The organism is Amycolatopsis heterodermiae (assembly GCF_034929455.1).
In the GTDB taxonomy this organism is placed as follows: domain Bacteria; phylum Actinomycetota; class Actinomycetes; order Mycobacteriales; family Pseudonocardiaceae; genus Amycolatopsis; species Amycolatopsis heterodermiae.
Genome location: NZ_JAYFSI010000012.1, coordinates 281,627 through 338,734, shown reverse-complemented (window position 1 = coordinate 338,734; position 57,108 = coordinate 281,627). Strand labels below are relative to the sequence as shown.

Sequence of the window (57,108 nt, the reverse complement as noted above, 5' to 3'; positions counted from 1 at the left end):
AGAGCGTCACGGCGTCCGGTTCGCAGGGTGGCTTCCCGCCGGGCAACGCGGTCGACGGTGACGCGAACTCGTACTGGGAGAGCGCGAACAACGCGTTCCCGCAGTCGCTGACCGTCGACTTCGGCAGCACGGTTTCGGTGTCGCGGCTGGTGCTGAAGCTGCCGCCGTCCTCGGCGTGGGGCACGCGCACGCAGACGATCGCGGTCGACGGCGTCAAGGCCGCCGCCGGCTACATGTTCAACCCGGCGTCCGGCAACACCGCGACCATCACTTTCCCGGCGACGTCCGCGCGCACCCTGCGGCTGACCTTCACCGGCAACACCGGCTGGCCCGCGGGACAGCTGTCCGAACTCGAAGCCTATTCGTCCTGACCAGCAGAAAGGTGACGACGATGTCCCCAGCACCACGGCGCCGCGCGGCGCTGCTGGCCGCGGCCCTCGCCGCTTCCGGCCTGACCGTCCTGTTCAGCGGAACTCCCGCATCCGCGGCGACCTGCCCGACGACCGCGTCCGGCGGCGCGAGCGTGCCGTTCCGGACGGTCGAGGCCGAGTGCGCGGCGACCAACGGCTCGGCCGTCGGCCCCGACTACACCCAGGCCAGCATCGCCTCGGAGGCGTCCGGGCGGCAGGCCGTCCGGATCGGGTCCGGCCAGTACGTCGAGTTCACGCTGCCCGCGGCGGCGAATTCGATCAACGTCCACTACAACATCCCCGACGGCTCGTCCGGGCGGCTTTCGGTGTACGTCGGCGGGACCAAGCTCGGCAGCGGGCTGTCCGTGACGTCCCGGTACTCCTATGTGGACACCGGGTTCATCACGGGCTCGAAGACGCACCACTTCTTCGACGACGCCCGCCTGCTCTTCGGCCAGAACGCGGCGCAGGGCACGAAGGTCCGCGTGCAGATCGACTCCGGTGACGTTGGCCAGGCGACCATCGACCTGGCCGACTTCGAGCAGGTCGGCGGCGCGGGCTCCAAGCCGGCCAACGCCCTGTCGGTGACCGACTACGGCGCCACCGCGAACGACTCCTCCGACGACTCGCAGGCGTTCCGCAACGGCCTGTCGGCGGCGCGGTCGCAGGGCAAGGAGCTGTTCGTGCCCGCCGGCCGGTTCGAGATCGGGTCGGCCCTGCAGATCGACCAGACCACCGTCCGGGGCGCCGGTCCGTGGTACACCGTGTTGCACGGCAACAACATCTTCAACAACGGTGGCGCGTCCGGGAACATCAAGCTGTACGACTTCGCGGTGTTCGGCGACGTGACCGAACGCAACGACGGCAGCCCGGACAACGCGTTCCACGGCGTGCTCGGCAACGGCTCGGTCGTGAGCGGCCTGTGGATCCAGAACACCAAGTGCGGGCTGTGGCTGATGAACGGCGCGTCGTCGAACCTCACCATCGAGAACAACCGCATCCAGGACACGCAGGCCGACGGCGTGAACTTCGACGGTGCCGTCACGAACTCGGCGCTGCGCAACAACTACCTGCGCAACAACGGCGACGACGGCCTCGCGCTCTGGTCCAACGGCCAGGCCGACTCCGGCAACACGATCGCCAACAACACCGTGGTGCAGCCGAACCTGGCCAACGGCATCGCGCTGTACGGCGGGTCGAACAACACCGTCAGCGGCAACCTGGTGCAGGACACCAACGCGCTCGGCGGCGGTTACCTGGTCGCGAACCGGTTCAACTCGGTGCCGCTGGGCGGCACGGTGACGCTGTCGAACAACACGGCGCTGCGGGCCGGCGCGCTCGACCCGAACTGGCAGTTCGGCGTGGGCGCGCTGTGGTTCGACGCGCGTGACCAGGCGATCACCGGCGTGACGATCCGCGTCACCGGGTTCACCGCCATCCAGAGCCCGTACGAGGCGATCCAGTTCATCGACGGCAACGGGCAGGGCAAGCAGATCCAGGGCATCACCATCGACGGCGTCTCGGTGCAGGGCGTCGGCACGTTCGTGGCGCAGTCGCAGACGCAGGGGTCGGTCTCGATCAGCAACCTGAGCGCGTCCGGCGTCGGCGTCACCGGCACGTACAACTGCCCCTACCCGACGTCGATCCCGCGCATGACCTTCGGCGGCTCGGGCAACAGCGGCTGGACCGGCACGTGGAGCGACTGCTCGAGCTGGCCCGCGCCGAACTCGGGCCCGCAGCAGCCGCCGCAGTCCGGCAGCAACATCGCGCGGGGCAAGGCGATCAGCGCGTCGGCGTCCCAGGGCGGGTTCCCGCCGGGCAATGCCAACGACGGGAACGCGGACACGTACTGGGAGAGCGCGAACAACGCGTTCCCGCAGACGCTGACCGTGGATCTGGGTGCGGCGGCGTCGATCAACAAGGTGACGCTCAAGCTGCCGCCGTCCTCGGCGTGGGGTGCGCGGACCGAGACGGTGACGATCTCGGGCAGCCAGGACGGCGGCTCCTACACGACGCTGGTCGGCTCACGCGGCTACGCGTTCGACCCGGCGTCGGGCAACACGGCGTCGGCGTCGTTCTCGGCGACGTCCCAGCGGTTCGTGCGGCTGACGTTCACCGGCAACACCGGCTGGCCCGCGGGCCAGGTGTCCGAGTTCGAGGTGGCGGCCTCGTAACCCGTGTGACGAAACCGCACGGGTTCCCGACGGTTTCGCACGCGGGCGCCGCGCCCCCCGTCGTTCGGTAGGCTCCGGCCGAAGGACGTCGGGGGGTGCGGTGGCGCGGTTGTTGCTGGTGGAGGACGACGAGGCGCTCGCGGAAGCGCTCTCGCTGGCCCTGACGGCGTTGGGGCATCACGTCGTGCACGCCCCGACCGGGGAGCGCGCGCTGGACGCGTTGTTCGAAGACCGGCTCGACCCGGACTTCGTGCTGCTCGACGTGATGCTCCCGGGCCTCGACGGCTTCGAGGTGTGCCGCCGGATCCGGGCCCGCAGCCGGCTGCCGCTGGTGCTGCTGACCGCCCGCGGCGACCCGATCGACATCGTGGCCGGCCTCGAGTGCGGCGCCGACGACTACGTGGTCAAGCCGGTCGAGCCGCGGGTGATCGACGCGCGGATCAAGGCGATCGGCCGCCGCGCCGTGGTCGCGCCGGGGTCCGGTACGACTGTGCTGCGCGCCGGGAACCTCGAGATCGACCTGGGCGCGATGGTGGCGTCCCGTGACGGCGCGGAGCTGCCGCTCACCGCCACCGAGATCCGGCTGCTGGCCGAGTTCGCGCAGCACCCCGGCCAGGTGCTCAGCCGCCAGGTCCTGCTCAAGCGGGTCTGGGACTACGGCTACGTCGGCGACTCGCGGATCGTCGACGCCGCGGTCGCGCGGCTGCGCGCGAAGGTCGAGGACGACCCCGCCCATCCGGTGCTGCTGCGGACCGTCCGCGGCATCGGCTACCGCCTGGTCACGCAGTGACCCGCCCGCGCTTCGGCCTGCGGACCCGGGTGACGGCGGCGGTCGTCCTGGTGACCACCACGGCGACCGCGGTCATGGCGTTCGCGGCCTACCGGCTGCAGGCCGACGAGGCCGTCGGGCGGTTCGCCGGGTCGGCCACGGCCACCACGCTGGCCGGACGGCAGGTCGTGGAGGAGTTTTCGAAGGTGGGAAGCGAAGGGTGGCTCGACGAGCTGCCGACCCGCCTCGGCACCGAACCCGACTGGGCGATGGTGCGCAAGGATCCCGGCAAGCCGCTCGAGATCGTGCGCGCCACTCCCGAGGGCGGCGTCTCCGACGTGCCGCCCATCCCGGTGCCGGACAAGCTCGCCATGCTGCAGGCCGTGGAGAACCAGCTCCTCGAGCCCGAGCTGGGGCCGCACCGGGCGTCGTCCGTCTACGCGGAAGCGCCGCTGACCGGCCGGAAGGTGTTCGTGGTCAACGAAAACCTCGCCTACCCCGGTTACCACCTCGTCCAGTTCCACGACTTCAGCCGGTACGACGGCGATCTGAGCGCGCTGCGCTGGAACCTCGTCCGCATCGCGCTCGCCGTGAGCGTGCTCGGGGTCGGCGCCGCGTTGCTGATCGCCCGCCGGATCCGGCGCCCGATCCTGCGGGTGTCGTCCGCGGCGAAGGACCTCGGCGCGGGCGCGCTCGACGTCCGCGTCCCGGTCAAGGGGCGCGACGAGGTCGCCGACCTCGCGAAGTCGTTCAACGCCATGGCTTACCGGCTCGGCGAGTCCATCGAGGAGCTGCGCGCGAAGGATCGCCAGCAGCAACGGTTCGTCGCCGACGTCGCCCACGACCTCCGCACCCCGCTCGCGTCCATGGTGGCCGTCGTCGACACCCTCGACGACGCCGCGCCGGCCACCCGGACCCGCGCCGGCGAGATCCTCGGCACCCAGGCGCGCCGGCTGGCCCGGCTCGTCGAAGACCTCCTGGAGATCGCCCGGTTCGACGCGGGCGAGGCCGACCTCCGCACGGAGGCCGTCGACCTGCGCGACCTCGTCGAGGACGCCGCCGAGGTGTCCGGCGTCGAAGTCGAGGTGACCGGCGACGCCACCGTCGTCGCCGATCCCCGCCGGGTGCACACGATCGTCGCCAACCTGCTGGCCAACGCCGTGCGGCACGGCGCCACCCCGGTCACGGTTTCGTTGACGGGCAACGAATCCGAAGCCGTCTTGCGCGTGCACGACTCCGGCCCCGGCGTCCCCGGCGACCTGCTGCCGATCCTGTTCGACCGGTTCACCCGCGGGGACCGGGCCCGCCGGGCGACCGGCGGCAGCGGGCTCGGCCTGGCCATCGCGTCCGAGAACGCGCGGGCCCACGGCGGCACGCTCACCGCGCACAACGAGGGCGGCGCCGTCTTCACCCTCACCCTGCCCCGCCACCCTGCTCAGGCCGAGAACAACGACACGACACCCGGCCCGCTCAGCTCGCGCGGGGCGTGACCGTCGAAGTACGGCAACGGCACGTGCGCCAGCACCAGCAGCGTCGCGCCGAAGACGACGAGCCGGCGTCCGTCCAGTTCGCGCTCGCCCAGCCACAGCCACAGCACGACGGCGAAGTTCGTGACCAGCAGGAACCCCCACCGGGCGCTGTCCCAGCCCGCGAACGCCAGCAGCGCGGGCGCGCCGATCGCGGTGATCTGCAGCAGTCCCGCCGGCCCGCGCAGGGCGCGGAAACCGGCCAGCACCACGACGGCGATCGGCACGACGGTCAGCAGCACGGCACCGATCGAGTACAGCGCCCAGCTCTGCCCCTGGGTCCGCTCGAACAACGCGAGCGCGTCCGCCCGGACCGGGAAGCCCATGGTCCGCAACGTCGTGAGCAGGCGATCGGCCGAACCCGGCGCGGACGCCGGGACGGCGAGCACGGCCAGCTCCAAGAGCACCGGCGGCGCCGCCAGGCGCACCACCCGCCGGAGGGGGAAGCGGGCCGAGAGGGCCAGGACGTAGATCGGCAACACGGTCAGGAGCGTGATCTCGTGGACGAGCACCCCGGCCGTCAGGAGGGCGGACGCCGCGGCGGGGCGCCGGGGCAGCAGCCCCAGCGCGCCGAACAGCAGCAGGTACAGGAGTTGTTCGTAGTAACCGACTTCGTGGAAGAGGAAACCGCCGGTGGGCAGCAGCAGCCACGCGATGATCACCAGCCGGCGGCTGCCGGTGCCGGCTCGCACGAACGCGACCGCCAGCACGGCGAGCAGCATCGCGAGCACGGCGAAGCTCGCCACGGCGAAGACGCGGACGTCGTACCCGGTCGCCAGCGCGATCGGGCGCAGCAGCGTGCCCACCAGGAACCGGCGGTGGAAGCCGTCGGTGACCGACACCGTGTCGAGCGTCGCCACCCACGGCCCGGGCAGCCGGAAGCCGGTGTAGGCGGCGGCGAGCAGAGCGACGGCGAACACCGCCGCCGTCGTCCGGCCCGGCCGGGTGACCGGCTCGGCCGCGGACACACGTTCACTGATGATCATCAAGCCCCCAGGTGGTCGTCCTGGGTCCCAAGCTAGAAACGGAATGTGCGCGTTCCGCGACTCCTGATCGACGGTTTCGCACCGGTTCGGCCATGGGCGGCCGTCGCACTTTTGCGCGCAGTTGCTGTAAAGTTTCACTCATGACGCGTCGTCTTGCCGAAGTCGCCCGCCAGGTCGGGGTCAGTGAAGCCACGGTCAGCCGGGTGCTCAACGGGCGGTCGGGGGTGTCCGCCAGCACCCGCGCCGCCGTGCTCACCGCGCTCGACGTGATGGGCTACGAGCGGCCCACCCAGCTGCGCGGGGAACGCGCCCGCCTGGTCGGGCTGGTCCTGCCCGAGCTGCAGAACCCCATCTTCCCGGCGCTGGCCGAGATCATGGGCAACGCGCTCGCGCAGCAGGGGTTCACCCCGGTGCTGTGCACCCGGACCGCGGGCGGGGTCTCGGAGGCGGAGTACGTCGAGCTGCTCCTGCAGCAGCAGGTGTCGGGCGTGGTGTTCGCCGGCGGTCTCTACGCGCAGTCCGACGCGGTGCACTCGCACTACCACCACCTGGTCGAGCGGCGGCTCCCGACGGTGCTGATCAACGCGGCCGTCGACCACCTCGGGCTGCCCCAGGTGTCGTGCGACGACGCGGTCGCCGTCGAGCAGGTCGTCGGGCACCTCAGCTCGCTCGGGCACGAGAAGATCGGCCTGGTCCTCGGGCCGACCGACCACGTGCCGTCGAAGCGCAAGCTCGAGGCGTTCCAGGCGTACGCGTCGAAGCTCGGCCTGCCGGTGCTGGACGAGCTCGTCGAGCACGGCATGTTCTCGATCGAAGGCGGCCACGCGGCGGCGGCCCGGCTGTACCCGCGCGGCGCGACCGCCGTGCTGTGCGCGAGCGACCTGCTGGCCCTCGGCGCGGTCCGCGCGGCCCGGCGGCAGGGCCTGTCGGTGCCCGACGACGTCTCGGTGGTCGGCTACGACGACTCGGCCCTGATGAACTGCACCGACCCGCCCCTGACGACCACCCGCCAGCCGATCGAGGCGATGGGCCGCGCGGTGGTCGAGCTGCTGGTCAAGCGAATCAACGGCGGCGAGGTGGCGGCCGAGGAGCTGCTGTTCGCGCCGGAGCTGGTGGTCCGGGGCTCGACGGCCCGCCGCATCGCCTGACCCCCGCGTCCCCGAGGCGCGACGGCTTACGAGCCGTCGCGCCTTTTTCGTGCGCGCTGGAGCGTTCGGCGGTACCCACTCATCCCGGTCCGCTCTTCGGGTCCGACCGCGGCCTGTTCGTAACTTGCAAAGTCTCGTCGGCTTATTGCGTCGATCCGGTCTGGCACTTTAGAGTGACCGCAATCACGTGACAGCCGTCGCGACCCCGAGAAGAGGCTTGAGATGAGCAGTCCCTGGTCCCGATCCCTCCCCCGCCGCTTGTTCTGCGTACTGGCCGCAGGTGGCCTCGCACTGGGGGTGGCCGCCTGCGGCGACGACGGCAACACCGCCGCCGCGCCCGGGGGAAAGGTGAAGATCACGGTCACCGGCCAGCCGCCGACCAGCCAGCCGTTCGAGCGCAGCGTGTTCGACGCCGACGTCAAGGAGTTCGAGGCGTCGCACCCGAACATCCAGATCGAGCCCCACGAGGGGTTCATGGACCCGAAGACGTTCTCCGCGAAGCTCGCCGGCGGCCAGCTCGAGGACGTCTACTACGTCTACTTCACCGACCCGGCGCAGATCATCACGCGTCATCAAGCCGCGGACATCACGGAAGCCGCGAAGAGCGTCCCGCACATCAACGACATCAAGCCGGAACTGCTGGACAACTTCCGTGACGCGAGCGGCAAGCTCTTCGGCCTGCCGACGATGAACTACACGATGGGCCTGCTCTACAACCGCACGCTGTTCCAGAAGGCCGGGCTCGACCCGAACAAGCCGCCGGCGACGTGGGACGAGGTCCGCGAGGACGCGAAGAAGATCTCCGCGCTCGGCAACGGCGTCGTGGGGTACGCCGACTACAGCAAGAACAACCAGGGCGGCTGGCACATGACCAGCTGGCTGTACTCGATGGGCGGCGACATCGCCCGCAAGGACGGCGACAAGTGGGTCGCCGACTTCGACAACGAGAAGGGCAAGCAGGCCCTGCAGTACCTGCACGACATGCGCTGGACCGACAACTCCATGGGCGCCAAGCAGCTCCTGGAGGCCACGGACGTGCAGCGGATGATGGGTGCCGGCCAGCTCGGCATGTACATGGCCGCCCCGGACAACGTCCCGGTGCTGGTCAAGCAGTTCAACGGCAAGTACGAGGACTACGGCATCGCGGGCATGCCCGGCGGGCAGGGCACCCTGCTCGGCGGCGAGGGCTACATGCTCAACCCGAAGGCCTCGCCGGAGAAGATCAAGGCCGGCCTCGAGTGGATCCAGTGGAAGTACCTGAACCCGGACCGCTTCGAGAAGCACATCAAGCAGTACGTCGACGGCAAGCAGCCGGTCGGCCTGCCCGCGGAGCCCACCCCGGACGTCTGGCAGGGTGCCGTGCGTGACCAGCAGCTGACGCTGAAGGCCAAGTACGCCAACGTTCCCGCCGAGAACTTCCAGTCCTACGTGGACACCACGAGCAAGATCAAGGGCAGCATCGAGCCGCCCAACGCCCAGCAGGTCTACGCCGCCCTCGACAGCGTCATGCAGGCGGTGCTCACCGACCAGAACGCGAACATCGACCAGCAGCTGTCGTCCGCGTCGTCGAAGGTCAACAGTGTCCTCGCCCAGGTCAAGTAGCCTTCTCGCCTGGCCCGCGACGTCCTCGTCGCGGGCCAGGCGGCCGGTCGCCTCCCCGGAGGAGCGCCGCCGGACGAGGTTCCGGCGCAAGCTGAAGGAGAACCTCACCGCGTACGGCCTGCTCTGCGCCGCGCTCGTGGTGTTCGCGCTGTTCTCCTGGTACCCGATCGTGCGGGGCGTGCTGCTGAGCTTCCAGCAGGTCGACTTCGTCAACGCGCCGACGTGGGTCGGGTTCGACAACTTCAGCCGGCTGTTCGAAGACCCGCTGTTCGGCGTCGCCTGGCGCAACACGCTGCTGTTCACCGGGCTGGCGCTGGTCTTCGGGTTCGCCGTCCCGTTCCTGACCGCGGTGCTCCTGAACGAGATCCGACACGCGAAGGCGTTCTTCCGGCTCGCGGTGTACCTGCCGGTGATGCTGCCGCCGGTCGTCACCGCGCTGATGTGGAAGTGGTTCTACGACCCGGGTCCCGGCCTGTTCAACTCCGCGCTCGGCGCGGTCGGCCTGCCCGGCGGCCAGTGGATCGACTCCTCGACCACCGCGATGCTGTCGCTGGTGTTCGTCTCCACCTGGGCGAACATGGGCAGCACCACGCTGATCTACCTGGCCGCGCTCGGCACCATCCCCGGCGAGCTGTACGAAGCCGCGGAGCTCGACGGCGCCGGGATGTGGCAGCGGCTGCGGCACGTCACGTTCCCGCAGACCCGGTTCGTGCTGCTGGTGCTCCTGCTGCTGCAGATCGTCGCGACGATGCAGGTGTTCACCGAGCCGTACGTGATGACCGGCGGTGGTCCGGACGACTCCACGGTCACCGTGCTGCTCCTGCTCTACCGGTACGCCTTCGTCTACAACGACTTCGGCTCGGCGAGTGCGATGAGCCTGCTGCTGTTCATCGCGCTGGGCGTGTTCTCGGCGTGGTACGTCCGGCTGACGCGGAAGGCGGACCAGACATGAGGACCCTCGTCTCCCCCGGCTCGTTGCGCAGCCGGCGGGGCAAAGCCGTCTACGGCGTGATCTTCGCGTGCACGCTCGTGGTGTTCATCCTGGCGTTCATGTTCCCGCTGTACTGGGTCGTCACCGGGGCGATGAAGTCACCGCAGGAACTGGCGCAGACGCCGGCCACGCTCGTCCCGCACGAGTGGCACCCCGAGACGTTCGGCGAAGCGTGGGACCAGCTCAGCCTGGGCAAGTACTTCCTCAACACGCTGATCGTCGCCGGCGGCGCGTGGCTGGCGCAGCTGGCCATCGACGTCCCGGCCGCGTTCGCGCTGTCGAAGCTGCGCCCGAAGTTCGGCAACGTCGTGCTGGGCCTGATGCTGGCCACGCTGATGCTGCCGGCCACGGCCCTGCTGGTGCCGACGTACGTGACGGTGACGGACCTGCCGCTGGTGCACCTGAACCTGATCAACTCGCCGACCGCGGTCTGGCTCCCGGCGGCGGCGAACGCGTTCAACATCTACCTGCTGAAGCGGTTCTTCGACCAGATCCCGGACGAGCTGATCGAAGCGGCGCGCATCGACGGCGCCGGGCCGGTGCGCACGCTGTGGCGGATCATCCTGCCGATCTCGCGGCCGATCCTGGCCGTGGTGTCGATCCTCGCGGTGGTCACCGCGTGGAAGGACTTCATCTGGCCGCTGCTGGTGTTCCCGGACACCGAAAAGCAGACACTCTCGGTGATGCTGCAACGGGTGGCGATCGACATGCCGCTCAACGTGCTCGTCGCCGGGATGGTGCTGGCCAGCCTGCCGATGGTGGCGCTGTTCCTGGCGTTCCAGCGGCAGATCCTCGCCGGGCTGACCGCCGGCGCCGTCAAGGGCTGAGCCGCGCCCAGGGGTTTCCACGACTACTAGGAGGGCACTTCCGTGACCGACAAGACCGGCTGGTGGCGTAGCGCGGCGATCTACCAGGTCTACATCCGCAGCTTCGCGGACGGCAACGGCGACGGCATCGGCGACCTCGCCGGCGTCCGCGCCCGCCTGGACCACCTGGCGCAGCTGGGGATCGACGCGATCTGGTTCACCCCGTGGTACCCGTCGCCGATGGACGACGGCGGCTACGACGTCGCCGACTTCCGTGACATCGAGCCGTTGTTCGGCACCCTCGCCGAGGCGGAGGAGCTGCTCGCCGAGGCCCACGCCCGGAACATCCGGGTGATCATCGACATCGTGCCCAACCACTGCTCCGACGAGCACCGCTGGTTCCAGGCCGCGCTCGCAGCCGGCCCGGGTTCGCCGGAGCGGCAGCGGTTCTGGTTCCGGCCCGGCCGCGGCCCGGACGGCGCCGAGCCGCCGAACAACTGGAAGTCGCGCTTCGGCGGGCCCGCGTGGACGCGCGTGCCGGACGGCGAATGGTTCCTGCACCTCTACAGCTCGCGCCAGCCGGACTTCAACTGGGAGAACCCGGACATCCGCCAGGAGTTCGAGGACGTGCTGCGGTTCTGGTTCGACCGCGGCGTCGACGGCTTCCGCATCGACGTCGCCGACGGGCTGGTCAAGGACCCGCGGCTGCCGGACGTCGAGGACGGCGACGAGACGCCGTTCTCCGACATGGAGGGCCTGCACGAGATCTACCGGTCGTGGCGCAAGATCGCCGACAGCTACGCGGGCGAGCGCGTGCTGGTCGGCGAGATGTGGCTGCCGGACATGTCCCGCGCGGCGCGCTACCTGCGCCGCGACGAGCTGCACTCGGCGTTCAACTTCGACTTCCTGGTCTGCCCGTGGGACGCCGGCCGCTTCCGCGACGTCATCACCCGCACCCTGCTGGCGCACGACGAGGTCGGCGCCCCGGCGGCGTGGGTGCTGTCGAACCACGACGTCACCCGGCACGTCACGCGCTACGGCCGGCAGGGCGACACGGGTTTCTCGTTCGCGAACCGCCTGCACGAGCTGCCGGTGGACCGCGAGCTGGGCACCCGGCGGGCCCGGGCGGCAGCGCTGCTGACGTTGGCACTGCCCGGCGGGCTGTACGTCTACCAGGGTGAGGAGCTGGGACTCTGGGAGATCCAGGACATCCCGGACGAGCTGCGCCAGGACCCGGTCTGGGCCCGCACGAACGGCACCGACCCGGGCCGCGACGGCTGCCGCGTCCCGATCCCGTGGTCGGGTGACGAGCCCCCGTTCGGCTTCGGCACGGGTGACGCGTGGCTCCCGCAACCCGCGGCGTGGAGCGCCTACACGGCCTCTGCGGAAGCGGCGGACCCGACGTCGATGCTGTCCCTCTACCGCGACGGCCTGCGCATCCGCGAAGAGCAGGCGGCCCTCGGCGCGGGCACCCTGGAGTGGCTGTCCCTGGGCGACGGCGTCCTGGCCTTCACCCGGGACCCGGGCTTCACGTTCGTCCTGAACTTCTCGGCTTCCCCGGTACCCCTGCCGCCCGGCGAAGTCCTGCTGGCGAGCGGCCCGGTGACAGACACCCTGCCCACCGACACCGCGGTCTGGCTCCGCTCCTGACAAAAGCCGTGAAGGCCTCCTTCCCGGCTCTTATGGCCGGTAAGGAGGCCTTCACGGCTTTGGGGACCTACTTCGTCAGCTGCAGCACGTCCACCCCGCGCACGTTGTCCGCGACGTACACGTACTTCCCGTGCCAGTACGGCGCCCACGCGCTCGCGTCACCCGGCCGGTAGTAGGCGATCTGCCGCGGGTTCGTCGGGTCGCTGACGTCGAGGAACCGCGTGCCCTGCGCGTAGAACGACTGCACCAGGATCTTGCCGCGGACGTCGAAGTAGTGCGCGGAGCAGTCGTCGGAGGCCGGGTCGCTGCCCTCCTGGCCGTTGACGCCCCAGGTGCCGACGCTCTGCAGCCTGAAGGGCTGTTCAGGTGTCGAACGCCAGCCTTCGCCGTGGTAGGAGCCCTTCAGCGACGAGATCGTCAGGACGCCGTCACCCGCGCAGCCGTCGACGAAGTTCTCTTCCGTCGCGTAGATCAAGTCCTGGCCGCGCCAGGCACCGTCGCCGATGCGGTGGCCCGCCGGGTGGAAGCTGTTGTGCATGAACCGGGACGGCGCCGCCGTCTCCGCGATGCCGCCACCGGCATACGGGATCGGCTCGTGCGCCGTCGCGCGGCGGATCCGGTTCGACAGCGGGTCGCGGTGCAGCCCGGACGTCCAGTAACCGCGGACCCCGCCCCGCCCGGACACCCAGGCGACGCCGTCGCCGTCCACCTGCACGTCGTGCACGTAGTCGGTCTTGCCGTCGTTGCGGGCCAGCTCGATCGGCTCCGGGTTCACCTTCGGGTGCCGCGGGTCGCGGACGTCGGTGACCCAGATCGGCCGCCCGCCCCAGTCCGCGGGCTGGTCGTCGGCCTTCGCCGGGCCGCCTGTCCACAGGTAGCGGCAGCCGTCGACGCAGCTGGTGGTGTGCCCGGCCGGGACCTTGACGTAGCTGAGGATCGACGGCGCCTCGGGCTTCGAGACGTCGACGACGTAGATGCCGGACTCGCCGGTGTGCGTGTTGCCGGCGAAGGCACGCGGGTCGCGCGAGAGGAACACGAGCTTGCGGTTCTGGTCGACCTCGGTGTCCTCGGTCTCCCACAGCCCGGGCATGCTGACCTGCCCGACCAGCTTCGGCGCGGCCGGGTTCTTCGTCAGGTCGTAGACCTTCAGGCCGAACTCGCCGGAGACGACCATGACGTCGCGGCGGCCGTAGTCGAGGAAGTTGATCGAGATGGCGCCGGCCGCGTCGGGCACGTTGCCCACGGCCTTCACGTTCTTGATCGCGCCGGGGTCACCCGCCGTCCGCGTGGCCGGGACCGCGGGTTTGTCGTCCTCGCCGCAGGCGGCGGCCGGCAACCCGGTCGCGACCAGGGTGGCACTGACGGTGACGGCGGCGAAACACGTCCGTAGCCAGGTGCGCACGAAACCTCCCAAAGGGCGTGATCCCCCGAACCGTACGACGGAGATCAACCGGACACAACCGCCTTTGGTTGCCTCCTGACTGGTAGGACTGGCGCATGCGCTTGCTCGCCCTGTTCGCCGTCCTGGCCCTCGCCGTCGCGGGGTGCTCCGACCCCGGCCCGGCCCCCGGCGTCCTGTCCGTCGGCATCCGGGAGCCCGCGACGCTGCTGCCCGCCGACCTCGCCGACCAGGCGGGCCGGCTGGTGACCGGTGCACTGTGGACCCCGCTCGCCGACTACGACGCGGCCACCGGCAAGGTGACCCCCCGCGCGGCCGAGTCGATCGAGAGCACCGACCGGGTGCACTGGACGGTCAAGCTGCGGCCCGCGACCTTCCACGACGGCACCCCGGTCACCGCGCAGTCCTATGTGGACACCTGGAAAACCGTCGCCACCGAGCACTGGGTGTCGTCACCGGTGCTCACGAAGTTGCTGCGAGCCCAGGAGATCAAGGCTTCGGGACTCGTCCTCACCTTGACGCTCGACCGCCCGTCCGGCCAGGTCCCGGCGCTGCTGTCGGCGCCGGGCCTGGTGCCGCTGCCCGCGTCGGTGCTCGCCTCCCACGACTGGAACGGCTTCGCGAAGGCGCCGGTCGGCAACGGCCCGTACCGCCTCGACGGCCCGTGGAAGCCCGGGTCCGGCGGCAAGCTGAAACGCGTCGGCGAGGGCGGTGCCGCGGAAATCGACCTGCGCGTCGGCGAGCCGGCGGCCCAGTACGACGCGGTCAAGGCGGGCACGCTCGACCTCGCGACGGAGGTCCCCGGCGAGAAGCACGAGGCCATCCACGAGTTCGGCGACCGGCACACGACGTGGGCGCTGCCGCAGGCCGGCTACCTCGCCTTCCCGGTGACCGCACCCGCCTTCGCCGACGCGACGGTCCGCCACGGTTTCGCACTCGGCGTCGACCGGGCGGCCTTGGAAGCCGGGCCGCTGGCCCACCAGGTCGACCCGGCCAAGGCCCTGCTCCCCCCGGCGGACGCGCCGGGCGAGCGCAGCGGCACGTGCCGCCCGTGCAGCTTCGACGCACCGGCCGGCAAGGCGCTGCTGAAGCAGGCATCCTTCCCCGGCGGCGCGACCGTCTACTTCGGACCGGGCGCCGAGGAGTGGACCCGCACCCTGGCCGTAGGCCTGCACAAGGCGCTGGACGTTTCGGTGACGGCACAGGCCCGCCCGGCCGCCGGACCACTCGACGGACCGTCCACACTGGACATCAAGCTGGCGACCCCGAGCCCGTACGAGCTGCTGTCGACCCTCGCTTCGGAGTCCGGCTACACGGACGAGATCTTCCGCCAGAACCTGTCCCTGGCCGACGCGGCGGCCACCCCCGACGAGGCGGGCGAGCTGTACCGCCTGGCGGAGAACCAGCTGCTGCGCGACCTCCCGGTGGCCCCACTCTGGTCGGGCCACGGCCACGCGGTCTGGAGCGAGCGGGTCCACACCGTCACGACAACACCGTTCACCGGCCCGGTCTTGGCCGGGATCACGACCTAGGAGCACCAGATGGAAGACGCCGTGATGGCCCGGGTGACCGCGGCCGTGCAGCGTGGGCAGGCCGGCGAGCGAGAACCCGCCCGCCAGGAGCTGGAGTCGATGTGGGACGAGGCCGGGGGTGACGACTTCCACCGCTGCGTGATCGCGCACTTCCTGGCCGATCTGCAGGACGACCAGCGCGCGGAGCTGCGGTGGGACGAGCGCGCCCTGGCCGCGGTCGAGGGCGTGAGCGACGAGCGGGCGCAGGCGTACGACGAGTCACTGCAGGTCAGGGGGTTCATGCCGTCGCTGTACCTGAGCCTCGCCGACGACCACCGGCGGCTCGGCGACGCGGACCGTGCCCGCGAATTCCTCGAGAAGGCGCGGGCGACGGCGGACGCGCTGGGCGACGACGCCTACGGCGGCCTGGTCAGCGGCATCCTGGACAAGGTGAGCCGCGCGCTGGACGAGGGCTCGACCGAACCGCTGACGTAGCGGTCAGACCGTGGCGTGCTCGACCAGCGTCTCGATGAACGCCGCCGTCAGCGGGTCCGGCGCCGCCCGCGTGTACGCCGCCAACGTCCGCCGAACCGGGACCGACGGCCGCAGCACCCGGCCGTCAAACCGCGCCGGGAGGACGTTCGCCGGGACCAGCGCCGGCCCCAGCCCGGCCGCCGCGAGGATCGGCGCGGCCGCCGTCTGCTCGGTGCGGACCGCCGCGCGCGGCCGGAAGCCCGCCGCCGCGCACGTCGTGTCGACCAGCTCGGCCAAGCCGTTGCCCGGCGCGTAGTGCACCCACGCACAGTCGGCGAGCGTCGCCAGGTCGACCAGACCCGTCGTGTCATCCTCCGAAGCGCCGTCCGCGGGCAGCACGACCACGAACTCCTCGACACCCAGCTCGCGCACCGGTCCCGGCCACGACGAAGGCAGCGGGCCGAGCGCGACGTCGGCCTCGCCCGCGGCCATCGCGTCACGCAGCTCGTCGGCGTGGCGGAACTCGATCAGCCGGACGTCCACGGCGGGCCGGTCGCGACGCCACACCCGCAACGCGGGCGGCAGCACGCCGAGGCTGACCGAGTACACCGTCGCGACCTGCAGTTCGCCCGCCGTCGTGCCGGACGCGAGCCGCGCGGCGCAGCGCGCTCGCTCGGCGTCGGCCAGCGCCGCCCGCGCGTGCGGCAGCATCGCCCGGCCCATCGGCGTGAGCCGGACCGCGCGCGGCAGCCGTTCGAGCAGCGACCCGCCGACGCTCTGCTCCAGCGCCCGCATCTGGTGCGACAACGCGGGCTGCGTCACGTGCAGCTGCTCCGCCGCGCGGGTGAACGACCCGGTGTCGACCACCGTGACCAGGTACTCGAGCTGCCGCAGACTCGTCATGAACACAGCTTATCGCTGGCATGAAAACTAAGCCTTGGACTTATCCCACGGGCGTGCGCAGGCTGGTCCCATGGAACGCAAGACAGCCCTGGTGGCCGGGGCGAACGGCATCATCGGCAAGAACCTCGTCGAGCACCTGCGGGCGGACGGCGGCTGGGACGTCGTCGGCCTCTCGCGGCGCGGCGGGCCCGGGAACGTCGCCGTCGACCTGCTCGACCCGGCCGACACCCGCGCGAAGGTCGGCCCGCTGACCGGCACGACCCACCTGTTCTACGCGGCCTATCAGGACAAACCGTCGTGGTCGGAGCTGGTGGCGCCGAACCTGGCGATGCTGACGAACGTGGTCGAGGCGCTGGCGCCGTCGCAGCTCGAGCACGTCAGCCTGATGCAGGGCTACAAGGTCTACGGCGCGCACCTCGGCCCGTTCAAGACACCGGCGCGCGAGACGGACGCGGGGCACATGCCGCCGCAGTTCAACGTCGACCAGCAGACTTTCCTGGAACGCCGGGGAGGCGCGTGGTCGGCGATCCGGCCGTCGGTGGTCGGCGGCACCGCGCTGGGCAACCCGATGAACCTCGCGCTGGTGATCGCGGTCTACGCGTCGATCTCGAAGGAACTCGGCCTGCCGCTGCGGTTCCCGGGCCAGCCCGGCGCGTACGACAGCCTGCTGGAGATGACGGACGCGGGCCTGCTCGCCGAGGCGACGGTCTGGGCCACCGGGCAGCGGGGCGCGTTCAACATCGCGAACGGCGACCTGTTCCGCTGGAACGAACTCTGGCCGAAACTGGCCGCGTACTTCGATCTCGACGTCGCGCCGCCGTTGCGGATGTCGCTGTCCGACGTGATGGCCGACAAAGGTCCACTGTGGACGTCGATGGCAGCGAAGCACGGCCTCACGGCGTCCTACGCGGACGTCTCGGCGTCCTGGGCGTTCGGCGACTTCGTGTTCGGCTGGGACTACGACGTGTTCGCCGACACGTCGAAGTCGCGCCGCGCGGGTTTCCACACCTACGTCGAGACGGAGCAGATGTTCTACCGGCTCTTCGACGAGTTCCGCAAAGCGCGGGTGATCCCCTAACCGCGGCCGATGAACGGCATGGCCGTCGCGGTGACAGTGAGGAACTGGACGTTCGTGTCGAGCGGCAGCCCGGCCATGTAGCGCACGGCGTCGGCGACGTGCCGGACGTCGAAGGTCGGCTCGGCCAGGATCCGGCCGTCGGCCTGCGGGATGCCGGCGGCCATCCGCTCGGTCATCTCGGTGGCGGCGTTGCCGATGTCGATCTGCCCGCAGGCGACGTTCCAGGCCCGGCCGTCCAGCGAGATCGACCGGGTCAGGCCGGTGACGGCGTGCTTGGTGGCGGTGTAGGCGACGCTCGCCGGCCGCGGCGCGTGCGCGGAGATCGAGCCGTTGTTGACGATCCGGCCGCCGCGCGGGTCCTGGTCCTTCATCAGCCGCACGGCCTGCTGGGCGCAGAGGAACATCCCGGTCAGGTTGACGTCGACGGTCCGCTTCCAGTCCGCGACGGACAGGTCGGCGACGGTCCCGGCCGCCCCGATCCCGGCGTTGTTGACCAGCAGGTCGAGCCGCCCCCACCGGTCGCGGACGGCGTCGAAGAGCGCTTCGACGGACTGCTCGTCGGAGACGTCGGTGGGCACGACGAGGGCGCCCTCGTACCCCGCGGCGGTCTCGTCGAGAGCCGCGGCCCGGCGCCCGGCGAGCGCGACCTGCCAGCCGTCGTCGAGCAGGGCCCGGGCCACGGCCCGCCCGATCCCCGAGCCGGCCCCGGTCACCACCGCTGTCTGCGCCATGCCGCCAACCCTAACCCGTCGGCAGCCCGACCTGATCACGCTCGAGGGCGGCCCGCAGCCGGGAAAGCGCGTGGCCGGCCGCCGTCAGCGCCAGGCCGTCGAGCAACTCGTCCAGCCGCTCGGCGAAAGTGGCCTCCGCCGCTTCGACGAGCCGTTCGCCGTCACCCGGGCACCGGGGTGGTCACGCAGGAAGCGCAGGAACTCCAACTGCGACGTGACGATGCCGTGCTCGTCCCGGCATGCACCTACGGAGGGAAGCACCGTGAGCAGGGAACAACGCAAGAAGATCGACGCCATGCTGCGCCAGCCGCAACCCGAAGGGCCACGGTCGGTCCAGCAGCTGCGCGAGGGGTTCGAGGCCCTGATGGCCACGATGCTCGTGCCGTCCGGGATCACCACCGGACCCGCGACGCTCGGCGACCGGCCCGCCCTGCGCGTCGAGCCGGACGGCGACCGGAAACCCGGGACGATCCTGTACTTCCACGGCGGCGCCTACGTGTTCGGCTCACCGGCGACGGCCCTGTCGCTGACGGCGAACCTCGTGGCCAGGACCGGGTTCGGCGCCTTCTCCGTGTGCTACCGGCTGGCCCCCGAACACCCGTTCCCGGCGGCGGTCGAGGACACGCTGAGCGCCTACCGGGCCCTGCTCGAGGGCGGCGCGGACCCGGCGTCGATCGCGTTCGCCGGGGACTCCGCCGGCGGCGGCCTGAGCGTCGTCACCTGCCTCGCCGCGCGCGACGCCGGCCTGCCGTTGCCCGCCGCGATCGTGGCGTTTTCCCCCGGCCTCGACCTGACCCGGTCGGGCGAGAGCATGGTCACCAAGGCGGGCATCGACCCCATCTTCACGCGCGAAGCCGTGCAGCACACCGGCGCGATGTACCTCGCGGGCCAGGACCCGCGGCAGCCGCTGCTCAGCCCGGCCGTCGTGGCCGACCTGACCGGCTTCCCACCGCTGTTGCTGCAGGTGGGGACCAACGAAGTCCTGCTGGACGACTCGACGCGCCTGAAGCGGGGGTCGACGTCGTCCTCGACGTCACCGCCGACGTCCCCCACGTGTTCCAGTCGTTCGCCGGCGTCCTCGACGAAGCCGACGACGCCCTGGACCGCGCGGCGCTGTTCCTGAGCCAGCACGTCGCACGCGAAAGGGGCCCGGCACCCGCCGAGCCCCTTTCGTGAAGCGAACCTACTTCGGCTGGACCCCGAGCGCGGCCAGCGCCGGGCCCGTCATGATCAGGCCGTTGCCGGTCACCGTGTCGAACCCGGGCGTGCCCAAGTCGATCGCCGAAGACACCAGCGCCGTGCGGATCTGCGCCGGGGTCGCCGTCGGCTTGCCCGACAGCAGCAGCGCCGCGATGGCCGCCGCGTGCGGGGCCGCCGCCGACGTCCCGAAGAACGGTTGGAAGCCCGTCACCGAGGTCGCCACGCCGTCGGCCGCCGTGATGTCCGGCTTGTTCCGGGTCGCACCGCCGGTCGAGGACACGTTGCCCGCGGTGATCGCGGTGCCGTCGGCGTTGTAGAACTGGTGCCGCTTGCCGTCGGAGGAGAACCGCTCCCACTTGCTCGACGCGGTGAACACGCCGGGGTACGGGCCGGCCGGGTTCGCCGGGTCGCCGGTCTCCAGCGGCCGGGTGAACGCACCCGCCGCTGGGGCCGCCGCCACGCTGAACGCGCTCGCCGCGGACGAGTGGCCGTTGGTGACACCGTTGGTGCTGAACGCCTTCAGCGAGCCCGACGCGACGAACCGGCCGCGGATCACGTTCAGCGCGATGAAGCGGTCGGCGCCGCTGTACTTCACCACGGCGACCTTGTAGCCCGAGCCGGTGGTCGGCACGCTGGCGATCTCGTACGGGTTCTGCGAGCCGGACTGGCTGTTCTCACTCGAGGCCACGACGCTGCCCGCGGAGTTCAGGATGAACAGGTCGTAGTCGTTGGCGGACTTACCCCACGGGTCGGACCAGAACAGCGTCACCGGCTTGCCCAGCGAACCCGCCGAAAGCGCGTCGAAGTTCTGCGTGGTGGCGCTGGGGTCGAAGTCGTGCGGCGTGCCGGTGACGCCGGAGATCTTCGTCGAGGAAGCGCGGAAGTCACCCTCGTAGTAACCGCTGGTGCCGTCGGTCGCGTTGCCCGAGTTGCCGGCCGAGGAGAAGTACAGGACGCCGGCCGCGGTGACGTCGTTGACGGCCTGCGCGACCTGGGTGTCCTGGAACGGCGACTCGTCGAAGTACGAGACGTCGTCGACGATGATCTGGCAGTGGCTCGTGGTGCGCAGCGCGCGGATGTTCGCGGCGAAGCTGGCTTCACTGGTGAAGGCGGTCGCGAAGCCGAGGGTGGCGTTGGGCGCGAGGTCGTGGACGATCTCGAGCATCGCGGTGCCCTCGTCGCCACTGCCCTTCTGCCCGGACAGGACGTCGACCGCGGGCAGCTCACCGGCGGTCTGGGACTTCGAGAGCGAGTCGACGCCGTCGGAGAGCACGCAGACCTTCACGCCGGAGCCGCTGACGCCGTAGGTGGTGCGGGCGGTGTCGGTGCCGTGGGCCTTGTCCCCTTCGGACACGACGGTCGCGGCGGCGGCCTTGGCGGCGAGCGTCTGGCGCAGGTCGCGGTTGCCGGGCTCGCTCCAGGTGGTGGCCTGGGCGGCGGGCTTGACCTCGGTGACGTCCGCGCGGCCGGAGATCGCGTCCAGCGCGGCCAGCGGCAGGTCCGCGCGGACGGCGTCCGCCGCGGCGTAGCGGACGGTGCCGCCGGCCGCCTTGACCGCGTCCGAAACGGCCTGGTCGCGGGTGGCGATGTCGACCGAGACGGTGCCGGCACCGCTCACGCCGACGCCGGAGCGGTATTCCGGCAGCTTCGCGGCCAGGGAACGGTCGGCCCGCAACCGCTTCTCGACGACCAATTGGCTCGATTGCTTGCGCTCGGCCGGGGTCAGGCTCTTCTTGATGCTCTGCAGCGCGCCGATGCCCGCCTCGGTGCGTGCGGTCGCGGCGTCCACCGTGGACGGCTGGGCCACGGCGACGCCCGTCGACAACAGCAAGGCGCCGACCGTCAGCGGAACCGCGTGCGCGGCGACCCGGCTGAATCTCACCATCGATTTCTCCCCTGCGGTACTCGGCCACTCGACCGAATGACACCCGACCGGGTGTAATGGGGAGAATCTAAGGAGTGACCGATCACGGGGTCCAGCGACCAAAGTCGGGAACGTGCGCGCGTCCACATCGTGGAACGATCAAGGAAACGTGAGAACGATTTTTCCCCGGCCGTGCCCGGTCTCGATCTCGCGATGCGCGGCGGCCGCCTCGCTGAACGGGTACGCACGGCGCACGTGGAACCGCAAGTCACCCTTGGCGTAGAGCGCGGCCAGTGCGGCGAGACGTGCCGCCGAGCGTCCGGACTTCGAGACGAGCACACCGAGCCCCGCAGCTTTCCCGTGCTCGACGAGCGTCAGGATGCGGTCGCGCCACTTCACCAGTTCGAGGGACACCTCCAGGGCAACCCCACCGGCCCCGTCGAGCACGGCGTCGATCCCCTGAGGCGCGGCGGCCTCGACCCGTTCCTTCAGCCCGTCGCCGTAGACGACGGCGGCCGCGCCCAGCGAGCGGACGTAGCTCTGATTGTCCGCACTCGCCGTCCCGACCACCTCAGCGCCCTTGAGCCGCGCGAGCTGGACGGCGGCGGTGCCGACCGCCCCGGCGGCACCGTGAACGAGCAGCGTCTCGCCTGCTTTTACCTGCAGCGCTTCGAGAGCGATCGAGGCGGTCTGCGTCCCCGCGGTGAACCCGCCGGCCACTTCCCACGGCATTTCGGGCGGTTTCGGCGTCACGTCGGAAGCGGGCACGACAACGAATTCGGCAGCGGCCTGAACGGCGGTGAAGCCGAGCACTTCGGTGCCCACGGCAACGTCCGAACCGCTTTCGTCGACGATCCCCGCGAACTCGTTCCCGGGCACCCGCGGCCAGCCCAAGGCCAGGCCAGGCGGCTCCCACCCGGCCCGCACGGCGGCATCGTAAGGCTGCACCCCGGCAGCCTTGACCCGCACCCGAACCTCCCCGGGCCCGGCATGCGGCTCGGGCAGTTCGAGCACGCGAAGCACCTCAGGCCCGCCGAACTCGGTGAACGCCACGGCTTTCATGAATCCCTCCAGGTTGTCGGCCTCCAGCTTGGTACTTCGAGCTAACTGGAGGTCAACACCGTCAGCTCCGGCCACCTTGCGTTCGAAGACCGCACGCCGACGCAAGAGCAGACCGAGGGAAAGCGTCGATGGTGGCTTCCGCACCGGCGAACAGCGGGCACGGAACGCCTAACTTGGCTTCGTACTGCAGATGCGCCAGTCCCAAACCTTCACCCGTTCGAGAATTTCGCCGAGAATCCCGTTGTGCCGCAACACATTCCGGAGCCGATCGAGATCCGCCACCTCCCGACCCTACCGAAACTGTCGGTCGCCGTTCGTAGGGTGCGCAGCATGGTCGACATCGTCCGGGCCACCGGATCCCAAGCAGAGTCCTTCACCGCGCTGATGCACGCTTCTTCCGCATACCAAGGCGAATACGCGTCCATCCTCGACGGCTACTCCGTCACGCCCGCCTACGTCGAGGCCAACCCGACCTTCGCCGCCATGGACGGCGAGGAACTCCTGGGTTTCTACGCACTCCTCGAAGAACCACCGGAACTCGACATCCTGTTCGTCGCGGACACCGCCCAGGGGCTCGGCCTCGGCGGCCGGCTCGTCACGCACATGTTCGCCGAGGCCCGTTCGCGCGGGATGCGGACCGTCCGCGTCGTCTCGCACCCGCCCGCGCTGGGGTTCTACCTCCGCATGGGCGCGCGGCGCACCGGCACGATCCCGCCGCGACCCCCGAAGATCGCCTGGGCGCGTCCCGAGGTCGTCTTCACCATCCCCCACGTGCGGGAGACTTTAACGTGAAAGAATCTCATGTCTATTGTGAGCAGGTGACCAGGTGAGTCAGGGTGCGGTGATCGTTCCACCCATCGCCGACGAAGAGGTCGCCCATGCGCCGCCGTTCCCCGGTCGCCGTCCTGTTGCTCGTGCTCGCCGGCCTCGCCGCCGCGGCCCCGGCCGCTTCCGCCGCGCCCTCGTTCGGCAGGTACGTCGCGCTCGGGGACTCCTACACCGCCGGGCCGCTGATCCCGTGGCAGCGGGCGAGCTGGTGCTTCCGCTCGAACAACAACTACCCGTCGTGGCTGGCGACCCGGCTGGGGCTCTACGACGCCCCCGGCGGGTTCACCGACGCGAGCTGTTCGTCGGCGGACACGACGAACATGACGGCGGCCCAGGTGACGCCGTCGCCGGACCTCCCGCTGAGCACGCAGAGCCCGCAGTTCGACGCGCTGACCCTCGACACGGACCTGGTCACGATCGGGATCGGCGGCAACGACTACGGCGTCTTCGGTTCCCTGGTCGGCATGTGCCCGACGCTGCGCGCGGCGGATCCGGCGGGCTCGCCGTGCCAGGCGCACTACACGGTCGGCGGCGTGGACACGATGATCACCGCGGTCCAGCACACGGGCCGCAACGTGGCGAAGGTGATCCGGGGCGTCCGCGAGCACTCGCCCGGTGCGAAGATCGTGCTGGTCGGCTACCCGCGGCTGGTCCCGCCGCACGGCTACTGCCCTTCGGTGGTGCCGTTGTCCGATGGCGACTACGCCTGGGCGGACCAGGTGGAACGAGCACTGAACGCGGCGATCGCATCGGCGGCGAAGCAGGAGAAAGCGCAGTTCGTGGACACGTACGGCCCGAGCCTGGGCCACGACGCGTGCGCGGGCGACGCGGCCTGGGTCGCCGGCCGGTCGACGAACCTGTTCGCGGCCGCGGCGTTCCACCCGTACCGGGCGGGCATGGAAGCGGAGGCGGCCCTGATCGCGAAAGCGCTGGGAGTGCAGGCGAAGTCCGGAGCCCCCACGGCCCGCGACGCGGCCCAGCCGGATCAGGTGGCGAGGATGGCCCGCACGGCCGGCTGGTGACCGGGCCCCGCTCCGGCCGGCGGCCGGAGCGGGACGCCGGACTACATGTTGATCATGTGCCCGGCGAGGCCGTGCAGGGCTTCCTTCACCGCTTCACCCAGCGTCGGGTGCGCGTGCACGTTGCGGGAGACCTCGTGCACCGTCAGGTCCCACTGCTGCGCCAGCGTCAGCTCCGGGAGCAGCTCCGTGACGTCCGGCCCGATGAGGTGGCCACCGATCAGCTCGCCGTACTTCGCGTCGCTGATCAGCTTCACGAAACCGCCGGCGTCGCCGAGGCCCTGGGCCTTTCCGTTGGCGGTGAAGGGGAACTTCGCGACCTGGACGTCGTAGCCCTTGTCGCGGGCCTGCGCCTCGGTCCAGCCGAAGCTGGCGATCTGGGGCTGGCAGTAGGTCGCGCGCGGGATCATCGGGAAGTCGAGCTCCATCGTCTCGGCGCCCGCGATCGTCTCCGCCGCGACCACGCCCATCGACTCCGAAGCGTGCGCCAGCATCAGCTTCGCCGTCACGTCGCCGATCGCGAAGATGTGGTCGACGTTCGTGCGGCCGCGGCCGTCGATCGCGATGGCCCCGCGGTCGGTCAGCGCGACGCCGGTGTTCTCGAGGCCGTAACCCTCGACACGCGGCTGGAAGCCGATGGCCTGCAGGACCTTCTCCGCCTCCAGGACCTGTGTGCCGTCCTTCTCCGAAGACACCGTCACGTGCACCGAAGCGTCCGACTCGTCGATCGACTCGACGCGGGTCGAGGTCAGGACCTTGATGCCGAGCTTGCGGTACCGCTTGGCCAGCTCGGCCGAGACGTCGGCATCCTCCAGCGGGACCATCCGGTCGAGGAACTCGACGATCGTGACGTCGACACCGTAGTTGTGCAGCACGTAGGCGAACTCGACACCGATCGCGCCGGCCCCGGCGATGATGATGCTCGACGGCAGCTCACTGGAAAGGATCTGCTCTTCGTAGGTGACCACGCGGGAGCTGCGGGACGTCCCCGGCAGCAGGCGGGTCGTCGCGCCCGTCGCGATGACGCAGTGGCCGAACGTGATGCGATCGCCGTTCACCTCGAGGGTGTGGTCGTCGACGAACGTGCCGTGCCCGTCGAACTCGGTGATCTTGTTCTTCTTCATCAGGAAGTGCACGCCCTTGACGCGCCCGTCGGCGACCTTGCGGCTGCGCTCGTAGGCAGCCGTGTAGTCGACGCGGATCGGGCTGTCGGACGAGATGCCGAACGCCTTCGCCTCCTGCGTCACCACGTGCGCCAGCTCGGCGTTGCGCAGCAGCGCCTTCGACGGGATGCACCCGACGTTCAGGCAGACCCCGCCCCAGTACTTCTCCTCGACCACGGCGGCGCTGAGCCCCAGCTGGGACGCCCGGATCGCCGCGACGTAACCACCTACCCCGGCCCCCAGCACGACGACATCAAAGTGTTGTGCACTCATACGTCCGAAACTACCCTCCCGGGCCTCGCCCGGCGGGGTGACCCGGGCCTCAGGCGGCGACCGGCGGGCGCTCGCCGCGCAGCGTCACGAGCAGGTCGGTCACCGCCGCCATGATGCGTGCCGTCGCCTCCTCCAGCACCGCGCGGGTCAGCTCGCGGCCGGCGAGGTCGGACAGGTCGACGGGCGGCCCGGCGACCAGGTCGACGGTCTTGCGCGGCAGGCCGCGGGGGAACCACGCGGTGGCCGGCAGCAGGCGGTGCGTGCCCCAGTTGGCCACCGGGATCACCGGCGCGCCGGTCTCCAGGGCGATCCGGGCGACGCCGGTCTTGCCGCGCATCGGCCAGCCGTCGGGGTCCTTGGAGAAGGTCGCCTCCGGGAAGATCGCGACGCACTCGCCGGCGTTGACGGACGCGACCGCGTCGCGGAAGGCCTCCGAGGCGGTCACGGCGCCGCGGTAGACCGGGATGTGCCGGCCGGAGCGCATCACCGAACGGACGACAGGGAGGTTCCAGAGAGAAGCCTTCGCCAGGTACCGCGGCACGCGGCCGGCGGCGAGGCAGAAGGCCGTGAGGGTCGTCGGGTCGGCGAACGACAGGTGGTTGGAGGCCACCAGCACCCCGCCGGTCTTCGGGATGTTCCGCGAGCCCCGTACCCGGAACCGGGTCGTCTGCACGAGGAACTGCCAGACCACCTCGATCGCGAAGCTGTACCAGGCGCCACGGCCGGCGCGGGCGAAGCGCTGGCCGTAGGCGATCATCTGGCGTCGGGTGAGCAGCTCACCCTCGAGGTCGAGGGCGGTCCAGCGGTCGGTCATGAAGGTAATTCGTAGCCGACAGCCGGCCGGATCGGCTGTTCCGCGCGCGGAACGCGGCGCAGATCACAGCGCTCGGGTCACAGCCGCTCGAGCACCACCACGGGGATCTCGCGGTCGGTCTTCTTCGCGTACTCGTTGTAGTCCGGCCAGACGGCGGCGAGCTTGTCCCACAGCTTCGCGCGCTCCTCGCCCGACGACGTGCGGGCGCGGGCCTGGTACTTGTCCGCCTTCACCTGGACGCCGACCTCGGGGTGCTCGAGGAGGTTGAAGTACCAGCCGGGGTGGTTCGGCGCGCCGCCCTTGGAGGCGACGATCACGGCGTTGCCGTCGACCTCCTGGTAGATCAGCGCGAACTTGCGCTCCTGGCCGGTCTTGCGGCCCGTGGTGGTCAGCACCAGCGCGGGGACGCCGTCCTTCCAGTCGTGGCCGACTTCGCCGTCGGTCTCTTCGTAGCGGCGGACGTGCTCGTCACCGAACAGCATGGGCGCTTCCTCTCATGATCTTCGGGACGTGGCGAACTCACCACGTCGGGGTTCTCCTTGAGGACAACACCCGGCCGGCCGCTGATCTTCCCCACCGCCCCGTCACACGATCGGGGTAAGTTTTGGCGCCCGCCGGGCCTGTGACCACCACCCGGACCACCTGGGCGAACCGGAGCGGGCTTACCCTCTCCGTTCCCGCACTCCTCCCCAGTAGATTGCGTTCCCGTCGCCCGCGGAACCGAGCACCACGCGGCCGGCGAGCCCGAGGAACAAGGTATGCGGGCCGCACGCCCGAGACCGATCTTGGAGGATCCATGAAGGCCCGGCCGCACGTGACGCTCGAAGACGTGGCACGCAGCGCGAACGTCTCGCTCGCGACGGCGTCGCGGGTGCTCAACGGCACCGCGTCCGTCCGCGCCGACCTGCGGGAACGGGTCTCCGCGGCGGCGGCCGAGCTGGCCTACGCCCCGAACGCGCACGCGCAGGCCCTCGCCGGGGGCACGCACCGGACGGTCGGCGTGATCTGCCACGACGTCAGCGACCCGTACTTCGCCGCCATCGCGAGCGGCGTGATGCGGGTGGCCACGGACAACGGGCTGCTGGTGATGCTGGCCGGCACGTTCCGCGACCCGGACCGCGAGGTCGCCTACGTCTCGACGCTGCGCGCGCAGCGGGCCGCGGCCATCCTGCTGATCGGCTCGGCCTTCGAGGACCGGGCGTGGGAGCGCGCGATGGCCGCCGAACTGGAGCCCTACCGCCGGGGCGGCGGGCAGGTCGCGGCGGTCAGCCGCCACCGCGGACTCAAGATCGACACCGTGCAGCCGGACAACAAGGGCGGCGCCGCCGAGCTCGCGAAGGCGCTGGTCGGCCTCGGGCACAAGCGGTTCGCCGTGCTCGCCGGGCCGCGGCGGCTGAGCACCGTCATCGACCGGCTCGCCGGTTTCACCGACGGCCTGGCCGCGCACGGCATCGATCTACGCGAAGACGACGTCGTCGAGGCGGCGTTCACCCGCGACGGCGGTTACGAAGCCACGAAACGCCTGCTCGCCGGGCGCAAGCGCAAGCTGCCCACCTGCATCTTCGCCGTCACCGACGTGATGGCGGTCGGCGCGATGACGGCGTTGCGGGAGGCGGGCCTGTCCGTCCCCGGCGACGTCTCGCTCGCCGGCTTCGACGACATCCCGGTCGTGCGCGACCTCTGCCCGGCGCTCACCACCGTCCGGCTGCCGCTGGAGGAGCTGGGCGAGCGGGCGATGGACCTCGCGGTCAAGGGGGGCAGCGCGAGCCGGCCGCGGACGATCCGGCTCTCGGGCGAGGTCGTGCTGCGGGACAGCACCGCGAAACCCAAGCGCTGACCCGCACGGGTCTTCGCCGACCCGGACGGGCCTTGTCGAGCATCGGCACAGGCCCTACCGTAACCAGTGAGAAAGCGCTTTCTGACCACCCCGGAGGTTCCCGTGCTCGTGCTCCCCACCCCCGGCGGCGAGCTCACGACGTGGTCGCCGTCCGGACCGAGACCGCCTGCGCCACCGGCAACCCCGCCGACGTCGCGGATCGCCTACGCCGCCGCGCACGTCGTGGCCGACGCGCTGGCCGACGAGCCCGACACGGTGGACTGGGACACGACGCTGGCCTTCCGCGAGCACCTCTGGGCGTGCGGGCTCGGCGTCGCGGACGCGATGGACACCGCGCAGCGCGGCATGGGCCTCGACTGGGCGACGACCCGCGAACTGGTGACACGCACCGGCGCGGCCGCCAACGGGCGGCCCTGGGTCGCCGGCGTCGGCACCGACCAGCTGCCCGGCGGCCCGGCCACCGTCGCGTCCATTGTGGACGCCTGGCGCGAGCAGCTGGACCTGGTCGGCGGCGCGGGCGCGGTGCCGGTCGTGATGGCCAGCCGGGCGCTCGCCGCGGCGGCGTCCGGGCCCGGCGACTACCACGCGGCCTACGGCAAGCTGCTGTCCGAGGCCGGGGGGCCGGTGCTGCTGCACTGGCTGGGCGAGCAGTTCGACCCGGCGCTGGCCGGTTACTGGGGCCACGACGACATCCGGGCCGCGGCCCGCGAACTGGGCACGCTCTGCGCCGAGCACGCCGGCACCGTGGCCGGGGTGAAGGTCTCCGTGCTGGACGCCGCCGTCGAGACCGAGTTCCGGCGGGCGCTGCCGGACGGCGTCGCGTGCTACACCGGCGACGACTTCCACTACCCCGAACTCATCGCGGGCGACGAACGCGGGCACAGCGAAGCCCTGCTCGGGATCTTCGACCCCCTCGCGCCGGTCGCCGGGGCCGCGCTCGCCCGCCTCGACGACGGCGACCGCGCCGGGTTCGCCGCGCTGCTCGACCCGACCGTGCCGCTGGCCAGGGAGATCTTCCGGGCGCCGACCCGGCACTACAAGACCGGCGTCGTCTTCCTCGCCTACCTCAACGGGCACCAGGAGCACTTCCGGATGATCGCGGGCCAGGAGTCGGCGCGCACGATCACGCACCTCGCCACGCTGCTGCGGCTCGCCGACGAGGCCGGGGTGCTGGCCGACCCCGACCTGGCGATCGCCCGGATGCGGCCGCTGCTGCTGGCCGCCGGGGTGGCGTGATGGATCCCCGGTTCAGCCTCAACCAGATCACCACCAAGGCCTGGTCGCTGCCCGAGGCGGTGGCGGGGTGCGCCGAAGCGGGTGTCGGGTGGATCGGGTTGTGGCGCGACAAGGTCGCCGAGACCGGCGTCGACGAGGCCGCGCGCCTGCTGAAGGAGCACGGCGTCCGCGTCTCTTCCCTTTGCCGCGGCGGGTTCTTCACCGGCGTGACGCCCGAAGGGTCCCCTGTGGACGGTGTGGCACAGACCCGCGAGGCGATCGACGAAGCCGCCGCGCTGGGCGCCGACGTCCTCGTGCTGGTGGTCGGCGGGGTCGCGGGTAACGACCTCAAGGCGTCCCGGCAGCGGGTCGCGGACGCCGTCGGCGAGCTGGCCCCCTACGCCGGGGAACGCGGGGTGCGGCTCGGCCTGGAACCGCTGCACCCCATGCAGTGCGCGGACCGGTCGGTGCTGTCCACAGTGGACCAGGCGCTGGCGATCGCACTCGAGCACCCGGCGGAGCAGGTCGGGGTGATCGTCGACGAGTTCCACGTCTGGTGGGACCCGCGGATCGAGGAGTCGATCGCCGCGGCCGCCGGCCGGATCGCCGGGTTCCACGTGTGCGACGTCCTCGTGCCGCTGCCCGACCCGCTGCTCGGCCGGGCGCTGCCGGGCGACGGCCCGATCGACCACCGGCACCTGCGCGCCCGCGTCGAGGCCGCCGGCTACACCGGCCCGATCGAGGTCGAGGTGTTCAACGGCGACCTGTGGGCCCGGCCCGGCGCGGAGGTGCTGGCCGAGACCCTCGTGGCGTTCGAGCGACACGTGGCTTGAACACCCCCGCCCGCGGATACCCTGAAGCCGTCAGGCGGACGGGGGGGGTCGCTGGGGTGAAGTCGGACGACGACGGCGCGGTCCGCAGCGTGCTGCGCACCTTCGACCTGCTCGCGCTCTTCACCGAACACCGCCGGACCTGGGCCGTGAAGGACCTCACCGCGGCGAGCGGCCTGGCCAAGACCACCGTGCTGCGGCTGGTCGCCACCTGCGAGCAGCGCGGCCTGCTCTGGACGCGCCCGGACGGGCGGGTCACCGTCGGCCCGGGCCTGCTGCGCTGGGCCCAGCTGGCGAACACCGCGTGGCAGCTGCCCGAGCCGGTGCGCCAGGTGCTGCGCGAGCTGGCGCTGGAGTGCGGCGAGACGGCCGGGCTCTACGTCCGCAGCACGGAGGTGCTCGTCTGCGTCGCCCAGCAGGAAGGCCCGCAGACCCTCCGGCACGTCGGCCGCGTGGGTGACGAGCTGCCCCTGACCTGCGGCGCTGTGGGCCTGGTGCTCGCCCCGGACGCGGCAGGCGACGCCGAGACCAGCCACGGCGAGCCGGAGGCCGGGGCGTCCAGCGTCGCGGCGCCGGTGCACGACGGCGAAGGGCGGGTGCTCGCCGCGCTCGCGATCACCGGGCCGACCACGCGGTTCACCGGGCCGCGGGCCGCCGGGTTCGGCGCGGCCGTGACCGGCGCCGCGCGGCGCATCTCCCGGATCGGCTTCGGCACCCGTCCCGACCAGCCCTGACGTGGATCGGCGGCGGTCCGGTTAGGCTGCCCGGCATGCCGAACCTGCTGGTGGTGGAAGACGACGCGGCGATCGGCAGCGTGCTCGAATCCACCCTGCGCCTGCACGGCTACCAGGTGTCCTGGCGGCGTGACGGCCGGACCGCGCTGGAGGCCGCCGGGCACGGCGAGTTCGACCTCGTTCTGCTCGACCTGGGCCTGCCCGACCTGGACGGCGTCGAGGTCTGCCGCCTGCTGCGCGTCGCACTGCCCGCCACGGTGCTGGTCATCCTGACCGCCCGGCAGGAGGAGATGGACGTCGTTGTCGGCCTGGACGCCGGGGCCGACGACTACCTCACCAAGCCGATCCGGCTGGGCGAGCTGCTGGCCAGGGTGCGCGCGCACCTGCGCCGCGGCGCGCCGGTCACGGCCCGGCCGCCGGTGACCGTCGGCGGGCTGACCGTCGACGTCGCGAGCCGCCGCGCCAGCGTCAACGGCCAGGAGGTCGTCCTGCGCGCGAAGGAGTTCGACCTGCTGGCCCGGCTGGCCGAGCAGCCCGGCGTCGCGGTCAGCCGCGAGACGCTGATGGCCGAGGTCTGGGACGCGCACTGGTACGGCTCGACGAAGACGCTGGACGTGCACATCGCGGCGGTGCGCCGCAAGCTCAGCACGGCGGCCGGAGCCGGAGCCGAGGCCCCGCGGATCGCCACCCTGCGCGGGCACGGCTACCGCCTGGAGGACCCCGCCCGGACCGTGGCCGAAAGGTAGCCGTGCGCCGCCGGATCATCTCCCTGACGGTGCTCGCCGCGCTGGTGGCGACCGTCCTGTTCGCGCTCCCGCTGGGCGTGGCCGTGATGCGGTACTACCGCGACGACACGACGTCGGACCTGGAGCGCGCCGCCGACGCCGCCGCGCTGGCCGTCACCCACCAGCTGACCGCCGGGCTGCCCCCGGTCGTCCCGCCGCTCGACGGCGACGAGGCCGAGGGGACGGTCGGGGTCTACGCCCCGGACGGGCGCCTGCTCGCCGGGCAGGGGCCGGCCGTCGGCGGCGCGATCGAGCGGGAGGCGGCCCGGGCCACTCAGGACGTCGTGACCGGCCGGCAGGGCGACGAGCTGGTCCTGGCCGTCCCGGTGGTCAACGGGGCGCGCGCGATCGGCGTGGTGCGCGCCGCGCTGCCGGTGTCCGACCTCTACCTGCGGATCGGGCTGACCTGGCTCACCATGGCCGCGCTGGCGGTGGCCGCGATCGGCGCGAGCTGGCTGATGGCCCGGCGCTCGACGAACCGGCTGGTCCGGCCGCTGGAGGAGCTCGCCGCCGCGGCCGAACGCCTCGGCGACGGCGACTTCACCGCCCGCGGCCCCCGGGCCGGGATCGCCGAGATCGACCAGGTCGGCGAGGCGCTCGACGCCACGGCCACGCGGATCGGCGAGACGCTCGAGCGCGAGCGCGCGTTCTCCGCGGAGGCGTCCCACCAGCTGCGGACGCCCCTGACTGGGCTGCGGCTGCAGCTCGAAGCCGCACTGGAGACCCCGGGCAGCGACCCGCACGCGGCGATCCGCGCCGGGATCGCGTCCGCCGACCGGCTGGAACGCACCATCGAGGACCTCCTGGCCCTGGGCCGCGAACGCCGCGCGCCGCGGGCCGAGCTGGCGCTCGACGTCCTGCTCGAAGAGGTCCGGCAGGCCGGGGAGGCTCTGCTCGCCCCGCACGGACGGAAGATGCGGATCACCCGAGAGGACCCGCCCCCCGCCCGAGCGGCCGCGGCGGCGGTCCGCCAGGTGCTCGGCGTGCTGCTGGACAACGCCGCAACGCACGGCCGCGGCACGGTCACGGTGCTGGCCCGCGACGCCGGGGACGCACTGGCCATCGACGTCGCCGACGAGGGTCCCGGCCTAGGCGAAACGGACCCGTTCGCCACCGCGACAGGCGGCCACGGCATCGGCCTGCGCCTGGCCCGCAGCCTGGCCGAAGCCGAGGGCGGCCGCCTGCGGCTGAGCCTCCCGTCCCCGCCAACCTTCACCCTCCTCCTCCCCGCCGCCACCCCACCCTGACCCCAGCCCTCCCCACACCCACCAGTCATCCCCGCCCGCCAGGCACCACCCACGCAACCGGACACCACTTCGCGCCCACCGTGCTCGCCAAGCGTGGTGGTGCCCACCGGACACCACCTGCTCGCGAAGCATCACCCGCGCCCGCCAGGCGCCACACGTGCCCCACCTGGCACCGCTCGCGCCCAGCCGGGCACACCGTGGTCGGCGGGGCACCACCCCAGCCCCGCCGGGCAGCACCGTGCCCCACCTGGCACACCCTGTGCCCATCGGGCACCGCGTGATCCACCAAGCATCACCCGCGCGCCGCGGGGCACCACCCGCGCCTCGCGGGCCGCACTCGTGCCCCACCAGGCGCACTCCCGGCCCCACCAGACATCACCCGTGGTCAAGCGAGCATCACCCGTGGTCTGCAGGACCTAACCCGGGCATCACCCGTGTCCCAGCGGGCATCACGCGTGATCCACGAGGCTTCACTCGTGATCCAGGGGGCATCACCCGTGATCCGCGGGGCATCACCCGTGATCCGAGGGACATCGGCGTGTCGTCGCCGCAATCACGTGTGATGCCCTCCCAATCACGCGTGATGCCCCTCCAATCACACGTGATGCCTCTCCACACACGCGTGATGCCTCTCCACATGCCGAGCCCGATGGAATGATTCGCCACGAATTGCGCACCTTGTGCAATGAATCACCTGTGATTCATCTTTACGCGCAATGTTCCCCTGTTATGCGCTCCCGCGACGGCAGTTACGGTCGTCGGCATGACTCTGCGAGCCGCGACGGTGCGGCGGAAACCGGTCGCCGATCTGATCGCCGAAGGTGATCATGGCAGCTTGAAGCGGTCGCTCGGGCTGGGCCAGCTCACCACACTGAGCATCGGCGCGACGCTGGGAAGTGGCATCTTCGTCGTATTGGGCGAAGCGGTGCCGGTGGCCGGGCCCGCCGTCGTGCTGTCGTTCGTGCTCGCCGGGATCACCGCGCTCTTCTCCGCGCTGTCCTACGCCGAGCTCGCCGGGATGATCCCGCTGTCCGGTTCGTCCTATTCCTACGCCTACGCCACGCTCGGCGAGCTTGTCGCCTGGGTCTGTGGCTGGTGCCTGATCCTCGAATACGGCGTCTCGGTGGCATCGGTGGCCGTCGGCTGGGGTCAGTACCTCAACGAACTCCTGCGGCTCGTCTTCGGCTTCGCCATCCCGGACGCATTGAGCCAGCCGCCGGGCTCGGGCGGGATCGTCAACGTGCCGGCCATCGCCGTCGTGCTGCTCGCGATGGTGCTGCTGCTCTCGGGCGCGAAGGAGAGCGCGCGGGCCAACACGATCATGGTCGTGGTCAAGATCGCCACACTGGTGCTGTTCTGCGCCATCGCGTTCACCGCCGTCCAGGCCAAGAACTACTCGCCGTTCCTGCCGCTCGGCCTGGCCGGGATGAGCGCCGGCGGGGCGAAGCTGTTCTTCTCCTACATCGGCTTCGACGCGGCGTCGACCGCCGGCGAGGAGGCGAAGAACCCGCAGCGCGACCTGCCGCGGGCGATCCTGCTCTCGCTCGGCATCGTCACGGTGCTGTACTGCCTGGTCGCCGTGGCCGCCGTCGGCGCGCTGCCGTGGCAGCGGTTCGACGGCCAGGAGGCCGCCCTCTCACGCGTGCTCTCGACGGTGTCGGACAACAAGCTGTGGGCCGCCCTGCTGGCCGTCGGTGCGATCGTGGCGATCTCCAGCGTCGTCCTGACCGTGCTCTACGGACAGACGCGCATCCTGTTCGCCATGTCCCGCGACGGGCTCGTCCCGAAGTCGCTGTCCACTGTGGACGCCAAGACCGGGGCGCCACGGACCAACACCCTGGTCGTCTCCGGGTTCGTCGCGGTGCTCGCGGCGTTCATCCCGCTGGGGAAGCTCGCCGACGCCACCAGCATCGGCACGCTCTTCGCGTTCGGCCTGGTCAACGTGGCCGTCCTGCTGCTGCGACGCCGCCAGCCGGACACCCCGCGCACGTTCCGCGTGCCGTTCGCGCCGGTCACGCCGATCCTGGGCGTGCTGTGCTGCGGCTACATGATGCTCAGCCTCGACGGCGCCACCTGGGTCGTCTTCGGCGCCTGGATGGCCGTGGGCCTGCTGATCTACTTCGGTTACGGCATCCGGAAGTCGCGGCTGTCATGAGGGTCGCCGTCCACCAGGGCCCGTTCGCCGAGCTGCCCGGCGCCGTCGCGGCGTCCGGCGCCGACCTCGTCGTCGCGGCCGAGATGATCACCACCGGCTACCACATCGGCGCGCGCACGCACGAACTCGCCGAACCGGCCGACGGGCCCACCGCGGCCCGGATGTCCGCACTGGCCAGGGAAACCGGCGTCGCGCTGGCCTACGGCTACCCCGAGTCCGACGGCGAGCGCGTCTACAACAGCGTCCAGCTGATCGACGGCACCGGACGGCGCCTGGCGAACTACCGCAAGACGCACCTCTTCGGCGCGATCGACAAGGACTGGTTCACCCCGGGCACCGAAGCCGTCGTGCAGGCCGACCTCGGTGGCGTCCGGGTCGGGCTGCTGATCTGCTACGACGTCGAGTTCCCCGAAATGGTCCGGGCGCACGCGCTCGACGGCACCGAGCTGCTGGTGGTGCCGACGGCGCTGATGAGCCCGTACGAGCTGGTCGCCGACACCTTGGTGCCCGCCCGCGCCTACGAAAGCCAGCTGTTCGTCGCCTACGCGAACCGCTGTGACACCGAGCGGGAGCTGACCTACTGCGGCCGGTCCTGCGTCGTCGCACCCACCGGCGAAGTGCTCGCCCGCGCCGGCGCCGAACCTGCGCTCGTCCACGCCGAAATCACCCGGGACGCGCTCGTCGCGTCCCGGCTCGAAAACACCCACCTGGCCGACCGACGGCCCGACCTGTACCGGGGAACCACCGCATGACCTCCGCCGTCCCGACCGCGATCCACCACGACGAACCGGCCGGCCGGCCGATCACGATGTTCGGCCCCGACTTCCCGTTCGCCTACGACGACCACCTCGCCCACCCGGCCGGGCTGGGCTCGGTGCCACCCGAGCGGCACGGCACCGAAGTGGCCGTGATCGGCGGTGGCCTGTCCGGCATCGTCACGGCGTACGAGCTGATGAAGCTCGGCCTGCGCCCGGTCGTCTACGAAATCGACGAAATCGGCGGCCGGCTGCGCACCGTGCGGTTCCCGGGCTGCCCCGACGACGTCGTCGCGGAGATGGGCGCGATGCGCTTCCCGCCCGCCTCGACCGCGCTCTTCCACTACATCGACAAGGTCGGGCTGGCGACGACGCCGTTCCCGAACCCGCTCGCGCCGGGGACGCCGAGCACCGTCGTCGACCTCAAGGGGCAGAGCCACTACGCGCGGACGCCGGCCGACCTGCCCGCGGTGTTCGGCGAGGTCGCCGCGGCCTGGGACCGGACGCTGGCCGAGCACGCGTCGTTCGCCGAGATGCAGACGGCGATCCGAGACCGCGACGCGAAGACGATCAAGCGGCTGTGGAACGAGCTCGTCCCGAAGCTCGACAACCAGACGTTCTACGGTTTCCTCTGCGACTCCCCGGCGTTCGCCTCGTTCCGCAACCGCGAGATCTTCGGCCAGGTCGGCTTCGGCACCGGCGGCTGGGACACCGACTTCCCGAACTCCATCCTGGAGATCCTGCGGGTGGTCTACACCGGCGCCGACGACGAGCACCGCAGCATCGTCGGCGGCAGCCGGCAGCTGCCGCAACGGCTGTGGGAGCACACGCCGGAAGAGATCGCTTTCTGGCCCGCGGGAACCAGCCTGAGCACGCTGCACGGCGGCCGGCCGAACCCCGGCGTCACGCGGCTGCACCGCACTGCGCCCAACAACATCACCGTGACCGACGCGCGCGGCCACATCCGGACGTTCCCCGCCGCGGTGTTCACCGCGCAGAGCTGGATGCTGCTGTCGAAGATCGAATGCGACGAAGCGCTGTTCCCGATCGACCACTGGACGGCGATCGAGCGCACGCACTACATGGAGTCGTCGAAGGTGTTCGTGCCGGTGGACCGGCCGTTCTGGCTGGACCCGGACCCGGTGACCGGGCGCGACACGATGAGCATGACGCTCACCGACCGGATGCCGCGCGGCACCTACCTGCTCGGCGACGACCCGGCGTCACCCGCGGTCATCTGCCTGTCCTACACCTGGGCGGACGACTCGCTGAAGTGGCTGCCGCTGACCGTCGGCGAGCGCGTCGAGGTGATGCTGCAGTCGCTGCGCGAGATCTACCCCGGCGTTGACGTCCGGCGGCACATCATCGGCGACCCGGTGACCGTGTCGTGGGAGGCCGAGCCGCACTTCATGGGCGCGTTCAAGGCCAACCTGCCCGGCCACTACCGCTACCAGCACCGGCTCTTCACGCACTTCATGCAGGACGCGCTTCCGGAGCGCTACCGCGGCCTCTTCCTCGCGGGTGACGACGTCTCGTGGACGGCGGGCTGGGCCGAAGGCGCGGTGCAGACGGCGCTGAACGCGGTGTGGGGCGTGCTGCACCACTTCGGCGGCGAAACGGACCCGGCGAACCCCGGCCCGGGCGACGGCTTCGCCGACATCGCGCCCCTCACGCTGCCGGACTGACGTGCCCCGATCGTGGTCCCCCATCTGCCATCGCCGGAGATTGAACTGCCTGGCTCAACGGGTCATGCGACGATAGGACGCATGAACACCGAGCCGGCGCCGCGATGGCGAAGACTGGAACCGGACGAACGGAAGGAACAGATCTTCACCTGCGCGGCACGGCTGTTCGGTGACCGCCCCTACTCGGAAGTGTCCACTTCGGACATCGCGGCCGCGGCCGGTGTGGCGCGCGGGCTGATCAACCACTACTTCGGCACCAAACGCGAGCTGTACCTGGAAATCATCCGCCGCGCGCTGACCGTGCCGCGGCTGGCCGTCGAAATCCTGCCCGAAGGGCCGCTCGAACTGCGGGCCGACGTCGCGATCGACTGGTTCCTCGACATGGTCACCAGCCAGGAGCGGATGTGGCTGGCCGCGATCGCGCCCGAAGGCATCGGCCGCGACCTCGAGGTGGAGCGGATCCTCGAAGAGGCCGACCGGGAGTCCGCCGACCGGGTGCTCGAAGCCGTCGGGCTGTCCAGCGAGAGCGAGCACGGTCCCGAGCTGAACGCGCTGGTGCGCGCGTTCGGCGGGATGGTGAAGTCGGCCGGGCGGGAATGGCTCGTGCGCGGCTCGCTGACCCGGGACCAGGTGCACCTGCTGCTGTCGAAGTCGCTGGTGACGCTGGTGGGCGAGATCTTCCCGGCGATCCAGCAGCAGCCGCCGGCTCCGCGCCGGGGCGAGCCCGGCTGACCGCTTCACGGGCAGACCGAAGCCCCCGGCGCCACGAGGGGGAGGAGGGCGCCGGGAGCTTCGGGTCGATGGACGAACCACCGACGCAAGCTCACGGTACGCCGGGGCTCTGTCAAGTCGCTGTCAACCCGTCCGTGCCCTGGTCACGCAGCTCTTCCAGCCGGTGCGCGAGCCCGTCGAGGCACCGGTGCACGGCGTAGTCGTAGAGCTGCTCGTAGTACCCCGCCGCGAGGTCCGGGTCACCCATCAGGTCGTGCATCGCCGCGCCCAGTTCGGCCATCCCCGGCAGGTCGGCCCGCTCGCGGTAGGTCGCGTACGTCTCGGTGTTGTCGATCCGCAGCGCGAGCGCCGACTCGCGGTCGTCCTCCATCGCGACGAACTGGCAGGCCGTCATCACCAGCAGGTTGTAGGCGAGCACGCTCTCGCGGCCGAAGCCGGCGCCCAGCAGGACCCCGACCCCGGCGTCGATGCTGCGGGTGGCCGCGTCGACCGACGGGCCGAACAGCGCGAGCCGCCGCGCGCAGCCCGGGTAGGTCCGCAGCACCCGGCGCAGCTCGGCGAGCAGCTCGGTGAACCACTCCTGCCACGGCAGCTGCGGGTCCGGCAGCCGCAGGAGGCCGACGACCCGGTCGACCACGGCGTTGACCACCGCGTCCCGGTCGCCCACGTGGTGGTAGATCACCGCCGGGTAGGCGTCGACGGCTCTGGCGAGCTGCCGCAGCGTCCAGTTGTCGAGGCCGGCTTCGGCGGTCAGCTGCGTTGCCGCGCTGACGACCTTTTCGGCCGTGATCGCCGGCAGTCCCGCCGCGGCCCGCGACCGGGGACGTTCTCCGGTACCCGATGTGGTCGGCATGGGGCGTTACGGTAACCGCACCGGCCGGGCCGATGCCAGCGACGCAAGTCTGGGGCAAGATCGGGGCATGGCACGCGCACAGGCCAACGGTCTCGAGCTCGAGTACGGCACCTTCGGCGATCCGGCGGCTCCGCCCCTGGTCCTGGTGATGGGCCTCGGTGCCCAGATGATCACCTGGGAGGACGACTTCTGCGCAATGCTCGCGGATCGCGGGTTTTTCGTGGTGCGTTACGACAACCGGGACGTCGGGCTCTCGACGTACCTCGACGACCTGCCCGCGCCGGACCTCGGCGCGCTCTTCGCCGGCGACCTGTCGACGGCGCCGTACCGGCTCTCGGACCTCGCGGACGACGCCGTCGGGCTGTTCGACGCGCTCGGCATCGCCCGCGCGCACGTCGTGGGCGCGTCGATGGGCGGGATGATCGTGCAGCAGCTGGCGATCGACCACCCGGACCGGCTGCTGAGCGTCACGTCGATCATGTCGACCACCGGCGACCCGGCGGTCGGGCAGGCCGAGCCGTGGGCGCTGGCGGTGCTGACCCGGCCGCCGGCCACCACCCGCGAGCAGGCGCTGGCCGACAGCGTCGAGGGTTACCGGCGCCTCGGCTCCCCCGGTTACCCGGACGACGAGGCGTTCCTGCTGGCCAAGGCGACGATGCACTTCGACCGTGCCCGCCACCCCGTGGGCACCCTGCGCCACGCGGCGGCGGTGATGGCTTCGGGCGACCGGACGTCCGGACTGCACGACGTCCGCCTGCCGGCCCTGGTCGTCCACGGCGACGCCGACCCGCTGATCAACGTCAGCGGCGGCAAGGCGACCGCGGCGGCGATCCCGGGCGCGGAGCTGCTCGTGATCCCCGGGATGGGCCACAACCTGCCGCGCGCGGTCTGGCCGGAGCTGGCCGAGGCGATCGGGCGCGTGACGGGTCAATAAGGCGTCAAAACGGGTGGCCGGGGCGTAGGGAAAGCGTCCTGAGGCTCTCGTTTTAGCGCGCCGGCGGCGTGCACTGACGGCATGACAGGTGGTTTCGGGTTCCCGTTCGGCTGCGTGGCCGCGGTGGCCGCCGTGATCACGGCGCACGTGGCCGGTCCGAGTCCGTGGTACGCGCTGGTCACGCTGGGTCTGGTGGTGCTGGCGACGGCCCGCCGGACGACGTTCCCGGCGGCCCTGGGCGTGCTCGCGGTGGCCTGGGCCTTGGACGCGGGCTTCGTCCTGGGCCACTTCGGTGAGCTGGCCTTCGACGCGGCTTCGGCCTGGTCCGCGCTCATCCTGGCCGGCGCTCTCGCCCTCGGCCTGCTCACGGCCCGGCGCACCCGGACCCCTGTGCGGATCCCGGTGCCCCGCCGTCCGGAGGCCGTCGCCGAGCCCCGGCCCGCCCGCGCCCCCGCGATGTGAAATCCGGGTTCGATGGTGGGTGGATTTGTCAGTCCGCGAAGTCCCAGCGGGTCGCGCCGTGGGGTTCGGCGGAGGCCAGGCCGATGGCGCGGCGCAGGTCGAGGCGGTACAGGTGCCAGGGCGGCGCGCCCGCGCTGGGTGCGCTGTACGGCGCGGTGAGGGTGTCGTCCACCGCGGTCGCGGGCCAGCCGCCCTCGCGGTAGACGGCCGCCACGCGCGCGACGGTGGCGGGGTCGGTCACCCGGACGACGTCGCCTTCCATTGTGAGGTCCAAGCCGCGCAGGCGCACCGAAACGACGCACGCCGGGTTCTTGGCCAGGTTCTTCGCCCGGCGAGTGCCAGGCCCGGCCTTGAAGTACAGCGCGTCGTCGACCCACACGCCGCCGACACCGGCGGAGTGCGGCCGCCCATCGGGACGGACGGTCGCCACGAAGAAGGTCAGATCGGCGGTCGGGGTATCGGCGGCGAGGAGGTCGCGGGCGCGGCTCCACTCGAGCGGAGCGAACCCGTGCTGGGCGAGGTTCTTGGTCTTCGTCGGCTCAGTCATGCCTACGCGTCGAACGACATCACGCCGAATCGACACGAACGGCGAATTAATTTCGGCGAGGGTCGGGGGGACGCCAGCTCATCGGCGCCCACCTCGGCGAACATCAGGCCAGACGACACGAACCGCCGAAGAGGTTCGAGCGGGGTCCGGGCGCCCACCAGCTCGCCGAGGCCCACCCCAGCGACATCACGCCAGACCGACGCCAGCCACCGAAGGGTCCCGATGAGCGCCCGGGCGCCCGCCAGCCCGTCAACGCCAGCACGCCAGACCGACACGAGTCACTGAAAGGTTCCGGCGAGCGCCCGGGCGCCCCCCAACTCATCGACGCCCCCGGCGACATCACGCCAAAACGACACAAACCGCCGAAAAGGGTTCCGATGGGCGTCCGGGCGCCGCCAGCTGCCAAGGCCCACCCCAGCGGGGTCACCCAGGCCGACACCAGCCACCGGAAGGGTTCCGGCGAGCGTCCGGGCGCCCGCCAGCTCGCCGACGCCCCCGGCGAACATCACGCCAGACCGGCGCTAGCCGTCGAAAGGTTCCGATGAGCGCCCGGGCCCCGCCAGCCCGCCGACATCGCGCCGGACCGGCGCCAGCCAGCGAAAGGTCCGCGAGTGCCCGGGCGCCGGCTCGGCGACGCGCGCCCCGCGATGTCACGCTGGATCGGCGCCGGCCGCCGAGGAGATTGTCGTCAGGGTTCGGGCGCCGCCCGGGTCGTTGTCCGAGGTTGCTGGGACTATCGCCAGTTCGTCGATGCCTGCTGCGGCGAAGTCCGCGATCTTCCGGGCGATCGCGTCCCGCGAGCCGAGGAGGCCGACTGCCGCGATCGCCTCCACCGGGACCGCTGCCAGTAGCTCGCGTGGGTGGGGGCGGGTGCGGGCGAAGTCGACCAGGTCGCCGAAGCCCTCCGCGCGGAACATGTCCGCGTAGCCGGGCGCGGCCAGGTAGCCCACGACACCCCTCCGGAGCTGTTCGATCGCGGCCTCCGACGGGTCCACCGCGCCGACCACCCACGCGGCCACCGGTGGCGGGGCGGTGCCGGCCCGGGAAGCGGCCGCGTGCAGGCCTTCGACCAGCGAGGCCGCGGCCGCCGGGCTGACCAGGTTGACCACCATCCGGTCGGCGTGGCGGGCCGCGACGTCCAGCGCGCGCGGGCCGAACGCCGCGATCGTCAGCGGCGACTTCGGCGCCGGCAGCCGCAACCGGTACCCCTGGGAGCCGACGACCGAGCCGTCCACAGTGGACTTGGCGCCGCCGAGCAGCTGGCGGACCGCCACCGCCGACTCCTCCAGCGCCGTCGCCGCGCGGTCGCGGGACCGGCCGTGCCAGCCGCGCACCACGACGTCACTGGACGTCCCGAGCGCGACGCCCGTCTCGCGGCCGGTCAGCGCCGCCACCGACGCGACGCCCATCGCGATCGTCGCCGGGTCGCGCACCGTCACCGCGAGCGGCCCGAAGGTGAGAGACAAAGACGTCGACGCGCCGATCGCCGTACCCAGGGCGAACGCGTCCCACGTCGCCATCTCGCCGATCCACAGCTCCGGGTACCCCGCCGCGTCCGCCGCGCGCGCCGTCTCCAGCGCCTCCTCCGGCGGGCGGTCCTGCCACAGGCCGAGGGACACCGAAAGCCTCACGCCGCACGCTCCACGAGTACCGCCGTTCCCGATCCCGCGGCCCCGCTGACCGCCGTGACACCGTAACGGCCGCCACGGCGGGTCAGCTCGTCGACGCAGCCGGCCAGCAGGATCGCCCCGGTGGCGCCGAACGCGTGCCCCATCGCGATCGTGCCGCCGTTGACGTTGAAGACGTCGTCGCCGAACCCGAGGTCGCGGCGGATCTTCAGGCACAGCGCGGCGAACGCCTCGGCGAACTCCACGACGTCCACATCGGACGGTCTCAGCGAAAACCTTTCCAGCACCCGCGCAACCGCCGACTGTCCGGAAAGGAGCATCCGGATCGGGTCGCTGCCCGCGGTCACCGAGCCGAGAACCCGGGCTCGCGCCGCCAGCCCCAGGCGCGAAGCGGCCGCAGGCGAAGCCAGCAGCACCAGCCCGGCGCCGTCGGCCAGCGAGGGCGACGTCCCGCGCGTGTGCAGCCCGCCGAACGACGACGGCAGCTCGGCCAGGGCCTCGGCGGACGTCGACGGCCGGACGTGCTCGTCGTGCGTCAACCCGGCCACCGGGACCAGCGACGCGTCGTAGCGGCCGTCCTTCCAGGCCGCGGCGGCAAGCTGCTGCGTCCGCAGGCCGTACGCATCGAGTTCCGCCCGCGTGAAGCCTTCGTCGGCGGCGACCAGGTCGGCCGCGACGCCCATGTTGCCCGCGCCGAACCGCTCTTCCGTCCACAGTGGACCACCGTCGGTGAACATCGGGACGCGCGAGACGGACTCGACCCCGCCCGCCACCACGACTTCCGCCTCGCCCGCGCGGATCAGCGCCGCGCCCAGGGCGACCGCGTCCAACCCGGACGAACAGAACCGGTTGACCGTCATGCCGGCCACCGACACCGGCCAGTCCGCGGCCAGCACGGCCGTCCGCGCCAGGTTCGCCCCCTGCTCGCCGGTCTGCGACGCGCAGCCCAGGATCACCTGGTCGACCGCCGCGGGATCAAGACCGCGCGCGACCAGGGCGTGCAGCAAAGAACAGACCAGGTCCAACGGCGGCACCGAGGCCAGCCCGCCGCGCGGGGACGCCTTGCCGCGCGGTGTCCGCACGGTCAGCAGCACCGAAGCCGTCATCGGGTCACGATGGTCGTGACGACCGTGGTGAACGACCCGCCGACGTTGAGCGTCAACGCCGTCCGCGCGCCCTCGACCTGGGTCTCCCCGGCCGTCCCGGTGACCTGGCGCGCCGCGTCGTGCAGCATGCGGACGCCGGTGGCGCCGACCGGGTGGCCGAGCCCGAGCAGGCCGCCGCTCGGGTTGATCCCGGCCGTGTCGAGGCCGCCGTCGGCGATGAACCGGCCGCCGTCACCGGGCGGCGCGATGCCGAGGTGCTCCAGCGCGACGAGCCCGGTGATCGTGAAGCAGTCGTGCAGCTCGACGACGTCGAGCGCGTCCGGCCCGGCCACGTCCGCGCGGCGGTAGGCATCGACGACGGCGCCGCGCAGCTGCGGGAACAGGTATTCGCCGCCGGTGGAGAGCTTTTCGGTGAGCCCGATGTGCGCGGTGCGGTGTCCGAACCCGGCGACGCGCGGGAAGTCACCGCCGAGGCGTTCGGCGAACGCCGGGGAGGCCAGCAGGACGGCCGCGGCGCCGTCGGTGATCCGGCCGCAGTCCTGCTTGCGCAGGCTGCCCTCGATCACCGGGTTCAGCTCGTCGTCGGGCCCGAACGCGCCGTCCGGGAACTTCCAGTCCCGCGCCTGGGCCAGCGGATTCCTTGCTGCACAAGCGAAAGCGTGCTCGGCGAACAGGCCGAGGTGCGCCGGGTCGAGGCCGTACCGCGCGTCGTACGCGGTGGCGACGTCGGCGAACAGCGCGGGCCACGGGAACTTCGCGTCGACGGCTTCGTGCCCGGCCCACGCGGCGGACCCGAGGTGTTCGGCGGCGCGCTGCCCGTCGGTGTTGCGCATCAGCTCGACGCCGACGACCAGCGCGAGGTCGTACCGGCCGGACTCCAGGTCGGCGCAGGCGGCGAGCACCGCGGTGCTGCCGGACGCGCAGGCGGCTTCGTGCCGGGTGCTGGGCACGCCGTCCAGCTCCGGGACGGCCGCCACCAGCAGCCCGCCCAGCTGGGCCTGCCCGGTGAACAGCTCCGCGGCGAGGTTGCCGACGTGCGCGACGCCGACGTCCGCCGCCGACACGCCGGCGTCCGCGAGGGCGGCCGGCACGACCTCGGCGAACATCTCGAGGATCCCGCGCCCCTCCTTCGCGAAGTTGCGCGCGAAGTCGGTTTGCGCCCCACCCAGCACGAACACCGTCATGGCCTCACTCCAGACTCTCCCGCAGCTGCCGTTTCAGGATCTTCCCCACCGGGTTGCGGGGCAAGGCGTCCGCGTACTCCAGGCGTTCCGGCAGCTTGAACGCGGCGACCTTCCGCTCGCGCAGGTAGGCCACCAGGTCCTCGAGCGACGGCTTGCGCTCGCCCGGCACGACGACCGCGCACACGCGTTCGCCCATCACGTCGTCGGGCACGCCGACGACACCGACGTCGGCGACGTCCGGGTGCCCGGCCAGCAGGCCCTCGACCTCCGCGGGCGAGATGTTCATCCCGCCCCGGATGACCAGGTCCTTCGCGCGGTCGACGTACTGCAGGAACTCCCCGCGCTCGCCGGCGATCTCGAAGACGTCGCCGGTGCGGAAGTGCCCGTCGTCGTCGAAGGCCGACGTGTCGAGCGGTTCGCCCATCTGCTCGAGGTACCCGGCGAAGACGGTCGGCCCGGCGATGTGCAGCACGCCGGGGTGCCCGGGTTCGGTCACGTGCTCGCCGGTCACCGGGTCGTGCAGCCGCACCGACGTCCAGCCGGCGACGGGCGTCGACCACGTGACGCCCGAGGCGTAGTTCGGGAAGAAGCTCGCGCGCTGCCCGGGGTCCGGCAGGTCGATCGGGCCGGACAGCAGCGCGGTGCCTTCGTTGGAACCGAAGAAGTTGATGATGTCGATCCCGTACCGCTCGGCCCAGGTGCGCACCAGCCACGGCGAGAGCGGCGCCGAACCGGATCCGATCTTCTTCAGCGCGGAGATGTCCACTCCGGACAGGATCTTCTCGTTGTGCAGCAACATGGTCAGCAACGCGGGTGGCGCGAGCGTGTAGGTCACGCGCTCGGCCGCGAGCTGGCCGAGGAACACAGGCAGGTCGAACGGGTGGTGCGGCACGAACACCGCGCCGGTCTGCAGCCACGGCAGGAACATCCCGCCGATGCCGGCCATGTTCGTCATCGGGAACGGCGACAGCAGGACGTCGCCGCTCGTGATGCCGGCGGCCTGCGTGCAGCCGCCCGCGGTGGCGAGCCAGTCGCCGTGACAGCGCGGCACCGCCTTGGGTTCGGCTTCGGTGCCGGACGTCCAGCAGATCGTCACGCAGTCGTTGACGTCGGTGTCCAAAGCGGACAGGTAGTCGTCCAAAGCGGACTTGTCCGCCGTGGACAGTGGTTCTTCGGGCCAGGCCAGGGCGCCGGCCGGTTCGTCGTCCCCCCGGGCGACGACGAACCGGACCGACGGCGCCGAAGCGCCTAACCCAAGGGCCGCCCCGGCGAGCTCGTGCTCGCCGTATCTGGATGCGGTCACCACCCCGACAGCCCCGGTGCGCCGGCACATCGGGCCCATCTCGTGCTCCCGGTAGGACACCGGGAACGGGGTGACGATCGCGCCGAGCCGCACGATCGCGAGGAACGCCTGGACCAAGGCCGAGCAGTTCGGCAACTGCACGGCCACCACGTCACCTGCTCGCACCCCTCTGGCGAGCAGGAAAGCGGCCAGGACGTCGACGCGTTCGTCGAGCCGGCTCCAGGTCCACCGCACCGGGTCGCGTCCGACCAGTGCGGTGGTGTTCGGTGGATCGACCAGCGCGAGACCCTCCGGGTCGGCACTGACCCGCTCCTTCACGAGCTGGTCGATCGTCTCCGCACTCCACCATCCCCGTGCCCGGAGATCCCGGGCACGACCCTCTCGATGGCATCTCATGAACGGAGGTTTTCCAGCTGGTCCGCCCGGACCCAGGTCGCGTGAAAACCGAGCGGGACACGCTGGGGAAGCAGGACCCTGGCCACGGGTCCGGCAGCGAGATCGGCGGCGTCGAAGATGTCCAGTTCCGAGCGCCCCTCGCGCTCGTCCTGCACGAACGTCACCAGATAACCGTCCGCCGAGTCGACGGATGCGCCATCGCGGGGTGCGAAGGGCGCCTCACTGCCCCACCGGCCGGGACCGAACCGGTATTCGGTCTTGGAGCCGGCAAGATTGTCGTAGCGCACGAGCCCGTCGAACTTCAGCGTCGACTCGGGCGAGATGTGCACCGTGTAGGAGTACCGGTTCCGCGCGCCGACCCCACGGGAGTCGACGGTCGGGAACTCGGTGTTGGCGTCGTCGAGCGGCGCCTCGTGGCACGCGCCGGTCCGCAGGTCGAAGCGGTAGCGGTGCAACTGCGCGTCCAGCCGCAGGTAGGAGAGCATCTTCGCGAGCGGCGTGTGGGCGTCGGCGCGCGGTTGCGGCTTCTGCACGCGGCAGACGTCGAGGACGACTTCGTCGCCCTCTTCCCAGGCGTTCACGACGTGGTAGATGTAGCACGGACTGGCCTCGAACCAGCGGATCTGGCTACCGTCCCCGTAGCGTGGCATCACGCCGAACCGGCTCGGCATCGAGCGGTCGAAGTGCAGCTTGTGCCGGCCCTGTTTCGCGGCCTGCAGGTCCTGGACCAGCGGCAGGTCCATCAGCACCGCGTAGTGCTCGGTGATGGCCATGTCGTGCGGCAGGCGCGGGCCGGGCAGCTCGATCTCGGTGGTCTTCACGACCTGGCCGTCGGCGCTGATCACGCCGTAGCGCAGGTACGGCGGGCGCGGGCCGTAGTCGAACCAGAACAGCTCGCCGGTGGCCTCGTCCACCTTGGGGTGGGCCATCATGTCGCCGACCAGCGTGCCGAGGAAGTCCTCGGCGCCCAGCGTCTCCAGGGAGAGCGGGTCGATGCCGTACGGCGAGCCGCACAGGTACCAGGTGGCGAGGATGCGGCCGCGGTGGAAGACGACGTCGGTGTTGGCGTTGTCCTTCAGCCCCAGGCCGTGGCCGTTGCCGAACGGGTTGCCCTTCGGGTTCTCCATGACGCCGGTCCAGAGGCCCTTGCCGGCCTCGGACTCGGCCTCGAAGGCCTTGGTGCGGACCCAGCGGTTGCGGTAGCGGGCCTTGCCGTTCTCCAGGTGGACGGCGTGGATCATGCCGTCGCCGTCGAACCAGTGGTACCGGCCTTCCGGGGCGAACCGCGGGTTGGGGCCGTTGCGCAGGTAGACGCCGTTGAGGTCCTTCGGGATCTCGCCGATGACCTGCAGGTCTTCCGCGTCGATCTCGGTGCCGACCGGGGCGTAGACCCCCAGGAGGTACGGGTTGGCCTCGTCCGCGTCCGCCGTCCGGGCCACCATCAGCGGCTGTTCGGAGGTGCTGGTCATCGGGCTTCTCCCTGGATCTCGGGCTCACCGCGCTGGCTGATGGAGACGAGACTATGATTTGTGTAGCCAGGTGTCAATAGGCTTCTTTTGCTGTAGCCAGGTGTACGCTTGGCCGCGAAGTAACAAGGGGGAACACACGTGACAGAAGCGACTGCACAACGGGTGCGGCCCGCGGGGGATCCCCTCCGCCGGGCACTCGAGCTCGTGGGCGACCAGTGGACGCTGCTGATCCTGCAGAGCCTCTTCCTGCGTTTCCGGCGCTACGAGGAACTGCGCCTGCGCCTGGGCATCTCGCCGACCGCGCTGTCCGGGCGCCTGCGGGACATGGTGGAGGCGGGCATGCTCACGCGCGTGCCGTACCGGGACGCCCGCCGCACGCGGCACGAGTACCGGCTCACCGAGCGCGGCCTCGAACTGTGGCCGCTGCTGATTTCGATCTGGGCCTGGGAACGCGAGTGGGTCGAAGGCCGCCGCGAGGTGCTGCCGACGCTGATCCACCTCGACTGCGAGCTGGCTACATCAGCGCCCCTCGGCTGCGGGGCCTGCGGCCGCCGGGTCGACGCGCGTGACGTGCGGGCTTCGCGGCTGGACAGCACCGGCGTCGCGGCGGCGACGGCGTCCAAGCGCTTCCGCCGCAAGGACGCCGAAACGCTGGCCGGCGACCCGATGATGTTCTTCCCGGACACGATGGAGCTGCTCGGCGACCGCTGGTCGACCGGGCTCCTGGTGTCCGCGCTGCTCGGCTGCCACCACTTCTCGGAGTTCGAGCGCGAGCTGGGCATCGGGCCGAGCGTGCTCTCGGCCCGGCTGAGCAAGCTCGTCGAGGTCGGCGTGCTGCGCACCGGCACGGCGCAGACCCGCACGGACGCGCGTGACTACCGGATGACGGCGAAGGGCCTGGCGTTCTTCCCGGCGCTGGCGTTCATCGCCGAGTGGTCGCGCGGCTTCGAGGTCGCCGGCCAGGAGCCGGACATCACGCTGAGCCACGTCGAATGCGGCAACCGGCTGCAGCCGATCCTCCTGTGCGACCACTGCGGCCGCCCGCTGACCCGCAGGTCCGTGCAGTTCGGCGGAGTACCGACCCCCAAACGCTGACGACGTGACGTAATCGACTCGCCAAGCGGTTTGTCTGATGCCAGGCTGGAGCGGTCACACGTCGTCAGTTCCGGAGGTAAGCATGAGTGAACCGAATTCCTCGCCCAGCGGCGAGGAGGAGGACGACGTCAAGCGCAAGTTCCGCGAGGCGCTGGAGCGCAAGCAGGCGCACGCCCGATCGGGAGCGTCACACGAGAGCGGCGGCGGCAAGAACCAGCACGCCCACGGTCCGGCCGCGAACAAGCGGACCTTCCGCCGCAAGAGCGGCTGAGTATTCCCCCACTGCGAAGGCCCCCACCGCATGCGATGGGGGCCTTCGGCGTGTTCCGCCGGTAGCGAACTCGCAGCGACTCCGGTCGTGGATCAGCGCGTCAGCAGTCGATCTACCCTCGCGCCAAGTGCACGCAGAGTTCGAGACCATGCGAATTGGTCCTCGTAGGAGTCGTCGTCTCCTCCGAACTCAGCACCACGTAGCCGGTCGTGAATCTCCTCGTGCTCGCTCGCCGACAACGAGGATCCGAACGTTTTGCTTTCCCGCTGCGCAAGCTCGATGTTGACGTCCATGAGCACATGAGCGGTCCGGTAGATCCGCAGTTGCCGGTCGTCGAGCCTCCGGATGGCGTAGCCGTCGCACTTCGAGCACCAGTCCGGCGTCAACGTGCTGACCAGCTCACGGACGGTCGCCAACTCGAATCTCATATCGACACATCCCCACCCCGCATGAGCGTGGGAACAGGATGGCGAATGCCCCTTGATACCTTCGCCGCCGAGACTCGTGGAGTAGATCTGCGCCCCTCCCAGCGCGGACAGCGGAAGCTCCAGGCCACCTCGTTTCCACGGATCTTCTGATGGGGGACGGAAGGGAGTCAGGTCCAGCCGACGGTTGGCCAGCAGGCCCTGCCAGACCTCCCGCTCTCCCGCGACTCGGGCGTCACTTTCGCCGAGGACTCGCAGGTCGGAAGCACTTCTGGCCAGAGCGAGCAAGCGCAGGGCACGCACTGTGTTCCCTCGCCGACCGGACCGTCGCGCCACCATGACCTCACCAGCGAGCAGGCCGAGTGGATCTGGCTCCTCTTCGCTCTTCGCAACGGCGAGGACGTCGTCGGACCACGGGTCGACGAGTGAGTCGGGTAGATCACCGGGGCCCGCGACAATGATGCCCGACCAGCCGGTTAGGGTGCGCGACCGGATCGTGTCCACTGGCAGCACCTCGACGCCGCGATCGATGCTCCAGACGTGGAACAGCCACGCGCCGGCACCGGAGAGCGCGTCGAGCTGCTGGACGGTCGCCGGGATTCGAGCGGACACCGGCGCATCATCCAGCACGCCGGGCACCAAGCCGCCCGCCACCGCTGCCGGGGTTTCTTCCGGATCCCCCGGGATGCATTCGATCTCGGTGAAAGCACCTCCGCCGGCACGCACCTGATCGGCGACGAGCTGCGGGACTTCAAGGAGAATCTCGGCCTGCGCCCAGTCGAAATCTTTCGCCCAGTGAACGAGAACACCGGTCTCCCAAGGCGTCAACCCGGGTGCCCTGCCGTCGTAGGGCCTGGCCCACGGCCCTTCGACGGACACGGTCAGAGTGGCCGCAGGCTGACCTGCGCCAGCGGCAGCAACGGCGGTTGCGCGCGACTCCCAATCGGAGACGATTTCGTCAATGGCGGCAAGGGCGGCCTCACGACCGTTCCGTTTCCGGCCCAGCGCCCCATGGAGAACCGAACGTGCGCGCATACCGCGGTTTGCGTCTGCCCACGTATGCACCCGTTCGGATTGCCACGCAGACCAGGCCCGCCGGAGCACCTCCTCGACCTCGCTGGGAGACCCCAAAGGCACCAAATCGGTGCGTTCGCAGGGCAGTTCGGGTTCGGTGAGGGTTTTCGCCGCAGCCGTCCGCACCAGGGACCGTGCGGGGATCAACTCGATCATCCACCGCCGTAACAAGGCGGAGTACTCAGCCCCTGAGGACACGAACTGCTCAGCCCAAAGCCCTAGCCAAGGGTAGTTCTTCACCGTAGTGGCGAGGCGGATCATGTCGTCGGCGGATCGCAGCCAAGCGTGCGCAACGTCATCACGATGCCTGCGAGCTTGCTCGTATTCGTCCCAGCTGTCTTCGTCGTCCTCGTCATCGGGGTATTCACCGATGGTCAGCAACCAAGCAGCCTGCGCCTGCGTGTCCTGAGGAAACTCTTGCTCGATTTCCGAGGCTTCGGGAAACTCGCGAGGCATGGATCGCACCGCTTCGAAGAAGATACCCAGAGCACTGTCCGGCTCGGCCCACCAACCCCATGAAGCGCACTGCTTGCACATCCGCCCGACTGTGTTCGCGTCGAGTGGCATCGACGTGGACGCAACGGTAGGTGCACAGGTTTCATTGGCGTGGATACGCGAATTCTTCGAGCGGCCGCCAACGAAGACCGGAAGGAGTGTGCCTTCGAAGGGGCCAAGCGGCATGTCACTTGTCAATCGGTGCAATGGTGCTCTCCTAGCGCGGGGTCCACCACGATACCGGGCGATTCGGCGTCAGCGATTTTCCGCACGATCGCCTTGAGTTCCCCCTGGTAAGCCGACTCCAGCGCCGTCACCACGCCCTCTTGCAGGCCGGTATCACCCCTCAGGTCGCTCAGCCAACTCTTCGGTAGCAGGACCCGATCGCCGATCTTCAAGGGCGGACTCCCTGCCCACCGATAGGCATAGCGGCCGACTTCGACCACTTGGTCGCCGGTGATCCGGTCGATCCTCCCGGTCGTGGCCTGCTCCAACTCCCGAACCCGCGCTTCGAGCTGAGCAATTCGGCCTTCTCCCGATTGCAAGCCAGAGCTAAACCCTTCTCTGAACCCTTCGCTCCAGCCATTCCTGCCCACGGCGGCCACCTGCTGCTCGTGGCTCGTCGCGTGCGTCCTGCAAGCCAATTCGAACCGGTCCAGCCGATTCCGGCATGGTCTGCCTGCCTGTGTCGGACGACCGCATAAGGCCGCCTCGGCCGCATCCCCCACAACCACCTCCGGAAACACAATCGTCCGAAGCGGCCTGAATGTTGCACATGTCGTGCTGGACAGACAGGGATTTCCAACCCACCCGCCGAGGGGCCACCATCAGGGCAGCTCAAGCTCTGGCAGTGACCCTCAAGAGCTTCAGGGCGTGAACTCGCCCAGGTGGTCCAGGGCCACGAACTCGCTGGCCGGGCTGGCCGCCGCCACTGCGGCGCGCAGCGTTGCCAGGCCGCCGTTGGGGTCCTTCGCCTGGCCCAGCGGGAGGTCGAAGTCGTCCCAGTGGGTTGCCGCGACGTAGCGCGGGTTGCCCAGCGTGCGCAGCAGCCGAGGCACGTACTGCGTGACCTTCGCGCCGCCCGCCGGGACCAGCACGACGTCCGGGCGCAGGCCGGCCAGCTCGGACTCGACGTAGTTCGAGCCGCCGAAGTCCAGGACGCTCGCCCCGCCGCCGGTCACCTGGTAGGCCAGCGTGCCGCCCTCGTACAGGTCCTCGATGACCTTCGGGCGGTCGCGCCGGGACAGCGGCCGTGAGCCCGGGAACGGCACCCGCGCCCGCGCGCCCGTCGCCGAGTGCAGGGACCGGAAGATCCGGATCGAGTAGCCGTCGAAGGTCAGGTCCTCGCCGCCGCTCGCGATCGCGAGCTGGTCCTCCGGCGCGCCGAGCGCGGCCATGAGACTCAAATGGGTCTCGGTCCCGAAGACCGTCGCTCCGGTGCGTTTCGCCAGGTAGGGGACGTCGGTGAGGTGGTCGTAGTGGCCGTGGGTGACGAGGATGTGGTCCGCGCGCAGCTCGCCGCGGTCGACGTAACCGTCGATCAGCGCCCTGTTCACCGACAGCGGCGTCTTCGGGTCCGCGCCCGCGGGCGTGTACGTCCCGGTCTTGAACCGCGTCAGCCACGGGTCGATCAGGATCGTCTTGGTGCCGGCCGAGCCCGGCACGCGGACCTCCCAGCCGTTGTTCCCCCACCACCGCAACGTCATCTGCGACGTCCCGCGGGTGGTTGCCGAAGCCGCCGTCACCCCGGCCAGGATCGTGGCCGCCGCCGCGCCCGCGCCGAACAGCCCGCGCCTGCTGAGTCCTGTGTTCATGGCCGCCACCCGATCACGGATCCCTCGAGGCTGTCCAAGATCGGCACGTCGGCATGTCGATATGTAAACGGCTATTGTCGCAGCGTGGACCACCTCCGTTCGCTGCGCTACTTCCTCGTTGTCGCCGAGGAACTGCACTTCGGTCACGCCGCCGACCGGCTCGGCATCGCGCAGCCGCCGTTGAGCCAGCGGATCAAACGGCTCGAAGCCGAGCTGGGCGCGAAGCTGTTCGACCGCGGCCGGCGCGTCACGCTGACCGAAGCCGGCGAAGTGCTGCGGACCGAGGCCCGCGACCTCCTCGCGCGCTGGGACCGGATGACGGCGCTCGTCGCGAAGGCCGAGCGCGGCGAGATGGACTCCCTGCGCGCGGGCGTGCCGCCGGAGCTGCCGGGCCGGGTGCTGGCCGCGATCCTCACGGCGTTCGCCGAGCAGAGCCCCGGCGTCCGGCTGGACCTGCAGGAGTTGACCACCGCCGAACAGGCCCGGCTGCTGGCCGACCGCGAGCTGGACGCCGGGTTGCTGCAGCTGCCGGTGGACGTCGTCGGCCTCGACCTCGGGCCTGCGATCGACACGCCGCTGGGCGTGGTGCTCCCCCGCGACTCGCCGCTGGCCCGCTCTTCGTCGCTGGCGCTGGCGGACCTGGCGGGCGAGGGCCTGGTCCACGCCCCACGCGCGGCTGCGCCCGGCAGTTACGACGCGCTGCTGCGCACCTGCTGGGAGCACGGCTTCCGCCCGGCGGCGGTGCGGCACGCCCGCAACCCGGAGTTCGCGCTGGGCCTGGTCCTGGCCGGGCACGGCGTTGCGTTCGAACCGGCGGCCCGCAAGGAACCCCGGGTCGTCTGGCGGCCGCTGAAAGATCAGCTGGACGCGCGGATGGCGTTCGCGTGGCCGTCGTCGAGCCCGCACCCCCAGGCGGCGACGCTGGCGGAGATCGCCGCGGAAGTCCTGCGCGGCGACGGCGTCTCGCGCATCGTGCCACCGGATCCCGGCGGTGCCCGGCCGTGGGACGTCTTCTACGAGCGCGGCTGACGGTGGCGTGCCCCCGCCCATCCCTGGGGGGCGGCCCCCTGTCCAGTCTATCGGCCACCCCCGACGAGACTGCTCGGAAAGCCGCTGAGCGGCTCGGTTGTCCACATCACGGCGGGGCTGTGGACAACCCCCGATTAAGAACGCAGCTGATCCACTGCCGCCCGGGCCGCGTCGCCGATTGCGCGGTCGATGTCCGGGCGTCGCAACGTTTCCGCTCCGCCCACCGTGAACACAGCTATCGCGTACGACGTGCCGTCCGGGTAGGTTGCTAGGCCGATCTCGTTGCGGATGCCCGGCATCGTGCCCGTCTTGGACGCGACCGCTACCTCCGGTGGGAAGCCCGCCGTGAGGCGGTGCCAGCTGAGCTGGGCCGAAAGCCACTCGCGGACCTGCGCTCCGGCGACGTCGTCAGCCCAGATCGCCGACAACAATCCGGTCATCTCGCGTGGGGTGCTCGCCGACGTGCGCAGGGGATCCAAGGCACGCAACGGAACGCCCGCCGCGGTGTCCTCCATGATCGTGCGCAGGAGGTCGCGTGGGGCGCCGATGATCGTCGTGCGGGTCAGGCCCAGCTCGGCCAGCAGGGAGCGGACGTTCTCCACGCCGACGCGGTCGAACAGCAGGTCCGCGGCCGTGTTGTCCGACACCGACAACGCCAGGAGGGCCGCGTCCCGCAGGCTGTACGAAACGTCGTCGGCGAAGCCGGCCGAGCCGCTGCCGCCGAGGCGGTCGGCGGCGGAAGCGCGGACCCGGTCCGCCGGGTCGAGCAGGCCCGCCTCGACCTGGCGGGCGAACTCGAACGCCAGCGCCACCTTCACCACCGACGCCAGCACGACCGGCGCATCGGCGTCCACACTCACACACTCGGGAGAACCGAGCCGGCGGACGTGCAGGAAACCCCGCACGCCCACCGCCTCGAACAAAGCGGAAGGACTCACACGGTCATGATGGACCGCAGCCGCCCGACCTCCGCCATCCGGCGCTCGGCGAGCCGGTCGGCCGCCGTCGCCGGGGGCACGCCGTCGGCGTCGGCCAGCGCGAACACGGCCTTCGTCGTGTCGAAGATCGCGGTCGTCTTGCGCTTGGCGCGCGCGAAGTCGAAGCCGTGGCGCTCGTCGTCGACCTGGATCACGCCGCCGGCGTTGACCAGGTAGTCCGGCGCGTACAGGATCCCGCGGTCGGCGAGCTGCTTGTCGACGCCCGCGTGCGCGAGCTGGTTGTTCGCCGCACCGCACACGATGCGCGCGCCCAGCACCGGCACGGTCTCGTCGTTCAGCACGCCACCCAGCGCACACGGCGCGAAGACGTCCAGCTCGGCGCGCAGCAGGGTGTCCACATCGGACACGGCCTTGACGTCCGGGTACAGCGAAAGCGTCCGCGAGATCGCCGGCGCGTAGACGTCGGTGATCGTCACCTGCGCCCCGGCCTCGACCAGGTGCCCGACCAGGATGTGCCCGACCTTGCCGACGCCGGCCACACCGACGCGCTTCCCGGCCAGGTCCGGGCTGCCCCAGAGGTGCTCGGCCGAGGCGCGCATGCCCTGGAAGACGCCGAACGCGGTCAGCACGGACGAGTCGCCGGCGCCGCCGTCCTCGGGCGAGCGGCCGGTGACGAAGCGGGATTCGCGGGCCACGACGTCCATGTCGTGCACGAACGTGCCCACGTCGCAGGCGGTGATGTAGCGGCCGCCGAGGGACTGCACGAAGCGCCCGTACGCGCGCAGCAGCGCTTCGGACTTGAGCGTCTTCGGGTCGCCGATGATGACGGCCTTGCCGCCGCCGAGGTCGAGCCCGGCCAGCGCGTTCTTGTACGCCATGCCCTTCGACAGCGCGAGGACGTCGTCGAGCGCGGCGGATTCGGTGGCGTAGGGGTGGAAGCGCGTCCCGCCCAGGGCGGGGCCGAGCGCCGTGGAGTAGATGCCGATGATGGCCTTCAGGCCACTGGCTTCGTCGTCGCAGTACACGACCTGTTCGTGCCCGGAGCTCCGGGCGAACACTCCTTCGGTCACGGTGGTGACTCCTTTGTCTCCCGCGTCCGGTTCGTGGCCGGGACGCGCTTCGATGGTTTACGGGACCGGGCGCGGAGGTCGTCCGCCACCGGTTCCCGGCACCAACCTAGATCGCCTCCGCTCGCCGGACCAGTACAGGTCCCGCGATACGGACCGGTAATCTCAGCCGCGCACCACCGTGCCGAGCGTGCCCATCGCCGTCTCCAGCTGCGTGTCCGACAGGTACGGCGCGGGGCCGAAGCGCAGGTACTGACCCCGGCTGTCGGTGCGGACGCCCTGCGCGGCCAGTGCGGCCTGCAGCGCACCGGCGTCGGCGGAGCGCAGCGAGAGGAACCCGCCGAGCCGCTCCAAGGGCACCGAGCGGTCGCGCGTGACGACGTCCTCGGGCAGCGCGAGCTTGTCGAAGACGTCGGTGAGCAGGCCCACCTGGTGCTGCGACACCTCGCGGAGGAACTCCGGCGTGAGGCCCTGCTCGGCGAAGAACCGCTGAACACGGGCGCCGCGGTAGTGGCTCGCCGGGTCGTAGGTGGCGCCGGCGAACCGGTCGCCGCCCATGGCGTAGGCGACCCCGCCGGGACGCCGTTCGTCGGCGAGCGCGCCGAACTCGGCGTACCAGCCGGTGATCACCGGCCGCAGCTCCTGGGCGTGCGCGGGCAGCC

52 protein-coding genes (2 of these 52 only partly in view) are annotated in these 57,108 nt (G+C 71.2%); 30 read left to right on the top strand and 22 right to left on the bottom strand.

Features of this window, described 5'->3' with window-relative positions; genetic code table 11:
* From VA596_RS39225 to VA596_RS39210, 4 genes are all read left to right on the top strand, one after another.
* Positions 1-371, top strand: partial view of a discoidin domain-containing protein gene (locus tag VA596_RS39225; RefSeq protein WP_323334263.1) — the 3' end only. The gene continues 1,951 nt to the left of window position 1, outside the view; the window shows 371 of its 2,322 coding nt (coding positions 1,952-2,322); the start codon falls outside the window, past its left edge; it ends in the stop codon at positions 369-371.
* Positions 372-391: 20 nt separating this feature from the next.
* Positions 392-2,584, top strand: coding sequence for a discoidin domain-containing protein (locus VA596_RS39220; RefSeq protein ID WP_323334261.1), 2,193 nt, complete (start codon positions 392-394; stop codon positions 2,582-2,584).
* Positions 2,585-2,684: 100 nt separating this feature from the next.
* On the top strand, positions 2,685-3,374 hold the full coding sequence (locus VA596_RS39215) for a response regulator transcription factor (RefSeq protein ID WP_323334260.1): 690 nt from the start codon (positions 2,685-2,687) through the stop codon (positions 3,372-3,374).
* The gene (locus VA596_RS39210; protein ID WP_323334258.1) at positions 3,371-4,843 is read left to right on the top strand and encodes a sensor histidine kinase; all 1,473 of its coding nucleotides are present in this window, start codon (positions 3,371-3,373) and stop codon (positions 4,841-4,843) included. Before VA596_RS39215 ends, VA596_RS39210 begins: the two co-directional genes overlap by 4 nt.
* On the opposite strand, the gene VA596_RS39205 is transcribed toward VA596_RS39210, so the two are convergent.
* Positions 4,789-5,865, bottom strand: coding sequence for a hypothetical protein (locus VA596_RS39205; protein ID WP_323334256.1), 1,077 nt, complete (start codon positions 5,863-5,865; stop codon positions 4,789-4,791). The two genes, VA596_RS39210 and VA596_RS39205, sit on opposite strands and share 55 nt — an antisense overlap.
* 140 nt (positions 5,866-6,005) lie before the next feature.
* Here VA596_RS39205 and VA596_RS39200 point away from each other — a divergent pair, with 140 nt between their 5' ends.
* From VA596_RS39200 to VA596_RS39180, 5 genes are all read left to right on the top strand, one after another.
* Positions 6,006-7,013: a LacI family DNA-binding transcriptional regulator gene (locus tag VA596_RS39200; RefSeq protein WP_323334255.1), complete on the top strand. Its 1,008-nt coding sequence runs from the start codon at positions 6,006-6,008 to the stop codon at positions 7,011-7,013.
* A 222-nt stretch (positions 7,014-7,235) separates the two neighbouring features.
* Positions 7,236-8,615: an ABC transporter substrate-binding protein gene (locus VA596_RS39195; RefSeq protein ID WP_323334253.1), complete on the top strand. Its 1,380-nt coding sequence runs from the start codon at positions 7,236-7,238 to the stop codon at positions 8,613-8,615.
* On the top strand, positions 8,593-9,567 hold the full coding sequence (locus tag VA596_RS39190) for a carbohydrate ABC transporter permease (RefSeq protein ID WP_323334251.1): 975 nt from the start codon (positions 8,593-8,595) through the stop codon (positions 9,565-9,567). Before VA596_RS39195 ends, VA596_RS39190 begins: the two co-directional genes overlap by 23 nt.
* A complete protein-coding gene (locus VA596_RS39185) occupies positions 9,564-10,433 on the top strand; it encodes a carbohydrate ABC transporter permease (RefSeq protein WP_323334250.1) in 870 nt (289 codons plus the stop codon). Before VA596_RS39190 ends, VA596_RS39185 begins: the two co-directional genes overlap by 4 nt.
* A 42-nt stretch (positions 10,434-10,475) precedes the next feature.
* Complete coding sequence (locus VA596_RS39180; protein WP_323334248.1) at positions 10,476-12,062, top strand: glycoside hydrolase family 13 protein; 1,587 nt, start codon at positions 10,476-10,478, stop codon at positions 12,060-12,062.
* A 67-nt stretch (positions 12,063-12,129) separates the two neighbouring features.
* Here VA596_RS39180 and VA596_RS39175 read toward each other — a convergent pair whose 3' ends face one another.
* The gene (locus VA596_RS39175; protein WP_323334246.1) at positions 12,130-13,464 is read right to left on the bottom strand and encodes an LVIVD repeat-containing protein; all 1,335 of its coding nucleotides are present in this window, start codon (positions 13,462-13,464) and stop codon (positions 12,130-12,132) included.
* Between the two features lie 95 nt (positions 13,465-13,559).
* Between VA596_RS39175 and VA596_RS39170 the strand changes: the two genes are divergently transcribed.
* Together VA596_RS39170 and VA596_RS39165 are read left to right on the top strand one after the other, a co-directional pair.
* Complete coding sequence (locus tag VA596_RS39170) at positions 13,560-14,993, top strand: peptide ABC transporter substrate-binding protein (protein ID WP_323334244.1); 1,434 nt, start codon at positions 13,560-13,562, stop codon at positions 14,991-14,993.
* 9 nt (positions 14,994-15,002) lie between these two features.
* On the top strand, positions 15,003-15,467 hold the full coding sequence (locus VA596_RS39165; protein WP_323334242.1) for a hypothetical protein: 465 nt from the start codon (positions 15,003-15,005) through the stop codon (positions 15,465-15,467).
* 3 nt (positions 15,468-15,470) lie between these two features.
* On the opposite strand, the gene VA596_RS39160 is transcribed toward VA596_RS39165, so the two are convergent.
* Positions 15,471-16,349, bottom strand: coding sequence for a LysR family transcriptional regulator (locus VA596_RS39160; RefSeq protein WP_323334240.1), 879 nt, complete (start codon positions 16,347-16,349; stop codon positions 15,471-15,473).
* 70 nt (positions 16,350-16,419) lie between these two features.
* Between VA596_RS39160 and VA596_RS39155 the strand changes: the two genes are divergently transcribed.
* Positions 16,420-17,427, top strand: coding sequence for an SDR family oxidoreductase (locus VA596_RS39155; protein WP_323334238.1), 1,008 nt, complete (start codon positions 16,420-16,422; stop codon positions 17,425-17,427).
* Here the strand turns inward: VA596_RS39155 and VA596_RS39150 are convergent.
* Positions 17,424-18,158, bottom strand: a complete 735-nt coding sequence (locus tag VA596_RS39150; protein ID WP_323334236.1) for an SDR family oxidoreductase — start codon at positions 18,156-18,158, stop codon at positions 17,424-17,426. The genes VA596_RS39155 and VA596_RS39150 overlap by 4 nt on opposite strands.
* Positions 18,159-18,420: 262 nt before the next feature.
* On the opposite strand from VA596_RS39150, the gene VA596_RS39145 reads away from it, so the two are divergent.
* On the top strand, positions 18,421-19,281 hold the full coding sequence (locus tag VA596_RS39145) for an alpha/beta hydrolase (RefSeq protein WP_323334234.1): 861 nt from the start codon (positions 18,421-18,423) through the stop codon (positions 19,279-19,281).
* 60 nt (positions 19,282-19,341) lie between these two features.
* On the opposite strand, the gene VA596_RS39140 is transcribed toward VA596_RS39145, so the two are convergent.
* Positions 19,342-21,243, bottom strand: a complete 1,902-nt coding sequence (locus VA596_RS39140) for a S8 family serine peptidase (protein WP_323334232.1) — start codon at positions 21,241-21,243, stop codon at positions 19,342-19,344.
* Between the two features lie 138 nt (positions 21,244-21,381).
* Positions 21,382-22,284, bottom strand: a complete 903-nt coding sequence (locus VA596_RS39135; protein ID WP_323334230.1) for an NADP-dependent oxidoreductase — start codon at positions 22,282-22,284, stop codon at positions 21,382-21,384.
* A 330-nt stretch (positions 22,285-22,614) separates the two neighbouring features.
* On the opposite strand from VA596_RS39135, the gene VA596_RS39130 reads away from it, so the two are divergent.
* Both VA596_RS39130 and VA596_RS39125 read left to right on the top strand, forming a co-directional pair.
* Positions 22,615-23,076 carry a GNAT family N-acetyltransferase gene (locus VA596_RS39130; RefSeq protein WP_323334228.1) on the top strand — a complete coding sequence of 154 codons (462 nt, stop codon included), beginning with the start codon at positions 22,615-22,617 and terminating at the stop codon, positions 23,074-23,076.
* Positions 23,077-23,162: 86 nt separating this feature from the next.
* The gene (locus VA596_RS39125) at positions 23,163-24,134 is read left to right on the top strand and encodes an SGNH/GDSL hydrolase family protein (RefSeq protein ID WP_323334226.1); all 972 of its coding nucleotides are present in this window, start codon (positions 23,163-23,165) and stop codon (positions 24,132-24,134) included.
* Between the two features lie 41 nt (positions 24,135-24,175).
* Here the strand turns inward: VA596_RS39125 and lpdA are convergent, their stop codons facing one another.
* The 3 genes from lpdA to VA596_RS39110 form a co-directional block, all read right to left on the bottom strand.
* Entirely contained in the window at positions 24,176-25,567 is a 1,392-nt protein-coding gene (lpdA, locus tag VA596_RS39120) for a dihydrolipoyl dehydrogenase (RefSeq protein ID WP_323334224.1), read from the bottom strand.
* A 49-nt stretch (positions 25,568-25,616) separates the two neighbouring features.
* Complete coding sequence (locus tag VA596_RS39115; protein WP_323334222.1) at positions 25,617-26,381, bottom strand: lysophospholipid acyltransferase family protein; 765 nt, start codon at positions 26,379-26,381, stop codon at positions 25,617-25,619.
* A 77-nt stretch (positions 26,382-26,458) separates the two neighbouring features.
* Positions 26,459-26,863: a nitroreductase family deazaflavin-dependent oxidoreductase gene (locus VA596_RS39110; protein WP_323334221.1), complete on the bottom strand. Its 405-nt coding sequence runs from the start codon at positions 26,861-26,863 to the stop codon at positions 26,459-26,461.
* 314 nt (positions 26,864-27,177) lie between these two features.
* Here VA596_RS39110 and VA596_RS39105 point away from each other — a divergent pair, with 314 nt between their 5' ends.
* The 10 genes from VA596_RS39105 to VA596_RS39060 all read left to right on the top strand — a co-directional run bounded on the left by VA596_RS39105 (position 27,178) and on the right by VA596_RS39060 (position 38,356).
* A complete protein-coding gene (locus tag VA596_RS39105; protein ID WP_323334219.1) occupies positions 27,178-28,218 on the top strand; it encodes a LacI family DNA-binding transcriptional regulator in 1,041 nt (346 codons plus the stop codon).
* A gap of 102 nt (positions 28,219-28,320) precedes the next feature.
* The gene (locus tag VA596_RS39100; protein ID WP_323334217.1) at positions 28,321-29,454 is read left to right on the top strand and encodes a DUF993 family protein; all 1,134 of its coding nucleotides are present in this window, start codon (positions 28,321-28,323) and stop codon (positions 29,452-29,454) included.
* Positions 29,454-30,266: a sugar phosphate isomerase/epimerase family protein gene (locus VA596_RS39095; RefSeq protein ID WP_323334216.1), complete on the top strand. Its 813-nt coding sequence runs from the start codon at positions 29,454-29,456 to the stop codon at positions 30,264-30,266. Before VA596_RS39100 ends, VA596_RS39095 begins: the two co-directional genes overlap by 1 nt.
* A gap of 56 nt (positions 30,267-30,322) precedes the next feature.
* Positions 30,323-30,997: an IclR family transcriptional regulator gene (locus VA596_RS39090; protein ID WP_323334214.1), complete on the top strand. Its 675-nt coding sequence runs from the start codon at positions 30,323-30,325 to the stop codon at positions 30,995-30,997.
* A 35-nt stretch (positions 30,998-31,032) separates the two neighbouring features.
* Positions 31,033-31,743 carry a response regulator transcription factor gene (locus VA596_RS39085; RefSeq protein WP_323334212.1) on the top strand — a complete coding sequence of 237 codons (711 nt, stop codon included), beginning with the start codon at positions 31,033-31,035 and terminating at the stop codon, positions 31,741-31,743.
* 2 nt (positions 31,744-31,745) lie between these two features.
* Positions 31,746-33,029, top strand: coding sequence for a sensor histidine kinase (locus tag VA596_RS39080; protein WP_323334210.1), 1,284 nt, complete (start codon positions 31,746-31,748; stop codon positions 33,027-33,029).
* Between the two features lie 763 nt (positions 33,030-33,792).
* Positions 33,793-35,184 (top strand): amino acid permease, encoded by a 1,392-nt coding sequence (locus tag VA596_RS39075; protein ID WP_323334209.1) that lies wholly within the window; start codon positions 33,793-33,795, stop codon positions 35,182-35,184.
* Positions 35,181-35,936, top strand: coding sequence for a carbon-nitrogen hydrolase family protein (locus tag VA596_RS39070; RefSeq protein WP_323334207.1), 756 nt, complete (start codon positions 35,181-35,183; stop codon positions 35,934-35,936). Before VA596_RS39075 ends, VA596_RS39070 begins: the two co-directional genes overlap by 4 nt.
* The gene (locus VA596_RS39065; RefSeq protein WP_323334205.1) at positions 35,933-37,624 is read left to right on the top strand and encodes a flavin monoamine oxidase family protein; all 1,692 of its coding nucleotides are present in this window, start codon (positions 35,933-35,935) and stop codon (positions 37,622-37,624) included. The genes VA596_RS39070 and VA596_RS39065 overlap by 4 nt, the downstream gene beginning before the upstream one ends.
* A gap of 81 nt (positions 37,625-37,705) precedes the next feature.
* Complete coding sequence (locus VA596_RS39060; protein ID WP_323334203.1) at positions 37,706-38,356, top strand: TetR/AcrR family transcriptional regulator; 651 nt, start codon at positions 37,706-37,708, stop codon at positions 38,354-38,356.
* Positions 38,357-38,468: 112 nt separating this feature from the next.
* Here the strand turns inward: VA596_RS39060 and VA596_RS39055 are convergent, their stop codons facing one another.
* Positions 38,469-39,209 carry a TetR/AcrR family transcriptional regulator gene (locus tag VA596_RS39055; RefSeq protein WP_323334201.1) on the bottom strand — a complete coding sequence of 247 codons (741 nt, stop codon included), beginning with the start codon at positions 39,207-39,209 and terminating at the stop codon, positions 38,469-38,471.
* 67 nt (positions 39,210-39,276) lie between these two features.
* On the opposite strand from VA596_RS39055, the gene VA596_RS39050 reads away from it, so the two are divergent.
* Positions 39,277-40,143, top strand: a complete 867-nt coding sequence (locus VA596_RS39050) for an alpha/beta fold hydrolase (protein ID WP_323334200.1) — start codon at positions 39,277-39,279, stop codon at positions 40,141-40,143.
* A gap of 81 nt (positions 40,144-40,224) precedes the next feature.
* On the top strand, positions 40,225-40,605 hold the full coding sequence (locus tag VA596_RS39045; protein ID WP_323334199.1) for a hypothetical protein: 381 nt from the start codon (positions 40,225-40,227) through the stop codon (positions 40,603-40,605).
* A gap of 28 nt (positions 40,606-40,633) precedes the next feature.
* Here the strand turns inward: VA596_RS39045 and VA596_RS39040 are convergent, their stop codons facing one another.
* From VA596_RS39040 to VA596_RS39015, 6 genes are all read right to left on the bottom strand, one after another.
* Entirely contained in the window at positions 40,634-41,152 is a 519-nt protein-coding gene (locus VA596_RS39040; protein WP_323334198.1) for a pyridoxamine 5'-phosphate oxidase family protein, read from the bottom strand.
* A gap of 650 nt (positions 41,153-41,802) precedes the next feature.
* Positions 41,803-42,783 carry an LLM class F420-dependent oxidoreductase gene (locus VA596_RS39035; RefSeq protein WP_323334197.1) on the bottom strand — a complete coding sequence of 327 codons (981 nt, stop codon included), beginning with the start codon at positions 42,781-42,783 and terminating at the stop codon, positions 41,803-41,805.
* Positions 42,780-43,886, bottom strand: a complete 1,107-nt coding sequence (locus VA596_RS39030; RefSeq protein WP_323334195.1) for a thiolase family protein — start codon at positions 43,884-43,886, stop codon at positions 42,780-42,782. Before VA596_RS39030 ends, VA596_RS39035 begins: the two co-directional genes overlap by 4 nt.
* Positions 43,883-45,070 carry an acetyl-CoA acetyltransferase gene (locus VA596_RS39025; protein ID WP_323334194.1) on the bottom strand — a complete coding sequence of 396 codons (1,188 nt, stop codon included), beginning with the start codon at positions 45,068-45,070 and terminating at the stop codon, positions 43,883-43,885. Before VA596_RS39025 ends, VA596_RS39030 begins: the two co-directional genes overlap by 4 nt.
* Positions 45,071-45,074: 4 nt before the next feature.
* A complete protein-coding gene (locus VA596_RS39020) occupies positions 45,075-46,769 on the bottom strand; it encodes a class I adenylate-forming enzyme family protein (RefSeq protein ID WP_323334192.1) in 1,695 nt (564 codons plus the stop codon).
* On the bottom strand, positions 46,766-48,238 hold the full coding sequence (locus VA596_RS39015; protein ID WP_323334190.1) for a carotenoid oxygenase family protein: 1,473 nt from the start codon (positions 48,236-48,238) through the stop codon (positions 46,766-46,768). Before VA596_RS39015 ends, VA596_RS39020 begins: the two co-directional genes overlap by 4 nt.
* 138 nt (positions 48,239-48,376) lie before the next feature.
* Here VA596_RS39015 and VA596_RS39010 point away from each other — a divergent pair, with 138 nt between their 5' ends.
* Positions 48,377-49,333, top strand: a complete 957-nt coding sequence (locus VA596_RS39010; protein WP_323334189.1) for a winged helix-turn-helix transcriptional regulator — start codon at positions 48,377-48,379, stop codon at positions 49,331-49,333.
* A gap of 82 nt (positions 49,334-49,415) precedes the next feature.
* Complete coding sequence (locus VA596_RS39005; protein WP_323334188.1) at positions 49,416-49,604, top strand: DUF5302 domain-containing protein; 189 nt, start codon at positions 49,416-49,418, stop codon at positions 49,602-49,604.
* 92 nt (positions 49,605-49,696) lie between these two features.
* Here VA596_RS39005 and VA596_RS39000 read toward each other — a convergent pair whose 3' ends face one another.
* From VA596_RS39000 to VA596_RS38990, 3 genes are all read right to left on the bottom strand, one after another.
* On the bottom strand, positions 49,697-51,640 hold the full coding sequence (locus VA596_RS39000) for a hypothetical protein (protein ID WP_323334187.1): 1,944 nt from the start codon (positions 51,638-51,640) through the stop codon (positions 49,697-49,699).
* Between the two features lie 152 nt (positions 51,641-51,792).
* A complete protein-coding gene (locus tag VA596_RS38995; protein WP_323334185.1) occupies positions 51,793-52,203 on the bottom strand; it encodes a hypothetical protein in 411 nt (136 codons plus the stop codon).
* Positions 52,204-52,464: 261 nt separating this feature from the next.
* Entirely contained in the window at positions 52,465-53,412 is a 948-nt protein-coding gene (locus tag VA596_RS38990; protein WP_323334183.1) for an MBL fold metallo-hydrolase, read from the bottom strand.
* Positions 53,413-53,496: 84 nt separating this feature from the next.
* Between VA596_RS38990 and VA596_RS38985 the strand changes: the two genes are divergently transcribed.
* Positions 53,497-54,441 carry a LysR substrate-binding domain-containing protein gene (locus VA596_RS38985; RefSeq protein ID WP_323334181.1) on the top strand — a complete coding sequence of 315 codons (945 nt, stop codon included), beginning with the start codon at positions 53,497-53,499 and terminating at the stop codon, positions 54,439-54,441.
* 134 nt (positions 54,442-54,575) lie between these two features.
* Here the strand turns inward: VA596_RS38985 and VA596_RS38980 are convergent, their stop codons facing one another.
* The 3 genes from VA596_RS38980 to VA596_RS38970 form a co-directional block, all read right to left on the bottom strand.
* Positions 54,576-55,379, bottom strand: coding sequence for a serine hydrolase (locus VA596_RS38980; RefSeq protein WP_323334180.1), 804 nt, complete (start codon positions 55,377-55,379; stop codon positions 54,576-54,578).
* Positions 55,376-56,449 carry a Glu/Leu/Phe/Val family dehydrogenase gene (locus VA596_RS38975; RefSeq protein ID WP_323334179.1) on the bottom strand — a complete coding sequence of 358 codons (1,074 nt, stop codon included), beginning with the start codon at positions 56,447-56,449 and terminating at the stop codon, positions 55,376-55,378. The genes VA596_RS38980 and VA596_RS38975 overlap by 4 nt, the downstream gene beginning before the upstream one ends.
* 162 nt (positions 56,450-56,611) lie before the next feature.
* On the bottom strand, positions 56,612-57,108 hold the 3' end of the coding sequence (locus tag VA596_RS38970) for a kynureninase (RefSeq protein ID WP_323334177.1). The gene runs 697 nt beyond the window's last position; the window shows 497 of its 1,194 coding nt (coding positions 698-1,194); its start codon lies off the right edge, out of view — the gene reads right to left on this strand; its stop codon occupies positions 56,612-56,614.

Excerpts from the sequence above, each read along its gene's own strand:
- VA596_RS39220 (WP_323334261.1), top strand. The coding sequence starts at position 392 with ATGTCCCCAGCACCACGGCGCCGCGCGGCGCTGCTGGCCGCGGCCCTC.
- VA596_RS39205 (WP_323334256.1), bottom strand. The coding sequence starts at position 5,865 with ATGATCATCAGTGAACGTGTGTCCGCGGCCGAGCCGGTCACCCGGCCG.
- VA596_RS39200 (WP_323334255.1), top strand. The coding sequence starts at position 6,006 with ATGACGCGTCGTCTTGCCGAAGTCGCCCGCCAGGTCGGGGTCAGTGAA.
- VA596_RS39195 (WP_323334253.1), top strand. The coding sequence starts at position 7,236 with ATGAGCAGTCCCTGGTCCCGATCCCTCCCCCGCCGCTTGTTCTGCGTA.
- VA596_RS39185 (WP_323334250.1), top strand. The coding sequence starts at position 9,564 with ATGAGGACCCTCGTCTCCCCCGGCTCGTTGCGCAGCCGGCGGGGCAAA.
- VA596_RS39170 (WP_323334244.1), top strand. The coding sequence starts at position 13,560 with ATGCGCTTGCTCGCCCTGTTCGCCGTCCTGGCCCTCGCCGTCGCGGGG.
- VA596_RS39165 (WP_323334242.1), top strand. The coding sequence starts at position 15,003 with ATGGAAGACGCCGTGATGGCCCGGGTGACCGCGGCCGTGCAGCGTGGG.
- VA596_RS39160 (WP_323334240.1), bottom strand. The coding sequence starts at position 16,349 with ATGACGAGTCTGCGGCAGCTCGAGTACCTGGTCACGGTGGTCGACACC.
- VA596_RS39155 (WP_323334238.1), top strand. The coding sequence starts at position 16,420 with ATGGAACGCAAGACAGCCCTGGTGGCCGGGGCGAACGGCATCATCGGC.
- VA596_RS39150 (WP_323334236.1), bottom strand. The coding sequence starts at position 18,158 with ATGGCGCAGACAGCGGTGGTGACCGGGGCCGGCTCGGGGATCGGGCGG.
- VA596_RS39140 (WP_323334232.1), bottom strand. The coding sequence starts at position 21,243 with ATGGTGAGATTCAGCCGGGTCGCCGCGCACGCGGTTCCGCTGACGGTC.
- VA596_RS39135 (WP_323334230.1), bottom strand. The coding sequence starts at position 22,284 with ATGAAAGCCGTGGCGTTCACCGAGTTCGGCGGGCCTGAGGTGCTTCGC.
- VA596_RS39130 (WP_323334228.1), top strand. The coding sequence starts at position 22,615 with ATGGTCGACATCGTCCGGGCCACCGGATCCCAAGCAGAGTCCTTCACC.
- VA596_RS39125 (WP_323334226.1), top strand. The coding sequence starts at position 23,163 with ATGCGCCGCCGTTCCCCGGTCGCCGTCCTGTTGCTCGTGCTCGCCGGC.
- lpdA (WP_323334224.1), bottom strand. The coding sequence starts at position 25,567 with ATGAGTGCACAACACTTTGATGTCGTCGTGCTGGGGGCCGGGGTAGGT.
- VA596_RS39115 (WP_323334222.1), bottom strand. The coding sequence starts at position 26,381 with ATGACCGACCGCTGGACCGCCCTCGACCTCGAGGGTGAGCTGCTCACC.
- VA596_RS39110 (WP_323334221.1), bottom strand. The coding sequence starts at position 26,863 with ATGCTGTTCGGTGACGAGCACGTCCGCCGCTACGAAGAGACCGACGGC.
- VA596_RS39105 (WP_323334219.1), top strand. The coding sequence starts at position 27,178 with ATGAAGGCCCGGCCGCACGTGACGCTCGAAGACGTGGCACGCAGCGCG.
- VA596_RS39095 (WP_323334216.1), top strand. The coding sequence starts at position 29,454 with ATGGATCCCCGGTTCAGCCTCAACCAGATCACCACCAAGGCCTGGTCG.
- VA596_RS39085 (WP_323334212.1), top strand. The coding sequence starts at position 31,033 with ATGCCGAACCTGCTGGTGGTGGAAGACGACGCGGCGATCGGCAGCGTG.
- VA596_RS39075 (WP_323334209.1), top strand. The coding sequence starts at position 33,793 with ATGACTCTGCGAGCCGCGACGGTGCGGCGGAAACCGGTCGCCGATCTG.
- VA596_RS39070 (WP_323334207.1), top strand. The coding sequence starts at position 35,181 with ATGAGGGTCGCCGTCCACCAGGGCCCGTTCGCCGAGCTGCCCGGCGCC.
- VA596_RS39065 (WP_323334205.1), top strand. The coding sequence starts at position 35,933 with ATGACCTCCGCCGTCCCGACCGCGATCCACCACGACGAACCGGCCGGC.
- VA596_RS39060 (WP_323334203.1), top strand. The coding sequence starts at position 37,706 with ATGAACACCGAGCCGGCGCCGCGATGGCGAAGACTGGAACCGGACGAA.
- VA596_RS39055 (WP_323334201.1), bottom strand. The coding sequence starts at position 39,209 with ATGCCGACCACATCGGGTACCGGAGAACGTCCCCGGTCGCGGGCCGCG.
- VA596_RS39050 (WP_323334200.1), top strand. The coding sequence starts at position 39,277 with ATGGCACGCGCACAGGCCAACGGTCTCGAGCTCGAGTACGGCACCTTC.
- VA596_RS39045 (WP_323334199.1), top strand. The coding sequence starts at position 40,225 with ATGACAGGTGGTTTCGGGTTCCCGTTCGGCTGCGTGGCCGCGGTGGCC.
- VA596_RS39040 (WP_323334198.1), bottom strand. The coding sequence starts at position 41,152 with ATGACTGAGCCGACGAAGACCAAGAACCTCGCCCAGCACGGGTTCGCT.
- VA596_RS39030 (WP_323334195.1), bottom strand. The coding sequence starts at position 43,886 with ATGACGGCTTCGGTGCTGCTGACCGTGCGGACACCGCGCGGCAAGGCG.
- VA596_RS39025 (WP_323334194.1), bottom strand. The coding sequence starts at position 45,070 with ATGACGGTGTTCGTGCTGGGTGGGGCGCAAACCGACTTCGCGCGCAAC.
- VA596_RS39020 (WP_323334192.1), bottom strand. The coding sequence starts at position 46,769 with ATGAGATGCCATCGAGAGGGTCGTGCCCGGGATCTCCGGGCACGGGGA.
- VA596_RS39015 (WP_323334190.1), bottom strand. The coding sequence starts at position 48,238 with ATGACCAGCACCTCCGAACAGCCGCTGATGGTGGCCCGGACGGCGGAC.
- VA596_RS39005 (WP_323334188.1), top strand. The coding sequence starts at position 49,416 with ATGAGTGAACCGAATTCCTCGCCCAGCGGCGAGGAGGAGGACGACGTC.
- VA596_RS39000 (WP_323334187.1), bottom strand. The coding sequence starts at position 51,640 with ATGTGCAAGCAGTGCGCTTCATGGGGTTGGTGGGCCGAGCCGGACAGT.
- VA596_RS38990 (WP_323334183.1), bottom strand. The coding sequence starts at position 53,412 with ATGAACACAGGACTCAGCAGGCGCGGGCTGTTCGGCGCGGGCGCGGCG.